Annotated in this window: 35 protein-coding genes and 2 tRNA genes; 17 read left to right on the top strand and 20 right to left on the bottom strand. The window is 61.5% G+C overall.

Annotation, left to right across the window (positions count from 1 at the left end):
• Positions 1-42: 42 nt before the first annotated feature.
• From mltB to BN1128_RS21015, 8 genes are all read right to left on the bottom strand, one after another.
• On the bottom strand, positions 43-1,134 hold the full coding sequence (gene mltB / locus BN1128_RS21050; protein WP_042872469.1) for a lytic murein transglycosylase B: 1,092 nt from the start codon (positions 1,132-1,134) through the stop codon (positions 43-45).
• 88 nt (positions 1,135-1,222) lie between these two features.
• The gene (locus tag BN1128_RS21045; RefSeq protein ID WP_042872466.1) at positions 1,223-1,846 is read right to left on the bottom strand and encodes a CDP-alcohol phosphatidyltransferase family protein; all 624 of its coding nucleotides are present in this window, start codon (positions 1,844-1,846) and stop codon (positions 1,223-1,225) included.
• Positions 1,839-2,504, bottom strand: a complete 666-nt coding sequence (locus BN1128_RS21040; protein WP_042872464.1) for an ATP-binding cassette domain-containing protein — start codon at positions 2,502-2,504, stop codon at positions 1,839-1,841. The genes BN1128_RS21045 and BN1128_RS21040 overlap by 8 nt, the downstream gene beginning before the upstream one ends.
• Positions 2,505-2,520: 16 nt before the next feature.
• Complete coding sequence (locus BN1128_RS21035; RefSeq protein WP_042872463.1) at positions 2,521-4,191, bottom strand: ABC transporter permease family protein; 1,671 nt, start codon at positions 4,189-4,191, stop codon at positions 2,521-2,523.
• A complete protein-coding gene (locus BN1128_RS21030; RefSeq protein ID WP_042872460.1) occupies positions 4,191-5,381 on the bottom strand; it encodes an ABC transporter substrate-binding protein in 1,191 nt (396 codons plus the stop codon). The genes BN1128_RS21035 and BN1128_RS21030 overlap by 1 nt, the downstream gene beginning before the upstream one ends.
• 22 nt (positions 5,382-5,403) lie before the next feature.
• Entirely contained in the window at positions 5,404-7,596 is a 2,193-nt protein-coding gene (locus BN1128_RS21025; protein ID WP_042872459.1) for an FAD-dependent oxidoreductase, read from the bottom strand.
• Complete coding sequence (locus BN1128_RS21020; protein WP_042872457.1) at positions 7,596-8,189, bottom strand: carboxymuconolactone decarboxylase family protein; 594 nt, start codon at positions 8,187-8,189, stop codon at positions 7,596-7,598. Before BN1128_RS21020 ends, BN1128_RS21025 begins: the two co-directional genes overlap by 1 nt.
• 10 nt (positions 8,190-8,199) lie before the next feature.
• Complete coding sequence (locus BN1128_RS21015; RefSeq protein WP_042872455.1) at positions 8,200-8,874, bottom strand: DUF1499 domain-containing protein; 675 nt, start codon at positions 8,872-8,874, stop codon at positions 8,200-8,202.
• Positions 8,875-8,925: 51 nt separating this feature from the next.
• Between BN1128_RS21015 and BN1128_RS21010 the strand changes: the two genes are divergently transcribed.
• On the top strand, positions 8,926-9,483 hold the full coding sequence (locus BN1128_RS21010) for a peptide-methionine (S)-S-oxide reductase (RefSeq protein ID WP_042872454.1): 558 nt from the start codon (positions 8,926-8,928) through the stop codon (positions 9,481-9,483).
• Positions 9,484-9,487: 4 nt separating this feature from the next.
• Here BN1128_RS21010 and BN1128_RS21005 read toward each other — a convergent pair whose 3' ends face one another.
• Positions 9,488-9,766, bottom strand: coding sequence for a peptidylprolyl isomerase (locus BN1128_RS21005; protein ID WP_005309750.1), 279 nt, complete (start codon positions 9,764-9,766; stop codon positions 9,488-9,490).
• A 79-nt stretch (positions 9,767-9,845) separates the two neighbouring features.
• A complete protein-coding gene (locus tag BN1128_RS21000; RefSeq protein ID WP_042872451.1) occupies positions 9,846-10,220 on the bottom strand; it encodes a hypothetical protein in 375 nt (124 codons plus the stop codon).
• A gap of 592 nt (positions 10,221-10,812) precedes the next feature.
• On the opposite strand from BN1128_RS21000, the gene tamA reads away from it, so the two are divergent.
• Together tamA and tamB are read left to right on the top strand one after the other, a co-directional pair.
• The gene (gene tamA, locus BN1128_RS20995; protein WP_042872449.1) at positions 10,813-12,588 is read left to right on the top strand and encodes an autotransporter assembly complex protein TamA; all 1,776 of its coding nucleotides are present in this window, start codon (positions 10,813-10,815) and stop codon (positions 12,586-12,588) included.
• Positions 12,589-12,664: 76 nt separating this feature from the next.
• Positions 12,665-16,450 (top strand): autotransporter assembly complex protein TamB, encoded by a 3,786-nt coding sequence (gene tamB / locus BN1128_RS20990; protein ID WP_042872447.1) that lies wholly within the window; start codon positions 12,665-12,667, stop codon positions 16,448-16,450.
• 126 nt (positions 16,451-16,576) lie between these two features.
• Here the strand turns inward: tamB and BN1128_RS20985 are convergent.
• Positions 16,577-16,661 (bottom strand) — tRNA-Tyr (locus tag BN1128_RS20985).
• A gap of 52 nt (positions 16,662-16,713) precedes the next feature.
• Positions 16,714-16,798 (bottom strand) — tRNA-Tyr (locus BN1128_RS20980).
• 125 nt (positions 16,799-16,923) lie between these two features.
• On the opposite strand from BN1128_RS20980, the gene BN1128_RS20975 reads away from it, so the two are divergent.
• Positions 16,924-17,433 (top strand): VC2046/SO_2500 family protein, encoded by a 510-nt coding sequence (locus tag BN1128_RS20975; protein WP_042872576.1) that lies wholly within the window; start codon positions 16,924-16,926, stop codon positions 17,431-17,433.
• A gap of 99 nt (positions 17,434-17,532) precedes the next feature.
• Here BN1128_RS20975 and hpf read toward each other — a convergent pair whose 3' ends face one another.
• The gene (gene hpf / locus BN1128_RS20970) at positions 17,533-17,874 is read right to left on the bottom strand and encodes a ribosome hibernation-promoting factor, HPF/YfiA family (RefSeq protein ID WP_042872444.1); all 342 of its coding nucleotides are present in this window, start codon (positions 17,872-17,874) and stop codon (positions 17,533-17,535) included.
• Between the two features lie 371 nt (positions 17,875-18,245).
• Here hpf and BN1128_RS20965 point away from each other — a divergent pair, with 371 nt between their 5' ends.
• From BN1128_RS20965 to yciA, 5 genes are all read left to right on the top strand, one after another.
• Positions 18,246-20,762, top strand: a complete 2,517-nt coding sequence (locus BN1128_RS20965; protein ID WP_042872441.1) for a putative bifunctional diguanylate cyclase/phosphodiesterase — start codon at positions 18,246-18,248, stop codon at positions 20,760-20,762.
• A gap of 84 nt (positions 20,763-20,846) precedes the next feature.
• A complete protein-coding gene (locus BN1128_RS20960; RefSeq protein WP_042872438.1) occupies positions 20,847-22,763 on the top strand; it encodes a transglycosylase SLT domain-containing protein in 1,917 nt (638 codons plus the stop codon).
• A gap of 179 nt (positions 22,764-22,942) precedes the next feature.
• Positions 22,943-23,941, top strand: coding sequence for a LacI family DNA-binding transcriptional regulator (locus BN1128_RS20955; protein ID WP_042872436.1), 999 nt, complete (start codon positions 22,943-22,945; stop codon positions 23,939-23,941).
• Positions 23,942-24,202: 261 nt separating this feature from the next.
• Entirely contained in the window at positions 24,203-25,015 is an 813-nt protein-coding gene (locus BN1128_RS20950) for an SDR family oxidoreductase (RefSeq protein ID WP_042872434.1), read from the top strand.
• A gap of 133 nt (positions 25,016-25,148) precedes the next feature.
• On the top strand, positions 25,149-25,547 hold the full coding sequence (yciA, locus tag BN1128_RS20945; protein WP_080741131.1) for an acyl-CoA thioester hydrolase YciA: 399 nt from the start codon (positions 25,149-25,151) through the stop codon (positions 25,545-25,547).
• Between the two features lie 6 nt (positions 25,548-25,553).
• Here yciA and BN1128_RS20940 read toward each other — a convergent pair whose 3' ends face one another.
• Positions 25,554-25,778: a hypothetical protein gene (locus tag BN1128_RS20940; protein WP_042872430.1), complete on the bottom strand. Its 225-nt coding sequence runs from the start codon at positions 25,776-25,778 to the stop codon at positions 25,554-25,556.
• A 111-nt stretch (positions 25,779-25,889) separates the two neighbouring features.
• Here BN1128_RS20940 and BN1128_RS20935 point away from each other — a divergent pair, with 111 nt between their 5' ends.
• Positions 25,890-26,735 carry an endonuclease/exonuclease/phosphatase family protein gene (locus BN1128_RS20935; RefSeq protein ID WP_042872428.1) on the top strand — a complete coding sequence of 282 codons (846 nt, stop codon included), beginning with the start codon at positions 25,890-25,892 and terminating at the stop codon, positions 26,733-26,735.
• Positions 26,736-26,818: 83 nt separating this feature from the next.
• Here BN1128_RS20935 and BN1128_RS20930 read toward each other — a convergent pair whose 3' ends face one another.
• Both BN1128_RS20930 and gloB read right to left on the bottom strand, forming a co-directional pair.
• Positions 26,819-28,366 carry a lytic transglycosylase gene (locus tag BN1128_RS20930; protein ID WP_042872427.1) on the bottom strand — a complete coding sequence of 516 codons (1,548 nt, stop codon included), beginning with the start codon at positions 28,364-28,366 and terminating at the stop codon, positions 26,819-26,821.
• Between the two features lie 69 nt (positions 28,367-28,435).
• Positions 28,436-29,200: a hydroxyacylglutathione hydrolase gene (gene gloB / locus BN1128_RS20925; protein WP_042872424.1), complete on the bottom strand. Its 765-nt coding sequence runs from the start codon at positions 29,198-29,200 to the stop codon at positions 28,436-28,438.
• 71 nt (positions 29,201-29,271) lie between these two features.
• Here gloB and BN1128_RS20920 point away from each other — a divergent pair, with 71 nt between their 5' ends.
• Positions 29,272-29,994, top strand: a complete 723-nt coding sequence (locus tag BN1128_RS20920) for a class I SAM-dependent methyltransferase (protein ID WP_042872422.1) — start codon at positions 29,272-29,274, stop codon at positions 29,992-29,994.
• Between the two features lie 68 nt (positions 29,995-30,062).
• Here the strand turns inward: BN1128_RS20920 and rnhA are convergent, their stop codons facing one another.
• Complete coding sequence (rnhA, locus tag BN1128_RS20915) at positions 30,063-30,527, bottom strand: ribonuclease HI (RefSeq protein WP_042872419.1); 465 nt, start codon at positions 30,525-30,527, stop codon at positions 30,063-30,065.
• Between the two features lie 75 nt (positions 30,528-30,602).
• On the opposite strand from rnhA, the gene dnaQ reads away from it, so the two are divergent.
• Positions 30,603-31,337, top strand: a complete 735-nt coding sequence (gene dnaQ, locus BN1128_RS20910; RefSeq protein WP_042034628.1) for a DNA polymerase III subunit epsilon — start codon at positions 30,603-30,605, stop codon at positions 31,335-31,337.
• Positions 31,334-32,590: a TIGR03503 family protein gene (locus BN1128_RS20905; RefSeq protein WP_042872416.1), complete on the top strand. Its 1,257-nt coding sequence runs from the start codon at positions 31,334-31,336 to the stop codon at positions 32,588-32,590. The genes dnaQ and BN1128_RS20905 overlap by 4 nt, the downstream gene beginning before the upstream one ends.
• A gap of 81 nt (positions 32,591-32,671) precedes the next feature.
• On the opposite strand, the gene BN1128_RS20900 is transcribed toward BN1128_RS20905, so the two are convergent.
• Both BN1128_RS20900 and fadE read right to left on the bottom strand, forming a co-directional pair.
• Positions 32,672-34,189: an HD domain-containing phosphohydrolase gene (locus tag BN1128_RS20900; protein ID WP_042872415.1), complete on the bottom strand. Its 1,518-nt coding sequence runs from the start codon at positions 34,187-34,189 to the stop codon at positions 32,672-32,674.
• Between the two features lie 165 nt (positions 34,190-34,354).
• On the bottom strand, positions 34,355-36,811 hold the full coding sequence (gene fadE / locus BN1128_RS20895) for an acyl-CoA dehydrogenase FadE (protein ID WP_042872413.1): 2,457 nt from the start codon (positions 36,809-36,811) through the stop codon (positions 34,355-34,357).
• A gap of 249 nt (positions 36,812-37,060) precedes the next feature.
• On the opposite strand from fadE, the gene lpcA reads away from it, so the two are divergent.
• From lpcA to BN1128_RS20880, 3 genes are all read left to right on the top strand, one after another.
• Entirely contained in the window at positions 37,061-37,639 is a 579-nt protein-coding gene (lpcA, locus tag BN1128_RS20890; protein ID WP_042872411.1) for a D-sedoheptulose 7-phosphate isomerase, read from the top strand.
• A 152-nt stretch (positions 37,640-37,791) separates the two neighbouring features.
• Positions 37,792-38,574, top strand: a complete 783-nt coding sequence (locus BN1128_RS20885; protein WP_042872409.1) for a class II glutamine amidotransferase — start codon at positions 37,792-37,794, stop codon at positions 38,572-38,574.
• Positions 38,575-38,894: 320 nt separating this feature from the next.
• Complete coding sequence (locus tag BN1128_RS20880) at positions 38,895-39,230, top strand: Hpt domain-containing protein (protein ID WP_042872408.1); 336 nt, start codon at positions 38,895-38,897, stop codon at positions 39,228-39,230.
• A gap of 49 nt (positions 39,231-39,279) precedes the next feature.
• Here BN1128_RS20880 and BN1128_RS20875 read toward each other — a convergent pair whose 3' ends face one another.
• Entirely contained in the window at positions 39,280-40,191 is a 912-nt protein-coding gene (locus tag BN1128_RS20875; protein ID WP_042872406.1) for a gluconeogenesis factor YvcK family protein, read from the bottom strand.
• 119 nt (positions 40,192-40,310) lie between these two features.
• Here BN1128_RS20875 and BN1128_RS20870 point away from each other — a divergent pair.
• Positions 40,311-40,611: FIST N-terminal domain-containing protein (locus BN1128_RS20870; RefSeq protein WP_420864943.1), on the top strand; the 301-nt coding region annotated here is incomplete at its 3' end.

Here is a 40,611-nt window from a genome sequence, read left to right as displayed (position 1 = left end):
AACGGGCCCGCGGGCCCGTTTTTGTTGTCGCTAAATCTCGGTTCAGTAACCGCCGCGGGCATCCTTGACCGCCAACCCCAGCTGCCACACCGCCATGGCGTAGTGGGTGCTGTGGTTGTAGCGGGTGATTGCGTAGAAGTTCGGCAGACCGTACCAGTATTGGTAACCGGTGCCCACATCCAGGCGCAGCAGGCTCGACTCGCTGTGGTTGCCCAGCGGGCTGGTGGGGGTCAGCCCGGCGCGGCGCAGGGAGGCGACGGGGTAGCGGGTCTGGAAGCCGTGCTCATAGCCGGGCAGCTGGCCCTGACCACGCACCGCCACTGGCTGGCCCTTCTCCCAGCCGTGGGCCTTGAAGTAGTTGGCGACGCTGCCGATGGCATCCACCGGATCCCACAAGTTGGTGTGGCCGTTACCGTTGAAGTCCACCGCGTAACGCTGGAAGCTGGAGGGCATGAACTGGCCATAACCCATGGCGCCGGCGTAGGAGCCCTTGGGTTCGGTGGGATCCATCCCCTCATCCCGGGTCATCACCAGGAAAGATTCCAATTCGCTGGTGAAGAACTCGGCGCGGCGCGGGTAGTCAAATGCCAGGGTCGCCAACGCATCCAGGATGCGGGTCTTGCCCATCACCCGGCCCCAGCGGGTCTCCACCCCTATGATGCCAACGATGATCTCCGGCGGCACCCCATACACCTGCTGGGCGCGGTTGAGCTCGCTTTCGTATTCGCGCCAGAAGCTGACGCCATTTTGCACGTTGTCCGGGGTGATGAACTTGGCGCGGTAGCGATTCCAGGCGCCGGTCGGGCCTGTGGGCTTGCTCGGCGTGGGGGCCTGGGCATCCATCAGCCGGATGATCCAGTCATAACGCTGCGCCTGTGCCAGCACACCGTGCAGCTCGGCGCCGTCAAACCCGTGCCTTTGCACCATGCGTTGCACGAACTGATCCACGTTGCTGCGATTGGCAAAATCCCCCTTGCTGACCCCCTGACCATAGACGGGGCGGCTTGGCTGCGTCTGGTTGATGAAGGCGCTGTTGGGCTGGGGTTTGACCACGGGCCTGGCAGCCGGCGTGCTGCTGCAGCCATAGAGCAGGGGAAACAGGGAAAGTGTGAGCACGGAGACAAGGCGACGCATAAGGTTCTCATGAGCCTGAAAAAGAGTGCCGCCATGGTAAAACATTGTCATCCATGCGCAAGTGCTCAGTGCATCGCAGGCGCCTTGTTCATCGCTCCCTGTGCCCTTGCTGCTGCAGGGTGTGATAACCGCTCCAGAGTCGGGTCAGGGTGGTGATGAGGCAGAGCAGGGCAAAGCCGTAGGCGAGTGGTGCAAATTCCGCGGGCCAGAGGCACATCAGCACGAACAGGGCTATGGTCTCGCTCCCCTCGGTGAGGCCGCCCAGATAGTAGAGGGACTTGTGATGGTAGACGGGGTTTTCGATCCCCTGCTTGCCCGCCATGATGGCGAAGGCCAGAAAGCTCGAACCTGTGCCCATGAAGGCGAACAGCAGGGTGGCGGCGGGCAGGGCGTTGACGGGGGCGGCGAGGGCAAACCCCAGCACCACGGCGGCGTAGAAGATGAAATCGAGGGTGATGTCGAGAAAGCCGCCGCAGTCGGTGATCCGGGTTTCCCGTGCTACTGCGCCGTCCAGCCCGTCCAGCAAGCGGTTGAGCAGGATGGCTGCCAGCGCCCACGGATAGCAGCCAAAAGCCAGCAGCGGCAGCGCCAGCATGCCGATGGCAAAGCCGGTGAGGCTTATCTGGTTGGCGCTGATCCCGGCCCGGCACAAGGGTCTGGCCAGCCGGGTGAGGGGGCTGCGGATCAGGGGAATAAGGTGGCGATCAAACAAGGTCGGGGTCCTCGGTTGGCAGACAAAGAGAGGGTGTGAGATCGAGTATGGTGCCGGGGGCATCCTCCTCGTCATGGGTCACCAGGATGGCAGGCATGCCTCTGGTCTTGAGCCGCTCGAACACCAGGGTTCTGAACGCGGCGCGCAGCGGTTTGTCGAGGCGCGAGAAGGGCTCGTCCAGCAGCAGGGCTTGCGGCTCGGCCAGCAGGGCCCGCAGCAGGCTGACTCGCGCCTTCTGGCCGCCGGAGAGTGCCCCCGGCAACTTGTCGGCCTGATCCGCCAGCGCCACCTGAGCCAGTGCGGCCAACGCGGCTGCTCGTCTGGTCGCCAATCCCTTGAGGGTGGCGGGCATGCCGAACATCAGGTTCTCGGCCACCGTCATGTGGGCAAACAGCAGGTCATCCTGAAACAGCATGCCGATGCGCCGCGCCTGGGGAGGCAAGGGGGTGAGCAGCCGCTCGTCGAGTTGTATCTCCCCCTCCAGCCGGATGGGGCCCCTGGGCGGCAAGACCCCGGCCAGCGCCGCCAGCAGCGAGCTCTTGCCGCAACCGCTTGGTCCCATCAGGGTCAGCACCTCGCCCGGCGCCACCTGCAACGCAGGCAGCGACAGCAGCAGGTTTTCATCGAGATAGAGGCGAAGGGGTGTAGTGCTCAGCATCGGCAAGTTCTCGTGTTCAGCGGGCGCCCTTGAGCGCCGGGTTGAGCCTGGCCGGCAGCCAGAGCGCCAGCAGATAGATAAAGAGCGGCAGCAGCAGTTGCAGCAAGCCGTAGAGGCCCGCCAGCCGCCGATTGAGGCCGCTGCCGATGGCCACCGCCTCGGTGGTGATGGTGACCACTCTTCCTGCACCAAACAGCAGGGTCGGCAGATACTGGGCCAAGCTCACAGCTGCCCCCACCGCGAAGGCGAACAGCAGCGGGGGGGCCAGCAGAGGTCCCTTCACCCGCCACCAGACGCGCCAGGGGCCGGCCCCCAGCGTCAGCGCGGCTTGCACCAGGCGCGGGTCGAACTGGCGGTAAGGGCCGTGCAGGCAGAGATAGACGTAGGGGAAGACAAACAGCAGCTGGCTCCAGAGCACCCAGCCCCAGCCAATGTCGCCGCCTAGCCAGTCGAGCCCGAGGCGGACGCCAAACAGCAGGCTTGCCTGGGGCAGCAAGAGCGGCAGACAGATGAGCCAGAGTGGCCAGGGGCGGCGGCCCTGCTGCGCCTCTAGGCTCAGCACCACCATGATCAGTGCAAGCAGCCCGCTCGCCAGTGCCAGCAAGGCGCTGTCAATTAGCAGCGGCATCAGGCCCGGCAGCAGATCTTGCCAATGCTGGCCGCTCCACTGGCTCGGCCACAGGTCGGGGAAGGACCAGCGGCGGGTCAGCGACCAGAGCAGCAGCGCCCCCAGCACCGCCAGATTGACCGCGATCAGGACAAATACGCTGCCGCTGGCCAGGCGGGCGGCCAGCAGACCAGGCTCGGTCCGGCGGCCATCGAGCCAGACGTGCTTGCCGATGCTCGTGTGGCCCCACTCCAGCAGCCGCAAACCGGCGAGCAGCAGCAGGCTGAGGGCGAGCAGCAAGAGGGCCCCGCTGGCGGTGGCGCTACGCCAGACGAGATCCGGATCCTGATACCAGAGCCACAACCTGACCGCCAACGGGGCGGGGGCATCGGGTCCGAGCAGCTGGGCCAGATCCACCACGGCCACCCCGTAGGCGGCCACCGCATAGAGGGGCAGGCGCAGGACGGGCCAGAGGGCCGGCAGCAGCAGGCGCCACCAGATCTGCGGCGCGCTGAACCCCATGCTGGCGCCGAGCCACTGCTGGCGTGCCAGCTTGGCGGGCTCCAGTGCGGCCAGCGCCATCAGCAGCAGAAAGGGGGTTTCCTTCAGGATCAGGGCGAGGATCAGCCCAAGACCCAGCGGATCCTTGATGGTTTGCCAGTCGGGGGGAAACTCAAAGCCAGTGAGCGCAGGCGAGACGAGGCGCAGCAGCCAGCCGGAGGGGGCGAGCAGAAAGGCCAAGCCGATGGCGAAGGCGACGTGGGGCAGCGCCAGCAGGGGAGAGAGCAGGCGCTGCAGCAGCGAGAAGGCCCGGCTCTTTGCCCCCTGCTGGCCGCTGTGCGCCAGCAGCAATGCCGTCAGCAGCAGGCTGCCCAGGGTCGAGGCGGCACCAATCCAGAGGCTCAAGGCAGCCGAGTGCCAGAGTCCGGGCTGGGCCAGCAGCCGTTGAAGGTGCGAGGGGGCCCCCCCTTCGGCCAGCAGCAACCCCAGCCCCCCCAGCAAGGGGGCGGCCAGCAGGGCGGCGCAACTGGCGCCAAACAAAGGGCGCCAGTTGGACGCTAGGTGACCGGCCAGGCTCATCAGTGACCGTAACGCTCGGCCCAGGCCGCTTCGAGCCTGAGCTGCCAGCTGGGGTGGGGCTCAGGCTTAGCCTTGAAGCGCAGCGCAGGCGCCTGTTTGGCCGAGACCGGCAGGGCGCTGGCTTGCAGCACGCTGGGATCGCCCCAGAAGGCGGGCTCGGCCTTGCGGGCCTGGGCCACCGGGCTCAGCAGGAAGTTGGCCACCACCTTGGCGCCGGCCCGGGCCGTGGCGTTGAAGGGGATGGCGAGAAAGTGGCTGTTGGTCAGCGCCCCCTTCTCCATGGCGACCGCTACCACGCTCGGGGGCAGGGTACCGTTTTGCACCGCGCTCTGGGCTTCTTGCGGGTTGAAGCTGATGGCCATGGCGAGCTCGCCATCATCGAGCAACTGGCGGGTCTCGGCGGCGCTGGCGGGGAACAGCTTGCCCTTGCGCCAGAGCGCCGGGTGCAGCTCATCGAGCCAGGCCCAGAGCGGGGTTGTGAGCCGGTCAAAGTCGGCTTCGGTCGCCTCCCGATAGAGGGGGGCGGGATCGGCTGTCAACTCCAGCAGGATCTGCTTGAGGAAGCTGGAACCATGAAACTGGGGCGGCTTGGGATAGGTGAAGCGACCGGGATGTTCCTTGACCCAGGCGAGCAGGGTTGCCGCCGAGGTGGGCGGGGTTGCCACCTGATCTCCATTGACCATGAAGTTGAGCTGGCCTATGCCCCAGGGCGCTTCCAGCCCTTCGACCGGCACAGTGAAGTCCTCACTCACCGGCAGCGTCTTGTCTACCCGTGCCATATTGGGCAGATCACCGGTAAAGGGGGCGCCGAGCAGCCCCTGCTCCTTGAGCGCCTTGAAGTTCTCGCCGTTGACCCAGAGCAGATCGATGGGGCCGCCCGTGTCTTTGCCCGCCTGCTTGTTGGCAAGCAGCTGGCTGACGCTCTGGGCTATGTCATCCACCTTTACCTGCACCAGCTTGACCTGATACTGGCGCTCAAGCTCCTGGCCGGCCCACACCAGATAGGCGTTGATCTCCGGGCTGCCGCCCCAAGCGTTGAAGTAGACTGTCTGCCCCTTCGCCTGGGCCAGGGTCTGCTGCCAGTGGGCATCCTTGGCTTCATTGGCACTGGCATGGGCAAAGAGGGCGCCGCCTGCCAGCAGGGGCAGGGCGCACAACAGGGATTTGAGCAAGGGCAGTGTCTTGAGCATGGGAGTTACCTTGGGCAAAGGATCAGGCGCCGCGGCGCCAGCTATGATAACGGGCCAGCAGGGCCAGCACCCGGGTGGGCTGGTGGGCCCGTTTCCACTCACCGGCCACGTACTTGTTCCCCTCCATCAGGGTGGGATAAGCGTGTATGGTGGCGAGGATCTTGCCAAGCCCCAGCCGGTGGCGCATGGCGAGCACAAATTCGGCGATCCGCTCGCCGGCGTGAGTGCCCACTATGGTGGCACCCAGGATCTGGTCCTTGCCGGGCACGGTCAGCACCTCGATAAAGCCCTGGCGCTCCCCGTCGGCGATGGCGCGATCCAGCTCGGCCAGCGCAAAGCGGGTCGTCTCGAAAGAGATACCCTCGGCTTCGGCCTCCTTGCGGTTGAGGCCGACCCGGGCAATTTCCGGCGTGGTGTAGGTGGTCGCCGGGATCACCCTGTAATCCGCCTTGAAACGCTTGAACTGGCCGAACAGGGCATTGACGGCGGCATACCAGGCCTGATGGGCGGCAAAATGGGTGAACTGGTAGGGGCCGGCCACGTCCCCCACCGCCAAAATGCTGGGGAAGTTGGTGGCGAGAAAGCCATCGACGGCAACCGTGCCACGGGGCGCCAGTTCCACCCCCAGCTCTTCGAGCCCGAAGCCGCTCACATTGGCAACGCGGCCCAGCGCCAGCAGCAGTTGATCCCCCTCTATTACCTGCACTTCATCGCCTCGGCGCAGTTGCAGCCGAATGGGCAGGGTGCTTTGCGTTTCCGCTGATTGCGGCTGCGGGTCCGATGCCTGCCCCCCCTCTGGCAGATAGTCGACCCGCTCGGCGCGCCAGCCGGTGAGCAGGGTGACACCGTCACGGGTCAGCTGGGATTGCAGCGCATCGGCCACCTCCCGCTCTTCGCGCGGCAGCAGCTGATCGGCCAGCTCCACCAGCGTGACCGGGGTGCCGAGCAGGGCGAAGCTCTGGGCCAGCTCGCAGCCGATGGGGCCACCGCCAAGTACCAGCAGGCGGCGCGGCGGGGTGCGCAGCTGCCAGAGACTGTCCGAGGTGAGATAAGGCACGTCGGCCAATCCTGGCAGATCCGGCACCCAGGGTCTGGCGCCGGTGGCGAGTACGATATGGCGGCTGGCAAGGCGCCGGCCGTTCACTTCCAGCTCCCAGGGGGAGACCAGCCGCGCCTCGCCTTCAATACACTCCACCCCCAGGCCCTGATAGCGTTCCACCGAGTCGTGGGGCTCGACCTCCTTGATGATCGCGGCCACCCGCTCCATCACAGCAGCAAAGTCGGCGCGGGATTGGCTTGGGCTAAAGCCCAGCTCGTCCGCCCTGCGCTGCTCGGCGGCAAAGCGGGCGCTGCGGATCAGCGCCTTGGAGGGGACGCAGCCTCTGTTGAGGCAATCGCCCCCCATCTTGTGCTTCTCGATGAGCGCCACCTTGGCTTTTACCGCGGCAGCGATATAGCTGGTGACCAGCCCACCGGCGCCGGCCCCGATCACCAGCAGGTTGTAGTCATAACGGGCAGGTTTACGATAGGGGGCATGGAGGCGGCGCAGGGCAAGTTGTTGCATGGCGCGCCTGATCAAGAAGGGCATCAGCCCCAGCAGGGTCAGCGCTACCATCAGGCCGGGGGAGAGAATGTTGCCCGTGCTGGTGAGGGTCGCCAGCTCGCTGCCCGCCAGCACGTAGACGAAGGTGCCGGGCAGCATGCCGAGCTGGCTCACCCAGTAGTAGGTACTGACTCTGATGGGAGTGAGCCCCATCAGCAGGTTGACCAGAAAGAAGGGGAAGAGGGGGATGAGGCGCAGACTCAGCAGGTAGAAGGTGCCGTCCTTCTCCATCCCGGCCTGGAAGGTGGCCAGCTTGTCGCCAAAGCGGGCCCTGACCCAGTCGCGCAGCAGGAAGCGGGCGCTGAGAAAGGCCAGGGTCGCGCCCAGGGTGCTGGCAAAGGAGACCAGCAGCAGCCCCCAGCCGATGCCGAATACCGCGCTGCCGCCCAGGGTGAGCAGGCTGGCGCCGGGCAGGGAGAGAGCCGTGCTCAGCACGTAGATGGCGACAAACAGCAGGGCGGCGGCGACAAAATGGGTGTCGACCCATTGCGCCAGTGCCGCCTGCTGGGCCTGCAAGGCGCCCAGACTGAGGTAACGGCCAAGATCGAGGGCGAAGAAGGTGCCGATGAGGCACCCCATCACCAGCAGGAGCAGCAGGCGGGCCCGTGTCATCAGGCGTCCTTGCCGGGTTGCTGATCGGGTGGCGCGGCCGGGCGCTCGGGTTGCACCGGCAGCTGGCAAAAGCCCTGGGGGGCGATGTCGAGGGCCGCATTGAACTTGGCCGACATGTTCTGGAAGGCGATGAGGCCGGTCAGCTCCACCATGGCATCGTCGTCGAACCAGGGCTTGAGGCGCGCAGCCTGCGCGTCGCTCACCCCATCCAGCCCTGTCATGGCTTCCGTGTAGTCGAGCACCGCCTTCTCCCGCTCGTCGAACAGGGGGCTGCTGCGCCAGCTGGCCAGCGCCTCTACCTTGGCGCTGGAGCCGGCCCGCTTGATGAGGGTCATGGCGTTGATGTCAACGCAGAAGCGGCACCAGTTGAGCTGGGAGACCCGCACCGTCACCAGGGATCGCAGCACGGGATCGATGGGCGAGCGCTTGCGGTTGATGACGCCGTAGAGGGTGGCGACGGCGGCGAACAGCCGGGGCGAACGGCCCCAGCACTTGCCCGGGATCAGCACCTGACCGTAGTTGCGTTTCTGCAGCCAGAAAAAGGGGCGGATAAACCAGGCATATTCCCGATCGGGCTTGACCTCGACGCGCATTGATTACCTTCTATTGCTTCAAATTGGGTTTGTAGGCCTGACCGAGTCGCTCGTTGAGTCGGATCAGAAAGTCCTCGATCCGCGCCCGGTTGGTACCCAGATCGCTGCGCCCTTGGCGGGAGGCCGATCGCATGTCGATGCGGGTCTCTTTCGGGCCGGCAAAGACTCGCAGCGCCACGTCATCCTGAAAACCGAACCAGCTGGTGGTGGCCACCGCATCGAGACCATCCTGGCTCGGACGCACCTGCCAGCCCAACTCTTCCATCAGCTCGTTCGCCTCGGTGATCACCTCGATCGGGGAGGCACTGGTATAGAGAGGACCGGGTTTGCTCTCAAATGCTTTCAAGGGGGCCGCATTGATGGGCAGATCCTGCACCGTTCTCAGCTCGGCAGCCCAGCGCAGGGGCGGCGGGTTATAGGGGTCCGTGCTGACATCGTTGAGCGGTGGCATGCGCAGTGCCTGCACCAGCAACAGCAGGGGCAGCAGCAGCGGGGTTATCCCCCACAGGCTCGGGACCTTGCGCCGGCTCCAGGGCAGGCGGACCAGCAATAGGAGCGATATCAGCGCACCGAGCAGACAGATGGCGAACCCCAGCCACCAGGGCCAGAGGTGAAGGCGGCTGCCGAGGGCGCCAGCGAGGGGCAGCAACCAGGCCAGCAGGGGCCACCACAAATAACTGGGCATAACGGGGATCCACTGGTTATGATGGACAAGTGCCCAGAAGGATAAACTTAATTGACTGATAACGTTAGTAAATTTATCTCAATCCTGCTGATTTCCCCAAGCGCTTCGCTGTGGGCAGATACAGCAATGCTGGCGGCGGGGGACATGTGGCGCGCCGAGATCGTCTATGAGGCCGTGCCCGGGGTGACGCGGGTCGAACCCGGCTATGTCATCCCCTTGCCCGAGGAAACCACGCCTGCACAGGGGGCGGCGCGCCGCCAGGCGGTGCGCATCGATTACGATCCGGCCCTGGTGGGTTATGGTGATCTGCTCAATGTCTTCTGGCAGCTGGTGGATGGGCACGATGGTGGCGGGCAATATTGCAATCGCGGTCAGGAATTTGTCCCGGCTCTGCTGCCCAGGGATGACTATCAGTGGCGTCTGGCCCAGGTGAGCCTGACGCGCTGGCAGGCGCTGCATGGCCGCGTGAGCCGGGTATCGCTCTGGCAGGATAGCCGCTTCACGCCGGCACCCGAGATGGAGGACTGGGCGGCGCGCCATCCCTGGCGCTTTGGCTTCTATGCCCGCCGTTGCGGCGGCTGGCCCCTGGTATTGACACCCGAGCCCTGAGCCATCAGTTGCGGTAGAGCACCTTGATGAGGTGAAAGCCGAACTTGGTGCGCACCGGGCCGAGCACTGTCAGCAGTTCGCCCTTGAACACGGCATCGTCAAACGGCTTGACCATGTCGCCCTTCGAAAACTCCCCCAGATCCCCCGAACGTTTGGACGAGGCACAGGTGGAAAAACGCTTGGCCATCTGACCAAAGTCGGCCCCCTTGGCAAGTTTCTCCTTGATCTCCAGACACTGCTTCTCTGTCTTGACCAGGATGTGCTGGGCACAGGCTTTCTTCATGTTGGCGCTCCTCGGCGGCGGGCAAATCGGGGCGCAAGATTACTCCAATTCCCGCCGCGCGTCAGCCGCCATGCAGGGATTAACTGCGGGCGCGTGCGCCGAGGCGGGCTCTTGGACGCGATTGCCACAGGATCTCCAGCCCCAGCAGGGCATGCAGGCTCCAGATGGCCAAGGGGTTGAGCCAGTCGCCCCCCAGTTGCAGGGTGGCCAGGGCGCAGCCCGCCAGCAAGAGAGTGATGCCCGGCAGGCGCCAGTGCGCCGGCAATGGCGCCAGCATGGCCATGCCTAGCAGGATGGCGAGCCCGAATGGCAAATTGAGGGCGGTAAAGGCCAGTGCCTGCTGGCCGTTCATGCCAGTCAGCAGGGCCAGCAGGGCGCTGCAACAGGCGAGAAAGGTGATGAACTCGAGTCGGTCGGCAATGTAGTCAGCCATCTGTTCGCTGCGTGCATGCATGATGTGTCTCCTTCGGTTGAGAGCATCAGGTGCGACGGGCCCCTGGACTCATGACGCCGGTGCGGGCGATGCGTTTTCTTCGGTAGATGAACCCAGTGTGGGCGAGACGAGCCGCGGGGGGCAGCGGGATAAATCGATTGAGGCGAACGAGGCTTTGATTGTTCAGATTCAACCAGTTGATTTTTATCATCTAAATAAGCTTTGGATCGAAGAGGAAGGCAGGGACTCAGGGGCAGGTAGCGGGCCGGCGTCGTCATCTTGACCAGTTGCCGACAGTTGATGTCGCGTCGGCGAGAGGGCGTTGGCGCAAGGGGGGAGGCGAGACGGACAGCCGTTTGTGATGCCTGTCATGGCCTGATGGCTGAGGAATGGCCCTTTTTTACCCACAATGGCATAAGTCTGTGGGGCAGGCGGGAGGAAAGTGAGCAAGCCGAGCGGCAAAGGCTTCAATAATATGGTGAATTTCGATGCCGCTCCGCTCTGATGTTGCGCCGGGGATATGCTAGGATGAGGCGCGCTTGCCATCGAGTGAGCCTCATATTCATTCTAAATATTGCATTATTTTAATCATGTTCTTCGGGGAAATTGACGTTTGACAGGATGCAATCCGCCCCTGCCTGCAGGGATCTCATCGCCCGGACGGGTTTTCCGTCGTGGGCTCCGCGCGCTGGGCCTGAGCCTCTGTCTGCTGCTGTTTGTCACGCCGGTCATGGCGGCCAAACTCACCTATCAGATCAAGGGGCTGAGAGGGGAGACCAAGGATAACGTCGAAGCCTACCTCAATGCGCTGCCTGTCTATCAGGAGCGCCAATACCGCCCGGCCCGCGCCAAGATCACCGAGAGCGTGCAAAAAGCCCTGCAGGTCTATGGCTACTATCAGCCCAAAATCACCCTGAGCCGCGACAAAAAAGCCCCCACCAGGGTGGTGATCGAGGTGGACGCGGGCAAGCCCGTCATCATCTCCCGCCTCGACATACTGCTGGAAGGGGACGCGGGCAGCGACGAGATCTACAGCGAGTTGCTGGACAAGCTGCCTCTGAAGGAAGGGGATCCCCTCAACCACGGCAAATACGAATCCATCAAGGCGGATCTCGGCAACCTGGGGCTGGCTCGCGGCTACTTCGACGCCAAGATCAGCAAGAGCCAGGTCAAAGTGTTCCCTGATCAGGGCACGGCCGAGATCTACATACTGTTTCGCTCTGGCCCCCGCTATCACTTTGGCGAGATCCACTACGACGCTACGCCCGAGGCGCTGCGCCTCATTCGGCCGCTCATCAACATCAAGAGCGGCGACCCCTATCTGGCGATCCGGTTGGCCGAGATGTCGCAGGATGTCTCCTCCACCAAGCTGTTCAAGCAGGTGGATATCAAGCCCATGATCAGCCAGGCCGAGGGCAACCGTGTGCCGGTGCAGGTGACCCTCTCCAACCGGGTCGACCACGAGATAGAGACGGGTATCGGCTATGCCACCGATGTGGGGCCGCGCATGAGCGCCACCTGGGAGAAGCCCTGGGTCAACCGTTATGGCCATCGCCTCAACGCTACCGCCAAGGTTTCACAGCCCGAGGCCGAGCTGAGCTTCGATTACCAGATCCCGGTGGGCAACCCGCTGCGGGATTACTACTCGCTGCAGGCGGGTTATCAATACAAGGACAACAACGATACCCGCTCCGACCTGACCACCGTCAGCGTGCACCGCTGGAAGCGGCGGCCGGAGAGCTGGGACAGAGACGTCTTTATCCGGCTCGAGAACGAGATCTATACCCAGGGTGCCGACGAGGGGAACAGCTTGCTGTTGATCCCCGGTGTCTCCTGGTCGCGGCTGCGGGTGCGTGGCGGTCTGGTGCCTGACTGGGGCGATCGCCAGCAGCTGACCCTGGAGTTTTCCGATCCCTACTGGGGTTCCGACATCAGCTTCGTGCGGGTGTGGGGGCGCAGCAAGTGGCTGCGCACCCTGGGCGATGATCACCGCTTCCTGCTACGGGCCGAGCAGGGCGCCATCATAGGGGACAGCTTCTCGCTGGTGCCGCCGTCACTGCGCTTCTTCACCGGCGGTGACCAGACGGTGCGTGGCTATGGCTACGAGACCATATCGCCGCGCGGCAGCGACGGCAAGCTGCTGGGGGGCCGTTACGTGAGCGTCGCCAGTGCCGAATACAACTACCGCTTCAGCGACAAATGGCTCGGCGCCCTGTTCGTGGATGGAGGGACGGCTACAGTCGATTACAGCGAGGCCTGGAAGATAGGCACGGGTGTTGGCGTGCGCTGGGTCACCCCCATAGGTCAGGTCAGGCTCGATCTGGCGGTGGGCATTTCCGAGGAAGACAAGCCGCTGCGGCTCCATTTCGCGCTGGGGCCTGAATTATGATCCGGTTTGAACCCACTCATTCTCTCTGTTCTCTTTCCTGGCCGCTGCGGCTGCATGTTTCGCGGGGGTCTGCGCTGTGATCTGGGTAAAACGCATTTTTCTCTGGCTGATGGGGCTCGTCTTCCTGCTGCTCATCGGCGTCAGCCTGCTGGGTTTCACCCATCAGGGCAACAAGTGGCTGTGGCTGCAGGCCAGGGCGGCGCTGCCCTCCCTCAAGGGGGAGCTGGTGGCGGGCCAGCTCGGTTATGGCTGGACCCTGGAAGGGGTCGGCTGGCAGGACGAGCTGGTGGATGTCACTGTCGATCGCGCCGTGCTGGACTGGGATCTGGGCAAGTTGTTGCAGGGCAAGCTCTGGATCAAATCCCTTAACGTCACCCACCCCGTGGTCAAGGTCGCCGAGTCCGAGCCTGTGCCGGAAGAGCCGTCAGAGCCCTTCGTCTGGCATCCGCTGCCCCTCAGGATCCAGGTCGACAGCCTCAAGGTGGCGGATCTCGATCTGGCGGTGCCCGGCGTGGATGTGACGCTCAAGTCCCTCGACATAGGCGCCACCCTCAGTCGCAAGGGGCTCATAGTGCGCGGGCCCGTGCTGGACGGTCTGAACGTCACTCTGGCCGAGACGCCGGCTGCCGATGCCGCCAAACCGGCTGCCGGCAAGGCAACCACCAAAGACAAGGCTGCGGCCAAGTCGCCTGTCACCGCCAAGGCGAAGCCGGCGGATGAGAGCAAGGCGCAGAAGGCAATCAAGGCGGCGCCCATCGAGCTGCCCGCCATCCGGCTGCCTTTCCCCATCCAGCTGGAAGGATTGCAGGCCACGGCGTTTCGCTATCAACAAGGGGCGCTGATCGAAGGGCTCGACACCCTGCTGCTGTCGGCCAGTGCCAAAGAGGAGCGCATCGAGGTGCGCGAGCTCTCCCTGCGCCATGCCATGGCGGATCTGGCGCTCAAGGGCCATGTTCGGCTGACCGAGGACTATCCGCTCGAGTTGACCCTGGATGCCAAGGCCCGCAAGGGGCTGCTCGATGGCGAACTCAAAGGGCAGCAGGCTACCCTGACCCTGGGTGGTTCGGTAGGCAAGCTGGCGCTGGCGCTGCAAGCCAAGGGGCCTGTGGCCGCCAACCTCAAGGGGTCATTGGCCGCCCTCAACCCTGACTTGCCGTTTGACCTGGGGCTGGAGTGGAAGCGCCTCGGCTGGCCGCTGCACCAGCCAACCAAGGATGAGCCCAGCTATCAGCTGGACAAGGGCAGCCTGACCGCCAAGGGCAAGCTCTCCGGCTATCAGTTTGCCTTGAATACCGCCGGCAAGGGCACGGACGTGCCCCCCTTCAAGCTGGCGTTGACGGGCAAGGGGGATCTGGCACAACTGAACCAGATAAACCTGCTGCTCAACGCCCTGAAAGGGGAGCTCAAGCTCGATGGCAAGCTGGCCTGGAACCAGGGAGTGCGCTGGCAGGGCACCACAGAATTCAAGGGGATCAATCCGGCCGAGCTGGTGCCCGAGCTCAAGGGTTCCCTGGCGGGCAAGATTGCCAGCCGTTTCGAACTCGATGAAGCCGGCCATTGGCAACTGCAACTGCCCGAGCTGAAGGTGGATGGCAAGCTCAACCAGTATCCGCTGGCCATCAAGGGCAGCGCGAGCGGCAATGACAAGATGGAGTGGACCATCCCCGCGCTGGCGCTGCAAAGCGGCCCCAACCAGCTGCAGGCCAAGGGCAGCCTCAGTCAGCAGGCCTGGAAGCTGGATGCGGATATCGATGCCCCCAACCTGGCCGGGCTCTACCCCGGCCTGAAGGGAGACATCAAGGGGCAGGTGCGCCTCACCGGCAATCAGCAGGCGCCCAGGGTCACCACTGAACTGGCCGCCAGCCGGCTCTACTATGCGGGCACGGATCTGAAAGGGATCGCCATCAAGGGCAATGCCCTGGTCGGCGACAAGCCGGCCGGCGAGCTGGCGCTGACGGTGGCGAGCCTGGCACAGGGGGCCAACGCGCTCAGCCAGCTGGCCCTGAACCTGAACGGTGACCTCAATCAGCATGTCTTGTCGCTGACCATGAAGGGCGATCCTGTGGCGGCCAACCTCAACCTGAGCGGTGGCCTGCGCGGGGATCGCTGGCGCGGCGCCTTGTCGGAACTCAAGCTGAAGACGCCGCTGCGCCGTTGGGAGCTGACCGCCCCCTGGGCGCTCGACCTCGATCTGCCGCGCCAGCGGCTGACCATGGGGGATCTCTGCCTGGGATCCCAGGGGGCAAGCCTCTGCATCAAGGGCAGCCAGGTGTCGGCCCAGCAGGGCAGCCTCGAATTTGCCCTGAGCGGCTTCGATCTCAAGCGCCTGCGCCCCTGGCTGCCGGAGAACTTCCGCTGGCTGGCGGTGCTCTCCGCCGATGGCCGGGCCAGCTGGCGAGGCAACCAGCCGACCCTGCACGCCACAGTGCGTACCACGCCGGGCACCCTGGTCGCCGATGAGCTCAAGACCGACTACCAGCGCCTCGAGCTTGGGGTCGATTTCGAGCGCCAGCAGGCGGCGATCCGGCTCGATTTCGTCTCCAAACAGATAGGCACTATCGATACCGATCTGCTGATCAAGGATCCGTCCGGCCGTGGCCAGCTGTCGGGTCAGCTCAAGTTTTACGACCTCAAGCTGACCACCTTCGCCCCGCTCATCCCCGAGGTGCGCTCCCTGCAGGGGATCATCTCCGCCGATGCCCGCTTCGATGGCACCCTGGCCGCCCCCTTGCTGTTTGGCCAGCTCAACTTGCTGGATGGGGAGGTGCAGACCCATTCCGACATGGTGACCCTCTCCAAGCTGGTGACCCGGCTCAAGATCGAAGGCAACCGGGCCGAGCTCGACGGTACCATGCTGGTGGGCAAGGGCCCGCTGGCGCTGGGGGGCTGGCTGAGCTGGGCCAGGATGCCGGTCAGCGGCAGCCTCACCATTCAGGGCAAGGAGCTGGAGGCCCAGTATCCTGGCATGGGACGAGTGCGGGTCTCCCCCGACATCGCCATCTCGCTGGGAGAGGAGACCCTGATCACGGGTCAGGTCGACATTCCCTGGGCGCGGATCCTGGTCAAGAGCCTGCCCGAGAGTGCGGTGGCCGTCTCCGACGACGTGACTGTGGTCTATGACGATCTGCCGCCACTGCCGAAGACTGCGCCGTTGCCGATGGCGATCAAGCTGGCGATCCGGCTCGGCGATGACGTGCGGCTGGAGGCCATGGGCCTCAAGACCAAGGTGGGGGGGGGCATCAACATCCGCCAGGAGCCGTCCCGGCCGCTGGCGGGCAACGGCCAGCTGGTGCTCAACGATGGCCGCTTCAAGGCCTATGGCCAGAACCTCATCATCAAGGATGGTCGGATCCTCTTCTCCGGCCCCCTCGATCAGCCCTTCCTCAACATAGAGGCGTATCGGGATCCCGATACCATAGAGGACAAGGTGACGGTCGGGGTGCGGGTGACGGGGCCGGCGAGCAAGCCCAAGATCACCGTCTACTCGGAGCCGCAGATGGCCCAGTCCGAGCAGCTCTCCTATCTGCTGCGCGGCAAGGGGCTGCAGACCAGTGGCGAGGATGGCGGCTTCAACGGTTTGCTGGTGGCCGGTGCTGTCAGCCAGGCCAACGGCGTTGTCTCCAGCCTGGGGGAATCCCTTGGCATGAGCGATGTGGCCCTCGATACCGCCGGCAGCGGTGACAATACCCAGGTGACCCTGTCGGCCTATCTGCTGCCCGGCTTGCAGTTCCAGTACGGGGTCGGGGTGTTCAGCCCCATCGCTGAGTTCAAGCTGCGCTACGAGCTGATGCCCAGACTCTACCTGCAGGCCATGAGCGGGGTGGCCCAGGCGGTGGACATCTTCTATCGCTTCACCCTGTAGGGCAGCTGAATGCAAAACGGGAGGCCCAGGCCTCCCGTTTTTTATGTGCGTTGTTGCATGCGGCCCAGGCCGGTCGCGGCTGGCCAGAAATGCGAAAACCCGGCGCAGGCCGGGTTTTCTGAAGGGTGGTGGAGGGAGAAGGATTCGAACCTTCGAAGGCAGAGCCGTCAGATTTACAGTCTGATCCCTTTGGCCGCTCGGGAACCCCTCCACGGGGTATTACCAATTTTTATCCACGACTCGCGCCGCGATTGCACTTGAAATGGTGGAGGGAGAAGGATTCGAACCTTCGAAGGCAGAGCCGTCAGATTTACAGTCTGATCCCTTTGACCGCTCGGGAACCCCTCCACAAGTGCGAGGCGCATACTAACAGATCTTCCGCTGTTGTGAACCCCTTGGCGGGATTTTTCCTGCTCACAGGATCCGATTTGCGGCCGATAAGCGATGAAACCACCATTTCCAAGAGTTATCTCATGCTACCCAGCGCAATACGTGATCAGCTGTTGGTTGACGAGGCCCAACTGGGGCAACGTCTCAACCGGGATCTCCAGCACGGCGACAGGGCTGACTTTCGTCTGCACCTGGCCCTGCTGACCGACGCTGTGGAGGAGCAGCCCTGGTTCGATCCGGCGGCCGTGTCCAGACCTGAGCCCCAGGACTGGCGCGGCCGTTTTGAGCTATCGGCGGTGGCCCCCCTGCAAGGGGGGGAGGACGATGGGGAGGGCGTGCGACTCAACGAACGGTTGCAGCAGGGAGGCTCCATGGTGGATGTGAGGCTCTGGCTGGCACTGCGCTCGCCGCCCTTGCTCGGCCCGCAGCCGGCGCTGGATCCCGCCGTGTATGACAACCTCTCGCCCCTGGGTCGCGAGCGTTGGCAACGCAAGCTGGCGGATCAACCAAGGTGTGACGATCCGCTGCTCATGCTGCCAATACTGGATGCGCTGCAACAGGGGGTGGATGCCCGCCTGCACTGGTTAAGCTGAGACGGGGCAAGGAGGGGGTCATCGACTCGCGGCAGCGTCAGGATGCAAAAAGGCGGGAAGATCCCGCCTTGGTACTTGATTCGTGTGATGTGCGGCAGATTATGCGTCGGCTTCATCCGCCTGGGGTACGACTTCCTTGGTACTGGCGGCCGCACGACGAGCCATGGGCTTTTCGATATGGCGGTTGAGCTGACGTTCCAGCTTTTGCCCCAGTTCGGTGATGGCGGCGTACATATCCTCGTGTTCTGCCTGGGCAAACAGTTTGCCGTTGGGGATGCCAGCACTGGCTTCAACGATAAACATCAGACGCTCTTTGGAGACAATCACATGGGGTGTGATAAGAGGCACCTGAAGACGTTCGAGCTTTTCAAAGCGGGATTCAATGCGCTCGCGGATAGCCGGGGTGATGTCGATGATTTTGCTGGTAATTTCGATTTTCATATTGGCCCCCTTCGGGTCGTCTTGCTTGTGTCTTCACCTTCAGATTACTCATGGTGGAATATTGAAATGTGATCTTGGTCACGAAATGAATCCTTTACTATCATGCGACTTATAAATTGTGATCTTTTCCCGTTCTGCGCCAAAAAGCACTTGAGCTCCATGAAACTGGCAGGCAGTATGGGGAAACTTGGATCGTTTCTGTCCCCTCTTGGCAGCGCCGCATGTCGACCTCATGTCCGGTTTTCACCGCATAGTCTCGCCTCTTTCGCACTCTTCACGTATCGCGCTATGCCCGTAGTGCGAGAGGGGGTTGTGGGCTCTATCAAGTTGTCAGGGTATTGAACGTGGTTGTCGTGGTGTTGGAGTAGTAGATGAAACAGCAGGCCACTCAGATGATGTGGTTTTATGATCGGCAACATGAGCAGTGGAGTCTGTCCGATCATGCCTCTTACCAGCTATGGCAAGGGGAGGGGGCACACCCATGGGCCGGGCAGCTGGCCGTGGACGATGAACCTGGCTTCTCTGATTTTCTCTCCAGACTCTACCACTCACGCCAGCCAGCGCAGTTCATCGGTCACCTGATGGACGAGAATGGCGAGGTGCGCCATGTGCTCTGGAGCGGCCAGTACGTCTCTGCCCAGCAGGTATGCTGTGGCTGGCTGGCTCCGCTCGATACCACCCGCAGCACGCCGCTGCCCGCCGAACTCTCCCAGCAGCTCCCCCTGCTGCAAGATCCCCTGCTGGCCCAGCTGGCCCAGGCGCTCTCCGCCAGAACCGGGCTCGACTTTTTTGATACCCTGATCAACCAACTCGCCCATATTCTGGTCGCGGATGCGGTCTGGCTGGCGGAGCGTACCAGCAGCGATCGCCTCAAGGTATTGGCCTGTCACGGGATCGACCTCAAGGAGTACGAACTCGCGGGCATGCCTTGCCAGCAGGTCTATCTGCGTGGTGAGGCCTGCGTTGTCACCATCGAGGCCGATTGCCAGCTCAATCCGCAGTTGAAAGCGGGGCAGCGTTATTACGCCCAGCCGCTGTTTGACAGACACGGTCAGATCCTGGGCCATCTGGCGCTGCTCTTCTCTGGCGAGATAGAGATCCCCAACCTGGATTCAGTGCTGACCATTTTCTCCGTGCGCATGGTGGCCGAGCTGGAGCGGTTGCAGAGCGATGCCCAGCTGCGGCTCTCTGCGGTAGCCTTCGAAACCCATGAAGGCATCATCATCACGGATCCCGACTTCAAGATATTGCGGGTCAACCATGCCTTCAGCCAGATCACCGGCTTTGACAGCCAGCGGGTGATAGGCCTGCATCTTGGCAATGACCTCTGGTCAGGGCTGGGTGGGTTGGGCTATGAGCTCAACACCCTGAGCCGCTGGCAGGGAGAGACCCAGCGTCTGCATGTCGATGGCCACATTTATCCCCAGTGGGAAATCGTCACGCCCGTGCAGGATGACAAGGGGGTGATCAGCCACTTCGTCATCTGTTTCGAAGACATCTCCGAGCGCAAGGAGGCCGAGCGCCGCATCCAGGATCTCGCCTACTACGACGAGCTGACCGGCCTGCCCAACCGCCGCCAGCTGCACGAAACCCTGGCGCAGGCGTTCAGCGAGGCAAGCCGCGATAACCTGATCGGGGCCCTGCTGTTCATCGATCTGGATCACTTCAAGACCATCAACGACTCCCTGGGTCACGCCACCGGCGACTGGCTGCTCAAAGAGGTGGCCACTCGCCTCAAACGGCTGGTGCGCCAGGGGGATTGCCTGGCGAGGCTGGGTGGCGACGAATTCGTGCTGCTGCTGCCTTCGCTGTCGGCCAGCCCGCCCCAGGCGGAAATGCAGGCCGACCTCATCGCCGAGCGGCTCATCAGCGAGATCGCCGCCCCCTACACCCATGGCGGGCAGGTGTTGCACATTGGCGCCAGCGTCGGCATTACTCTTTTCCCCGGCCGTGAGCAGGGGGTGGACGATCTGCTCAAGCAGGCGGATACCGCCATGTATCAGGCCAAATCGGCGGGCCGCAAGACCCGGCGCTTCTTCGATGCCTCTATGCAACAACAGGCTGATCGTCGGCTGCTCATTCACAACGAGCTGCGCAATGCCTTGAGTCAGCAGGAGCTGACGCTCTACTACCAGCCGCAGCACATGGTGGAAGGGGGGGACATCATAGGGGTCGAGGCGCTGATCCGCTGGCAACCGCCTGGGCGGGCACTGGTCTCGCCCGCCGAGTTCATTCCCATCGCCGAGGAGACGGATCTCATCGTCGACATCGGCAACTGGGTGCTGCACGAGGCGTGCGCCCAGTATGTGCTGTGGGAAGAGAACGGCATTCATATCCCCCAGCTCTCGGTCAATGTCAGTGCCAAGCAGTTCCATGCCACCGATTTTGTCGAGCGCATTCACGACGTGCTGGCCGCCACCGGCATGGATCCTGCGTGTCTGAATCTGGAGATCACCGAATCAGTGGTGCTCGGCCATGCGGAAGACACCATCAGCAAGATGAGCGAACTCAAGGTGCTCGGCATCAGTTTCGCCATCGATGATTTCGGTGCCGGTTACTCCTCCCTGAGCTACCTCAAACGGCTGCCGGCCAATGAACTCAAGATAGATCGCTCCTTCATTCAGGACATTCCCAAGGATGGCGACAACATGGCCATCGTCGAGGCGGTGATCGCCATGGCGCGTCACATGGGGTTCAACGTGACGGCAGAGGGGGTGGAGTCACGCCAGCAGCTGGAGTTTCTGCAGGCACAGGGCTGCCATTTCTATCAGGGCTACCTGGCCTCCAAGCCGCTGCCTGTCCCCTATCTGGAACGTTACGTCAAACGTCTTGCCCGCCTTGATGGCGCCGTTTCAGGCGCGAAAAATAGTGTGGTGAGCGAGCTGTAGCTCTGGGCGTTAACGGATAGAATGAGGGGATACAAGACCACCGCCAGCGGGCGGTGGCATTGCCTCTCAAGGGAGAAGTCTTTCGTGAAAGCCGTGCAGGGAATCATTTTATCGGCGCTGTGCGTGCCAGGGCTGCTGGCGCAAGTCGCGGCGCAAACCATGGAGCAGTCTCTCTATCGACAGGCCTATGATGCGGTACGTGCCGACGATCAGGCCCGTTTCCAGCAAATTCGTGCCCGTTTGACCCATTATCCGCTGTTGCCCTATCTGGATTACTACCAGCTGGCCTTCCGGCCTGGGGCGGCAGAGTATGACGACGTGACCCGGTTCATCCGACAGCACGGTGATACGCCGCAATCCAACCGGCTGGAACGCAGCTACCTCACCTATCTGGCCCAGAGCCAGCAATGGTCCCAGTTCCTGCGCTTCTACCCGTCCAAGCCAAGTTCCACCGATCTGCTCTGCATGCACTATCAGGCGCGCTACTACACGGGGCAGCAGACGCAGGCCTTGCAGGAGGCGGGCAAGCTCTGGCTCAGCGGCCAGTCTCGTCCCGATGCCTGTACCCCCTTGTTCCAGCTCTGGCAGCAGGCCGGTTTGCGCACCCAGGAGAAGATCTGGACCCGCATGACCTTGGCGTTTGAAGCGGAGAACCCGAATCTGATCCGCCATCTCGGCGCTCAGCTTGGCAGCGGCATGCAGCCTTATGGCGATCAGATGATCACCCTGTTCGAGCAGCCCGCCAAGGCGATGAACCCGGCCTATTTCTCCACCTCGGCCCCCTCAAAGCGGCTGTTGCTGCTAGGCCTGGCCCGTTATGCCAATCAGCAGCCCGAATCCGTGCTGGGCCAATTGCCCGCGATGCGCACGCGCTTCGGGTTGACCCCCACAGAGCTCAAACCGGTGGAGCGAGCCGTGGCTCGCCGTCTGCTGCTGGATCGTGCCACTGCCCAGCGCGGCTGGGTGGATGCCACCGTCGTGCGGCTGGTCGATCCTGATCTGCTGGAGCTGCGGGCCCGGCTCGCCATCTGGGAGCAGGACTGGCGCGGGCTCTCCGGCTGGGTCAAGCGCATGCCCATCGCCCTGCAGAAGGAGGATCGCTGGCGTTACTGGCTGGCCCGCTCGCTGGAGGTGCAGGGTCAGAAGAAACCGGCGCGGGATCTTTATCTGGAAACCGCCAACTTGCGTGGCTTTTACGGCTTCATGGCGGCGCAGCGCAGTGGTGTACCTTATCGGATGAAGAACCAGAGTGCAGTAAAGCAGGTGCCGGACTGGCGCACCGCCAGCGCCCGTTGGCCCTTCCTGCTGCGGGTGCGCGAGCTGCTGGACATGAACGAGATCACGGCGGCGCGCGCTGAGTGGATCCACAATATGGACCGCAACCCCGTGGCCCAGCGCATCGAGTTTGGTCACATCGCCCTCAATCAGGGCTGGCATGAGCTGGCGATCCTGGCCAGCATCCGGGCTGAGGCCTGGGATGCGCTCGACCTGCGCTTCCCGCTGCCACTCAAGCGTACCTTCTCCCAAATGGCGCAGGAGCGGACCATGAACACCAGCCTGCTCTACGCCATCTCCCGTCAGGAGAGCGCCCTCTATCCGCTGGCGCAATCGCCGGTTGGGGCGCGTGGTCTGATGCAACTGATGCCGGCCACCGCCAGGGAGACCGCCAGCAAGCTGGGGGTGCCCTATCGCAACGAGCAACAGCTGTTCGATCCCGCCATGAATATCCGCCTTGGTAGCGCCTATCTCAAGCGGCTGCTGGATGTGTATGACGGCAACCGCATTCTGGCCGCCGCGGCCTACAATGCCGGGCCTGGCCGGGTCAAACGCTGGCGCGACCAGAGTGCGGACAAGCCAATGGATGTCTGGGTCGAGAGCATCCCCTACAAGGAGACGCGCAACTATGTGCAGAACGTGTTGTCGTTCGATCTCATCTATCAGCACAAGCTGCAGCAGCCGCTGCGTTTCATGTCCGATCGCGAGCTGAGTCACGCTTATTGAGACGGCAGCCGCCCCGGCGGCTGCTAGATTCCCTTTCCTTCCCCAAAATGGTTATTATCCCATAAGGTTTTGTTACAAAAGGAAACCTGTCAGGTGATCGGGCGCCACGTCTTGGTCTGACAGGTTCGATATAATCGCTCGATCAACACAGACAGGCTTCCCCAACAAAGGAATTGATAGTGGCAACGATTAAAGACGTTTCTCGGTTGGCTAATGTGTCCATTTCAACTGTGTCGCGGGTGATCAACAACACGGCGCAGGTGGCACCAGAAAAGCGTGAGGCCGTATTGGCGGCCATGAAGGAACTGAATTTTCGTCCCAACAGTTTTGCCCAGGCACTTGTCAGCAAGCGGTCCAACTGCATCGGCGTGCTGGTGGGGGACCTGTGTGGCGGCCCCTTCTTTGCCCAGATGATGCGCGGCATAGAGACCATGGTCGACAAGGCGGACAAGTTCACCATCGTCATGTCCGGCAACCACGATGCAGTGCGCGAGCGTCACGCCATCCAGGCGCTGCTGCAGCGCCAGTGCGATGCGCTAATCCTGCACAGCAAGGCGCTGCCCGACGAGGAGCTGAGCGAGCTGGTGGCCGGCAACACTCCCATCGTCTTCATCAACCGCCAGGTGCCGGGGTCCGAGGACCGTTGTGTCTGGCTGGACAACCAGGCCGGCATCACCACCGCCTGCCAGCATCTGCTGGATGCGGGTCACCGCAAGATAGCCTTCGTGACCTCGGATGATGAAGAGTTTGTCGACGGCCAGCAGCGGATGGCGGGTTACCGTCACGCCCTGCAACGGGCGGGCATCGAGCTGGATCCTGCCTTGATTGGTCGTGCCTTCGCCGATGAGAATGGCGGTTATGTGGCCATGGGGGAGCTGCTGGAGCGGGGCGTCGAATTTACCGCCGTGCTCGGTTTCAACGATGCCATGGTGGCGGGTGCCATCTCCTGCCTGCTGGAGCGCGGCTACAAGATACCGCAGCAGATCTCTGTGGTGGGTTTCGATGACATACCCTATGCCCGCTATATCTACCCCAAGCTCACCACTGTGCGCTATCCCATCGAGGAGATGGGGGGACGGGCGGCCGAGCTGGCGCTGCGCCTGCTGGATCACAAGCCGGTCGACGGGCTGACGCTCAAGTTCGAAGCCGAGCTGGTCAGACGCGAATCCGTCGCCTGACGAGACAGAATTGGCCCTGAATGGGCCAATTCTTCGTCGATGCGCAGCCAAAAAATTGAAAGCGTTTTCAGAAATCCTTTTCAACTGTGATCCGCTTCAAAGCTTTTTGGCCTGCCTGCCACTAGCATAGGCCCCACGAATTAGGAGCCTGCGCTCCCGATTTTCCCGCTGTGGGAGGTAACTGGTCAATCCAGCTATTTCCTTCGTTACTTTCGACGGTCATCATGGATGGCCGTTTTTTTTTTGCCAGGATTTTTGCCAATGACAACAGAATGTAGACAGCAGACGGGGATAGTGGGGGCCGGTTGGCTGGGGCTGCCGCTGGCTCGGGCGCTGCAGGCGCAAGGCAAGGCCGTGGTGGTGACGGTCAGCTCGGCCGAGAAGGCCACGCGCCTGACGGCCGAAGGGGTAGCGGCTTGGCCGCTGCAGCTGTCTGCCCAGCTGGACGCCTTGCCGTTGCACTGCCGCGAGCTGGTGATCTGCGTGCCACCGAGCAAGACGGAGGATTATCCGGCGGCCATCGCCCGCCTGTGCCAGCTGGCAAAGGCTGCGGGTGTGCAGCGGGTATTGTTCGTGAGCGCCACCTCGGTATGGGCGCCTGGGCAGGGGGAGGATGAACAGCCGGCTCCTGCCCACGCCCGCGGGATGCGGATGCTGGCCGCCGAGCAGGCGGTGCTGGACGCAGGTTTTGAGTGCGCCATGGTGCTGCGTCCCGCCGGCCTGTACGGCCCTGATCGCCATCCTGGGCGTTTCCTTGCGGGCAAGACTCTGGAGGGGGGGGGGCAGGCGGTGAACCTGGTGCATCTGGATGATGTGGTGGCCGCTTGCCAGCTGATGCTGGCACAAGGCAAGGATGGCGATGCCTACAACCTGAGTGCGCCGGTCCATCCACGCCGCGAGCAGTTCTATCCCTTTGCAGCACGCCAGCTCGGCTTGCCGGTACCCGTTTTCATCGAGCCTGCCGGGATCTTTGCCCCGGTCGAGGGTCAGCGCATCTGTGAGCAACTCGGTTTTGCCTATCGCTGGCCCGATCCGGCCCACTGGTTTGCCGAGCTGGCTGCAGGGGGCCACTGAGGCGTGTCCGGCTTGCTCACGGGGTGGCATGCGACTCCAGGGCCCCGGCAGGCTGGGGCTGCGGGGCAATTGAGGTTTGCCAAGGCGGGGCTCGCCCCCTATCATGCCGCCATCCATGATAGAGAGAGCGGTAATGATGGTAGATACAAGACGTCACCCCGATGGGGAGCTGTTGCTGAGAACCCTGGCAATGCCAGCCGATACCAACCCCAATGGCGACATCTTCGGGGGCTGGATCATGTCCCAGATGGATATAGGTGGGGGCATCATGGCCAAGGAGCTGGCAAAAGGACGTATTTGTACCGTTTCCGTCGAGGGTATGACCTTTCACAGCCCGGTCAAGGTAGGCGATGTGGTGTGCTGCTACGGGCGTTGCCTGAAGATTGGCCGCAGCTCCATGCGCCTTAAACTGGAGGTCTGGGTCAAGCCGGTGCTGCGTGCAAACGAAGCCCAGCGTTACTGCGTGACCGAGGGGATTTTCACCTACGTCGCCATTGACGATCAGGGCAAATCCCGCCCGGTTCCAGTCTGATCCGGCTCAGATCAGTCGGGCGTTGATGATGGATATTTCCTGCTCAAAGCCGGTTTTTTGCCGTATCATGCGTTCCAGCATCTCTTCCGAGCCGACACACTGCTCAGTGTCGAACAGGCAGAGATCGCACTGGGGATCCCGTCTGATCTGATAGACGGTGGAAAGCTCCACTTGATGACAATTTCCTTGTTGATCATAAAATGTCACGCGGTACTGGTGCTGTCTCGCCATCGTTGAATTCCTTCTGGATGCGCCGGGCCGGACACGAATCATGAGCCTAGTTGGCTGCGATGACATTTGTGATGGTCATGACACAATGCAGAGGCAGGTGGTTGTTAGCCAATGAAAAATAGTTATCGCATTCTGGGAACGTCGCTGCTGACGTTGGGGTTGGTCGGCTGTTTCGAGGTGCCGGATCAGGATCATCTGGTGACGGCGCAGGGCATCATTCCCGGCGTCAATTGCCAGAAGCCGCCGCTGGTGGCGCTGGCGTCAACCGCCTTGCCTCGCGAGTTTGGCATCACCGTCTGGAACCTCTACAAGGGTCAGCGTAAAAACTGGCGCGAGGGGCTGGACGAGTATGCGAAATCCCAGGATCTAGTGCTGCTGCAGGAGTCTGCGACCCGCCCGGACATGCTGGCGTGGCTCAAGGCCGGTGAGTTCCAGTGGCAACAGTTGCAGGCATTCACCCAGGGTGGCGTCTCGTTTGGTGTCATGACGGTCGCCAAAACTCCACAGGCCTTCGTCTGCGGCGTTCGTTCGCCCGAGCCTCTGCTACGCATTCCCAAGTCCGGCCTAGTCAGCCTGTACCCCTTGCAGGGCGATCCTGACGGTGTGCTGGTGGTGAACCTGCATGCGGTCAACTTCGAACTGGGCATGGCCACCTTCCGCGAGCAGCTCAACGATCTGACCGCCCTCATTCATCGCCATCAGGGCCCTGTCATTCTGGCGGGGGATTTCAACACCTGGAGCGACAAGCGCGAATTCTGGCTGAACAAGCTGGTGGGCGAGCTGGGGTTGCAGGAAGCCATTCCTGTGCCGGATCTGCGCCGTACCGCGTTTGGCCGTCCGCTGGATCACCTCTATTACCGCAATCTGGACCTGGTGGAAGTGAGCAGCCCGGCGACCGACGCCTCGGATCACAATCCCATCATGGCGCGCTTCGCGGCCCAGGCCATCACTCCCTGATGGCCCTCGGCTGCATCAGCAGTCTGCACCGATAAAAAAACACCCCGCACTTGGCGGGGTGTTTTTTATGAAGTGACGGCGGCTCAGCTGTTGTTCTTCACAAACAGGGTCAGCTCCTGACCCGGCTTGAGGTAGTCGCTCTTGCCAAGTTGATTCCAGCGCATCACATCCATCACGGCGACCTGAAAGCGGGCGGCGATGGAGGAGAGGGAGTCACCCCGACGAACCTGATAGACCATGGACTTGTTGCTGCTCTTGCCCTGCTTGGGCCAGACCACCAGCTTCATGCCGGGTTTCAGGGCCGACTTGGCATCGAGACCGTTCCACTTGGCCAGCTGATCATGGGTCACCCCGTGTGCCTGGCTGATGCTCCAGAGATTGTCACCAGAACGCACCTTGTACTGGATCTTGCTGCCGCTGCGACTGGCAATCTGCTGCGACTTGCTCTGGGCTGCCTGGCTGGTGACCTGTTTGCTGCCACCGGTCGGGATCATCAGGGTCTGGCCACGGCGCAGATTGTTGCCACGCAGATTGTTGGCCAGCTTGAGCTGCTGCACGCTCACCCCGTGATTCTGGGCGATGCGGGAGAGGGTATCGCCACTGGTGACCTGATAGGAGCGGGTGCGGATGCGCTCGCTCTGGGGCAGATCGGCCAGGGCCAGTTCCAGGGTATCGGCATATTCGACCGGTACCAGCAGGCGGTAGGGGCCCTGAGGCGAGGTCGACCAGCGGCTCAGGGCCGGATTGACCTCTTTCAACTGTGCCGGGCGCAGACCTGCCAGCTGGGCGGCCACGTTCAAATCGATCTGGCCCCCGGTGTTGACCACCCGCAGTTGCGGCTTGTTGGCCAGTACCGGCAGGCTGACATTGTATTTGTCCGCGTTGCGGATCATGTCAGCCATGGCCAGGATCTTGGGCACATACATCCGGGTCTCACGGGGCAGATCGAGGGACCAGTAGTCGGTTGGACGACCGGCCTTCTGATTGCGGACTATGGCATTGCGCACGCGCCCTTCACCGGCATTGTAGGCGGCCAGGGTTTGCAGCCAGTCACCATCAAAGAAGCGGTTCAGGTACTCCAGATAATCCAGCGCGGCATTGGTGGAAGCCAATACATCGCGGCGGCCGTCATACCAGCTGTCGTGGCGCAGGCCGAAGTTCTTGCCGGTCGCAGGGACGAATTGCCACAGACCGACCGCATTGCTGCGGGAGCGGGCGTGGGGATCGAACATGCTCTCGATCATGGGGATGGTAATAAGCTCCATTGGCAGCTCACGCCGTTCGATTTCCTCTACCATCAGATACAGGTAGGGCTCAGCCCGGCTGGCAATGGTCGCCAGATGCTTATCATTGCGTAGTAACCAATCACGCTGCTGGCGGACACGGTCGTTCTCCTGCGGATCAAACTGCATATCATCGCTGATACGCACCCACAGGTTCTCGGTGTCATCCAGTTCGTCTATCTGTTCGTCACCGAACAGGAAGCGCGCAGAATGTTTTTTATACGCTTTTTTGTTGACTTGGGGGGACTTGATCGGCTCGATTGCCGTTAGCGCCCGGTCATCCTGATGGCTCAGGTTTTGGCAGCCGCTGAGAAACAGCGCCGCCAATAAGGCCGTTCGTACCTTCATCTCGCTCAGGTCATCTCTTGAAAAACAGCTGGCATCATAAGGGGCAATGGCCCTCTGATCAAGGTTTGTTCAAAAAACGTCCTTCCAGCTGCGTAGCACGGCGAAGGTATCCTCTGGATTTTCCAAGCATTTTAAGGCGTGTTTCTCAGCAGAAAATTTCACGGAATCCTGTTCGCAACGCAGAAAAACGTTGAACTCACGCTCATCACCCAGCCGGGAGGGGAGACTCGGCAGGCCCTGCTGGCGCAGTTTGCTGATCAGCCCGATCCGCTGCTGGATCGCCCTGTTGTCAGGCTCAACCGCGTAGGCGAAACGCAGATTAGAGAGGGTGTACTCATGGGCACAATAGATGAGGGTGTCGTCGGGCAGGGCGGCGAGCCGTTGCAGCGAATCATGCATCTGGGCTGGGGTCCCTTCGAACAGGCGACCACAACCGGCGGAGAAGAGCGTATCACCACAAAACAGCATGCCATTGCCGTGGTAGGCGATGTGGCCAAGGGTATGGCCGGGCACGTGGATGACATCCAGGCTCAGGCCATGCCAGTTGATCTGATCCCCGTCATCGAGCCACTGACCGTGGTGATCGGGCATGGGATCATGTTTGGGGCCATAGAGTCTTGCATGAGGGAAGTGAGTGAGCAGGGAGGTGACGCCACCCACATGATCCTGATGGTGGTGAGTCAGCAGGATGGCATCGAGCTGCAAGTCCAGTGCAGCCAGCCGATCCAGCACGGGGGCCGCATCGCCCGGGTCGACCACCAGACAGTGATTTTCGTGTCTGATCAACCAGATGTAATTGTCGGTAAAGGCTGGAACTGTGATAACGGTATACATGAGTTAGCTTCTCTTTAGGGAGGGTATCTTATATAACTGGATGGCGTTCGCACCCCAAGTTGAGCCCCATTATGCAGTTGGCACGTACCGAACAACAAATCGAGGTCCCGACCAGCTGGTCGGCGTTACCCATGGGGGACTGGGTGGCTGCCGAGATCCAGGAGCGGCTCGACAGCTGGTGCCCACATCTGTTTGGTTATCATCTGCTTAAAGTCGGCGCCCTGAGCGCCGAGCTATCCTGTGGCTGCTCTTCCATCCGCCACCAGATAGGAGTGGCGATCAGTGGTCGGCTGCTGGATCTCAAGGGCGATCCACTGGCCTTGCCGGTACGAACCGGCAGCGTGGATGCCTGTTTGCTCGCCCATTGTCTCGATTTCTCGCCCGATCCCCATCAGGTGCTGCGTGAAGCCGAACGTGTGCTGACCGACGATGGCTGGCTCATCGTCAGCGGCTATAACCCGCTCAGTCTGGTCGGTATCGGTCATTGTCTGCCTTTCCTGCGTCAACATCTGCCCTGGTCGGCCCGCATGTTCACCCCGGCGCGGGTCACCGACTGGTTGCAACTGCTTGGTTGCGAGGTGATGTTTGATGAGCGCTTCGGCTATTCGTTCATGAGCAAGCAGAGCCGGATTGGCTGGTGGCGGGAGAGCGTGGGGCGGGATTATTTCAGACCTTTTGCATCCGTCTATGTGATAGCGGCGCGCAAGCGGCGTTTTCCACTTATCCCGGTGCGCCGTCGCTGGCGTTTGCCTGAGTCGATAGCGGCACCGGGCATGGCGCGTCAGGGCTGGTAAACCATATCCCGACGAGCGACTCGCGACCGCTCGGGTCAAAGACGCTCGTCACCCTTTGACAGGCGGGATCAGGGTTGATAGCCGGTGTCTTCGGCGAGCTGCTTGCCACTGGCGGCATCGCGCGCCAGCTCATCGCAGCGTTCATTCTCGGGGTGACCCGAGTGTCCCTTGACCCAGAGCCATTCAATCTGATGGCGGGCCACTTCCGCATCCAGCTCCTTCCAGAGATCGACGTTCTTGACCGGCTGGCGGTTTGAGGTCATCCATCCCTTCTTCTTCCAGCCGATGATCCACTGGGTGATCCCCTGGCGCACATACTGGCTGTCGGTGGTGAGCCGTACCTGGCAGGCCGCATTGAGGGTGCGCAGCCCCATGATGGCGGCCATCAGCTCCATCCGGTTATTGGTGGTCAGCCGAAAACCACCGGAAATCTCCTTGCGGTGATCGCCATAGACCAGGACAGCGCCATAGCCACCCGGGCCAGGATTGCCTAGGCAGGAACCATCCGTGTATAAATCAATGTGTTTTAACATGAGCAATCGATCTTTTTTAGCATGAGTCTTGGGGTAAACTAGCGGGTAAGGCCGAAGTTTGACATAGATTGGATCATGAACACACCCCAACTGAATCGCCAGATCATTCTGGATACTGAAACCACAGGTATGAACACCGCCGGTGGCCCCATCTATCTGGGACACCGCATCATAGAGATCGGCTGTGTGGAGGTGATCAACCGCAAGCTGACCGGCAATCACTACCACGTTTATATCAAGCCGGATCGGCTGGTGGATCCCGAGGCCATCCAGGTGCACGGCATCACGGATGCCTTCTTGGTCGACAAGCCCCCGTTCAGCCAGATCGCCAACGATTTCATCGAGTTCATCCGTGGCGCCGAGCTTATCGCCCACAACGCGCCCTTTGACGTGAGCTTCATGGACTATGAGTTTGGTAAGCTCGGACTCAACTTCAAGACCAAGGATATCTGCAGCATCACGGATACCCTGGCGATGGCGCGGGATCTCTTCCCGGGCAAACGCAACAACCTGGATGTGCTGTGCGATCGCTATGGCATAGACAACTCCCACCGGACCTTGCACGGCGCCTTGCTCGATGCGGAGATCCTGGCCGACGTTTACCTGCTGATGACGGGTGGCCAGACCAAGCTGAACCTGGCCACCGAAAGCCAGGAGAACGAACGCAACCAGGACACCAGCATCCGTCGACTGGAAAGCAATCGTCCGCCACTCAAGGTCGTGCGTGCCGGCGCCGACATCGAAGCCGTGCACGAGGCGAGGCTGGATCTGGTCCAGAAGAAAGGAGGAGCCTGCCTGTGGCGGCAATGAGCAAGCTATGGAGCGGCCTGCTGCTGCTGACCTCACTGGCTGTCGGGGCCAACGAGGTGTTTGCCCCTTCCGACATTCCCCTGCTCGATAATCGCTTTCGCATCGATTACGGGGTTAAGGAGATCACCTTCATAGTGACGCGCAAGCCGGGCACCCCTTCGGTGATCCTGGTGCGGCCCGATGGCAGCAAGCTCTATGTCGGCAAGGTGACGCCGCCCGAGGTGGGCTGGCTGGCGCTCAAGGATCAGGATCTCATCACCATCCGTGATCCCATGCCGGGTCCCTGGCAGGCCATCGGTGAGGTGGATCCTGAAAACAGGGTGCGCATCCTGTCGAACATCAAGCTGGAAACCGATCTGCTGCCGACCCAGCTTTATCAGGGGGAAGTCGTCAAACTCAAGTCCTGGTTGCTGATCGACGATGCCCCGCCCAAGGAAGGTTACTACCTCACGGATCTCGGCATGACGGTGAAGCTGCAGCGCTTCAATGATGCCAAGCAGCAGGGCGAGCCCATTCTGGATGAGGTGCTCGGCCACTATCGCGATGATGGCAAGGGGCTCGACGAGGTGCCGGGTGATGGCATCATGACCGCCAAGGCGGTACTGGATGTCCCGGCCGGAAAATACAGAGCGCTCTACAGCACCGGCAATCAGGTCTTCTCGCGCGCCCGCTATCAGGATGTGCTGATCTACCCGCTACCGGTCGGTTATACCCTGGCGGCGCCGTCGAAAGAGTACGGTGCCCGGCTCTCCTTCCTGATTGACGGCGATGAGCTGGATCCCGCCTCCGTGATCATCAAGGGCAAGGCAACCAATACCGTAGGGGCCAGCATGGCGTTCAGTGCGGTGGCGACCGAGCCCAGGGTTGAGGTCGATCTCTCTGTCATCAAGGAGGTGGGCCAGTATGACGTGACGGCCACCCTGTTCGGGACCACCCGCCTGGGCCGCGAGATCCAGGTCACTCTGCCGGTCAAGTCATTCAACATTTTCCCTGTGCTGGCGCCGCCCCCTTCGGTCGCGTCCGCTGCTTCGGCAGCCGTACCTGACCAAGTGAAATTTGAGGAGAAAGAGAGCAGCGGCTGGCTGTTCTGGTTGTTGGGGGGTGTCGGTATCCTGGTGGCCCTGCTCGGCGGGGTTGGGTTCATCCTGTTGCAAAAGCGCCGGGCATTGCAAAAGGCGATGGCTGCGCAGAAGGCAGAGAATGAGGGGGCCAAATCCGAGGCCAAGCTGGACCTGAACCTGCCCGAGCAGTAAGAGTTTGCCCTGAATGAAAAAGCCGCCCTGTTGAGGCGGTTTTTTCATGTGTAGCGGTTGGCCAGTTGGGGTGAGGGAGTATCAGTGATCCCCGACGTAGATATCCTTGTGCTGGTCGCGGATCTCGAGGAACTTGTCCAGATTGGCCAGCATCAGCTCCACCAGCCGGGGATCGAAGTGCTGTCCCTTCTCCTCTTCAATCAGCGCCAGTACCTTGTCCAATGGCCACGCCTTCTTGTAGCAGCGATCCGAGCCCAGGGCATCGAACACGTCGGCCAGCGCCACCACTCGCCCCTCGAGCGGTATTGAATCGCCTTTGAGGCCACGGGGATAGCCGCTGCCATTCCATTTCTCATGGTGGTTGCCGGCTATGGTGGCGCCTATCTGGAACAGCGCCAGATCGCTGCCGGAGAGCATGTCCTGCCCCAGCTGGGCGTGGGTCTTCATGATCTCCCACTCTTCCGGGGTCAGCTTGCCCGGCTTGTGGAGGATGGCATCCGGGATCCCGACCTTGCCGATGTCGTGCAGGGGAGAGGCGCGCTTGATGAGCTCGCTCTGCTCTTCGCTCATGCCGAGCAACTGGCAGAACAGCTCTGTGTAGAGTGCGACCCGCTTGACGTGCAGGCCAGACTCCTTGGAGCGGGTCTCCACCAGCTCACCGATGCGGTAGATGATCTCGCGCTGGTTGTCGGCGATGACCTCGTTGAGCCGGATATTTTCCAGCGCCACTATGATGTTTTCGGTAAACAGGCTCAGCAGGCCCATGTCCATCTGGCTGAGATGGCGGGTCGTCTCGATGTGAAACAGCAGGTGATGACGGGGATTCTGACAGTAGAGCACCATCTGGTTGCCGTCATAGACGTTGGCGCGATTGGCCATGGCCTGGCGCAAGATCAGGGGGGCATCGACCAGCCGCACGGACGGATGGCCAGGCAGCAGGGGTTCCAGGATCTGATCCCGTACCTCGTAGGCAAACTGCTTTACATCATAGATCTGGGACTCTTCCAGATTGAGCAGGGCACCGAGCTGCTCCTGAGCTCCTTCGACAAACTGGCGCAGCGCCCGTTTCTCGAAGATCCCCTTGGAGGCTTCGATGACCTTCTCCAGCCCCTGGCGATTGCTCTCCAGGGTTCGAATATCGCGGTATGAACGCAGGCTGGCGCGCAGCAGGGTCCGCAGCTTCTGGGAGGTGAGCTCTGTCTTGTCCTTGTAATCGTTGATGTCGTAGTTGGTGACCACATCATCTTCCGGCGCCTGACCCGGTTGTCCGGTCCGCAGCACTATGCGCACCATCTTGTTCTGCAGATCCTCGCGCACGAACTTGACCACATCAAGACCTGCGTGATCGACTTCCATGACGACATCGAGCAGCAACAAGGCTACATCCGGAGTCTTGGCGAGCAACTCCTTGGCCTGCGCGGCTGAATAAGCATGCAAAAATTCAATGGGTTTGTTATCGAATTCAAACTTGCTCAGGGTGATCTTGGTGATGCGATGCACTTCGGGTTCATCGTCCACAATCATCACCTTCCATCCAGCCTGCTGGTTATCGAGAAGGGGCAGATCGTCATCGTCAATAATCAGGATTTGGTCATCCATCATGCAATCCTGTTTGGGATCCTGTGCTTACATTAACTGCTTCACTAAGGATAGGAAACTTATTGAGAAATAAAATTTGATCTGTGAAATCTCTTTGTTGTCATCGTGATCCAGGCCCATAAAAAACGCCTCCACATGGGAGGCGTTCGACTATTTTCCTATGGGTCAAGCTGCTCTGTGATAGGCCGATGGCTCGAACAGGGCCTTGTTGGCTACCAGATCGATGGGGTCGAAATCATCGACGTTGATGGTGCGCAGGCGGCTCTCTTCGGCGCGGCGCAGCAAGTCAGCCTCGGTTTGGTTGAGCACTCCCAGTGCCAGACCTGCATCCGCTACCTTGTTCAGCTGCATAAACGGACGCTTGATACCGTCAGCCTTGCATACTTTCTCAAACAGCGGCTCGGCGGCCAGCACATCATCAAGAGCCTGTTCCAGCAGACCGAAGGGGTTGCCCTCTTCGCGGGTCAGATACTGGCCCCGGGCCAGACGGCTGCGGGTCTCGCTCGGCGTCTGCAGCAGACGGGCAACCTGACTGTCCAGCTTGTCGCTCGGACGCTTCATGTCACGGCCAAGGGGCAGCACTATGACGCGCAGCGCAAGGCCAATCCAGCGGTTCGGGAAGTTGCGCAGCAGTTCGTCGATGGCCTCTTGCGCCTTGAACATGGCATCCTGCAGCGCCCAGTGCAGCAGTGGCAGATCCGCCTGCTGACGACCCTCATCCTGATAACGCTTGAGGGCACTTGAGGCCAGATAGAGCTGACTCAGCACGTCACCGAGGCGAGCGGAGACACGCTCCTTGCGCTTGAGCTCGCCGCCCAGGGTGCCCATGGCCATGTCTGACAGGAACGCCAGGTTGGCCGAGAGGCGGGAGAGCTGCTGGTAATAGCCCTTGGTCTGATCTTTGTAAGGAGCAGCGGCGAAGCGAGCACCGGTCAAGCCCAGCCAGAAACTACGCACCAGGTTGCTGATGGCAAAACCGACGTGGCTGAACATCGCCTTGTCGAAATCCTTCAGCGCTTGCTCCTTGTCCGGATGGCTGGCTGCCAGCATCTCCGGCAGGACATAGGGGTGGCAGCGGATGGCGCCCTGACCGTAGATGATCATGCTGCGGGTCAGGATGTTGGCCCCTTCTACTGTCACTGCGATCGGGGCACCCTGATAGCCACGGGCCAGATAGTTGTTCGGGCCCATGCAGATGGCCTTGCCGCCGTGGATGTCCATGGCATCTATGATGCACTTCTGGGCACGATCGGTGAGGTGGTATTTGACGATGGCGGAGATGACCGAGGGTTTTTCCCCCAGATCGATACCGGTCACCGTCAGGTTGGCGGCAGCGCCCATGATGTAGGCGTTGCCGCCGAGACGGGCCAGCGGCTCTTCAATGCCTTCCATCTTGCCGATGGGCAGCTTGAACTGGCGACGGATGCGGCTGTAGGCGCCAGTCGCCAAGGCCAGCATCTTGACGCCGCCCGTGCTGTTGGAAGGCAGCGTGATGCCGCGGCCGACCGAGAGGCATTCGACCAGCATGCGCCAGCCCTGACCGGCCATGGCCGGGCCACCTATGATGAAATCGAGCGGCACGAACACATTGTCGCCACGGGTCGGGCCATTCTGGAATGGCACGTTGAGCGGGAAGTGGCGTCGACCGATCTCGACTCCCTTGATGTGGGTCGGGATCAGGGCGCAGGTGATCCCCAGCTCCTCGTCTTCACCCAGCAGGTGATCCGGGTCGCGCAGCTTGAAAGCCAGACCCAGTACGGTGGCGATGGGGGCGAGCGTGATGTAGCGCTTGTTCCAGGTCAGCCGCATGCCGAGCACCTCTTCCCCTTCCCACTCACCCTTGCAGATGATGCCAAAATCGGGGATGGAGCCGGCGTCTGAACCCGCTTCCGGGCTGGTCAGTGCGAAGCAGGGGATCTCCTTGCCAACTGCCAGACGGGGCAGGTAGTGGTCTTTCTGCTCATCGGTACCGTAGTGCTGCAGCAGTTCGCCGGGGCCGAGCGAGTTGGGTACGCCCACGGTGGAAGCCAGCACGGCGCTGGCGCCACACAGTTTTTGCAGTACGCAGGACTGGGCATAGGCGGAGAATTCCAGACCACCGTATTTCTTCTTGATGATCATGGCGAAGAACTTGTTGTCCTTCAGGTACTGCCACACCTCGGGGGAGAGATCGGCCCGCTCGTGGGTCACTTCCCAGTCGTTGACCATGCGACACACGTCTTCAACCGGGCCGTCCATGAAGGCTTGTTCTTCGGCTGACAGCACGCTGACAGGGATGGCGTGCAGCTTCTTCCAGTTCGGGTTGCCGGCAAACAGATCGGCTTCCCACCAGGTGGTGCCCGCTTCGATGGCTTCCTTCTCGGTGCGGGACATCTCCGGCATGATGGACTTGTAGATCTTGAACAGTGGCTTGGTCAGCTGATTGCGGCGAAAATCCACCAGATTGAGGGGGATGGCAATCACGGCGAACAGTACCCACACCAGCAGGGGGACATGGCCATAGAATGTGCCGGCGACCAGGGCGGCGGCCGTGGCAAGCGTGGATGTGAACAGAGACGCCCGGCGATAAGCCATGGCGCCGATCACCAGGATCACCCCGAGCAGAGTGAGGGTCGTCGTCATTTTTCGCTCCTTGCATGAGTTGCCGAAGTTGGGTGAAAAGTGGGTTAACTGATCCAGAGGTCTGACCTGTTGGATATGGCCCCTGTTGTAATTCATACGCACAAACTTATCAAGCTGTTTACAAGCTTGTTACCTCGGCTCTGTGATCGGCATAACGTCCTGCCGGCGGCATCTTGACGGGCGGGGGGGGGGCGACTCCGGGATTGGCTTGTGCGACAATGACATCGCCCATATTTTGGAAGAGACATCATGTACCAAGAACTGATCCGCAATGAATTGACCGAAGCTGCCGGCGTGCTCCAGGCGTTCCTGGCAGATGAGCAGAATCTGAAAAACATTGAAGCCGCCGCCAGGCTGCTCGCCGACTCCTTCAAGCAGGAAGGCAAGGTACTCTCCTGTGGCAATGGTGGCTCCCACTGCGATGCCATGCATTTTGCCGAAGAGCTGACCGGCCGTTATCGCGAGAACCGTCCCGGTTATGCCGGCATTGCCATCTCGGATCCCAGCCATCTCTCCTGCGTCTCCAACGACTTTGGCTACGACTACGTGTTCTCCCGTTATGTGGAAGCAGTTGGCCGTCGTGGTGACGTGCTGCTCGGTATCTCCACTAGCGGCAACTCAGGCAACATCCTCAAGGCCATCGAAGCCGCCCATGCCAAAGGTATGAAGGTGATAGCGCTGACCGGCAAGGATGGTGGCAAGATGGCGGGTCTGGCTGACGTCGAGATCCGGGTGCCGCACTTTGGCTATGCCGACCGTATTCAGGAAGTGCATATCAAGGTGATCCATATCCTGATCCAGCTGGTCGAAAAAGAGATGGCCAAGTAAGGATGTATGTTCAGCCGGGATGTGCGAGCCTCGCCAGGCCATGTCTCGGTTGTGCCTGCCCCGATAAGCGGCGGGATCGGCAGTGTGCTTCGCATCAGGCTGGTCTCGCTGATTGAAAAAAGATGGCCCAGTAATTAAGGAGCCCGCTGGTTATGTGCGAACTGCTCGGCATGAGTGCCAATGTGCCGACCGATATCTGCTTCAGCTTTACCGGTCTGATGCTGCGCGGCGGCAAGACGGGGCCACACAAGGATGGCTGGGGGATCACCTTCTATGAGGGGAGGGGCTTTCGCACCTTCAAGGATCCCGAGCCCAGTGCCCAGTCGCCGATAGCCAAGCTGGTACAGGCCTTGCCCATCAAGAGCCGCGCCGTGGTCAGTCATATCCGGCAGGCCAACCGCGGCTGCGTGTCACTGGAAAATACCCATCCGTTCACCCGTGAACTGTGGGGCCGCTACTGGACCTTCGCCCACAATGGCCAGTTGACCGGTTACAAGCGACTCGCTACCGGGCGGCACCGCCCGGTGGGGGACACTGACAGCGAGCACGCATTTTGCTGGCTGCTCAACCGGCTGGAGCAGAAATATCCCAAGCGTCCCGCCAACTTTCCTGCCATGTTTCGCCATCTGGCCACCCTGTGCGACGAGTTGCGCGGGCTCGGGGTATTCAACATGCTGCTGTCGGATGGGGAATTTGTGATGACCTATTGCAGCAACAACCTGCACTGGCTCACCCGGCGGGCGCCCTTTGGCGAGGCCAGATTGCTGGATGAAGATGTGGCCATCGATTTCCAGAGTGAGACGACCCCAGATGACGTGGTGACCCTGATCGCGACCCGTCCGCTGACCGGCAATGAAGATTGGGTCAGGATGGCGCCCGGCGAGTTCAGCCTGTTTCGGCTAGGTGAGCGCGTATGCGGCAGTCAGGATCGGTAATTGTCTGATTTAAATATAAAAAAATACCAGGGTAGAATCCTACCCTGGTTCTTCGCAGCAGCCATACAGGCAAAAGGGATGAGAGAGGTGTTGCTGAGTCGCATCATTCTCACGGCCTCCATTGTTATTTAAATGTTAATTTGTTGGCAACATGTATGTTTCAATCCGGCCAGCCTATCGCCATATTACTAGAACTGGATCACACTTTTCGTTTTGCGGCCGCTCGTCGGTCGACAAGCAGAAGGTGAGTGAGGGTGACGCTGTCACGCCGGGCATCTATAGTATGTTCTGTTTGAATACCGCCAAATGAGGACTGAGGGATGGAATGGTTGGATCAGAAGGTACTGCGACAGCTGGCGGAAGACATAGGCCAGGAGATGATGCCGGTGGTGATCTCGGTGTTTATCGAGGAAGTGGGGGAGCAGCTGGCCCAGCTGCGACCGCTCTATGAACGGCGGGACTGGCCTGCGCTGGCGCGCCTTGCCCACAGCATGAAATCCTCCTGCGGCAGCTACGGCGCCCAGCTCAGTTACCAGCAGGTGGTGGCGCTGGAGCTGGCCTGCAAGCATGGGGATGCCGATGACGTTGCCCGGCTACTGACCCAGCTGGAGCAATCCTTGCCCCAGGTGCTCTCTCACCTTGCCAACTACCACTGAGCTTGCTGCGCAGGGGAACCAGCCGGTTTACCGCTGTGCATAGCTGTCGTTAGCGTTGATTGACCAGTTGCTGGATCACCCGATCCAGCGCCAGTTTGAGTTTCAGTCTGTCGTGGCGATGGGGGAGTTCGGCCTCACCCAGCTCGGCCTGGATCAAGCGGCTGGCCAACTCGGCCGGATATTCCCCTGCGGGCGCCAGAATGGCATCGACACGACCCGAACCGACCCGTGACTCCAGCCAGCGCCATTGGTTGATCAGACTCAGCTGACTGGCAGGGCCATTCTCGGCCACCAGATTGCAGATGAACACCAGCATGGCATCGCTCTCATTGATGGCTTGCGCCACCTCGGCCAGCAGCAGGGGCGGCATGATGGAGGTGAGGAAGCTGCCGGGTCCGAGTATGATCATGTCGGCCTGAGCCAGCGCCTGCACCGCCTCGCGAGTCGCCGGCACTTCCGGGCTCAGGCTCAGGGAGAGCGGTGGCGTATCGAGCTGATCGATGGAGACCTCTCCCAGGATCTGCTTGCCACAGACGGTGTGGGCACACAGGTCGGTGGGAAATTCTGACATGGGTAACAATTGTGACTCTATTTTCAGCATGTCACTGATGAGCTTGATAGCATCAAGAGGGCGCACACAGAGGTTGTCGAGCGCCAGCAGCATCAGGTTGCCGAGGTTGTGACCCGCCAGTTCGCCGCGGCCGGCAAAGCGATACTCGAACAACAGGCTGCCGATGCTGGGATCCGTTACCAGCTGATTGAGGCAGTTGCGCAGATCTCCCCAGGCGATACACTCCTGGCTCTTGCGCAGGCGCCCAGTGGATCCGCCATCGTCCGTGGTGGCGACTATGCCGGTCAGCCGCTGGCCGAGAAACGAGAGTGAAGAGAGCACACGGCCCATGCCGTGGCCGCCACCGATGGCGACGACCCGGTCAAAGTCATTGATGTTTTTCTGCCACATGCTGCTGTCCTGTGGTTGGGCTCAATTGAGAGCCATTCTAGCCGATAAAATCAGATAATTATTTGATAAAGGTATGATTTTTGCTTACCCCCAGCATCATGAACAACTAGGAGATGGTGTTGAACTTTCTGACGGCTCACTCTCTTGAAGAGACCTCCCCGCTGGCTGCCCGGCAGGTCAGTGAGCGGCTGCTCGCTCAATCGCCCCATTCCCCTTCGCTGTTATTGGTCTATTTTACCCAAGCTCACGATGCCGAGGAACTGCGTCGTCACCTCAAGCTGCAGTTTCCGACGACCCGGCTGATAGGGTGCAGCTCCTGCGGCGGCGTCATGACCCAGGTTGGCCACCACGCCCGTCAGGGGATAGGGCTGGCGGTGGCCGCCCTCTACGATGACAAGGGAGCCTACGGGGTGGCGGGGC

It is taken from the genome of Aeromonas piscicola, assembly GCF_000820005.1.
Classification (GTDB): Bacteria; Pseudomonadota; Gammaproteobacteria; order Enterobacterales; family Aeromonadaceae; genus Aeromonas; species Aeromonas piscicola.
Note: the sequence above shows the minus strand (reverse complement) of the source record. Positions and strands in the feature narration are given on the sequence as shown.

Excerpts from the sequence above, each read along its gene's own strand:
- mltB (WP_042872469.1), bottom strand. The coding sequence starts at position 1,134 with ATGCGTCGCCTTGTCTCCGTGCTCACACTTTCCCTGTTTCCCCTGCTC.
- BN1128_RS21040 (WP_042872464.1), bottom strand. The coding sequence starts at position 2,504 with ATGCTGAGCACTACACCCCTTCGCCTCTATCTCGATGAAAACCTGCTG.
- BN1128_RS21035 (WP_042872463.1), bottom strand. The coding sequence starts at position 4,191 with ATGAGCCTGGCCGGTCACCTAGCGTCCAACTGGCGCCCTTTGTTTGGC.
- BN1128_RS21030 (WP_042872460.1), bottom strand. The coding sequence starts at position 5,381 with ATGCTCAAGACACTGCCCTTGCTCAAATCCCTGTTGTGCGCCCTGCCC.
- BN1128_RS21025 (WP_042872459.1), bottom strand. The coding sequence starts at position 7,596 with ATGACACGGGCCCGCCTGCTGCTCCTGCTGGTGATGGGGTGCCTCATC.
- BN1128_RS21020 (WP_042872457.1), bottom strand. The coding sequence starts at position 8,189 with ATGCGCGTCGAGGTCAAGCCCGATCGGGAATATGCCTGGTTTATCCGC.
- BN1128_RS21015 (WP_042872455.1), bottom strand. The coding sequence starts at position 8,874 with ATGCCCAGTTATTTGTGGTGGCCCCTGCTGGCCTGGTTGCTGCCCCTC.
- BN1128_RS21005 (WP_005309750.1), bottom strand. The coding sequence starts at position 9,766 with ATGAAGAAAGCCTGTGCCCAGCACATCCTGGTCAAGACAGAGAAGCAG.
- BN1128_RS21000 (WP_042872451.1), bottom strand. The coding sequence starts at position 10,220 with ATGCATGCACGCAGCGAACAGATGGCTGACTACATTGCCGACCGACTC.
- BN1128_RS20975 (WP_042872576.1), top strand. The coding sequence starts at position 16,924 with ATGCTACCCAGCGCAATACGTGATCAGCTGTTGGTTGACGAGGCCCAA.
- hpf (WP_042872444.1), bottom strand. The coding sequence starts at position 17,874 with ATGAAAATCGAAATTACCAGCAAAATCATCGACATCACCCCGGCTATC.
- BN1128_RS20965 (WP_042872441.1), top strand. The coding sequence starts at position 18,246 with ATGAAACAGCAGGCCACTCAGATGATGTGGTTTTATGATCGGCAACAT.
- BN1128_RS20950 (WP_042872434.1), top strand. The coding sequence starts at position 24,203 with ATGACAACAGAATGTAGACAGCAGACGGGGATAGTGGGGGCCGGTTGG.
- yciA (WP_080741131.1), top strand. The coding sequence starts at position 25,149 with ATGATGGTAGATACAAGACGTCACCCCGATGGGGAGCTGTTGCTGAGA.
- BN1128_RS20940 (WP_042872430.1), bottom strand. The coding sequence starts at position 25,778 with ATGGCGAGACAGCACCAGTACCGCGTGACATTTTATGATCAACAAGGA.
- BN1128_RS20935 (WP_042872428.1), top strand. The coding sequence starts at position 25,890 with ATGAAAAATAGTTATCGCATTCTGGGAACGTCGCTGCTGACGTTGGGG.
- BN1128_RS20930 (WP_042872427.1), bottom strand. The coding sequence starts at position 28,366 with ATGAAGGTACGAACGGCCTTATTGGCGGCGCTGTTTCTCAGCGGCTGC.
- gloB (WP_042872424.1), bottom strand. The coding sequence starts at position 29,200 with ATGTATACCGTTATCACAGTTCCAGCCTTTACCGACAATTACATCTGG.
- BN1128_RS20920 (WP_042872422.1), top strand. The coding sequence starts at position 29,272 with ATGCAGTTGGCACGTACCGAACAACAAATCGAGGTCCCGACCAGCTGG.
- rnhA (WP_042872419.1), bottom strand. The coding sequence starts at position 30,527 with ATGTTAAAACACATTGATTTATACACGGATGGTTCCTGCCTAGGCAAT.
- dnaQ (WP_042034628.1), top strand. The coding sequence starts at position 30,603 with ATGAACACACCCCAACTGAATCGCCAGATCATTCTGGATACTGAAACC.
- BN1128_RS20905 (WP_042872416.1), top strand. The coding sequence starts at position 31,334 with ATGAGCAAGCTATGGAGCGGCCTGCTGCTGCTGACCTCACTGGCTGTC.
- BN1128_RS20900 (WP_042872415.1), bottom strand. The coding sequence starts at position 34,189 with ATGGATGACCAAATCCTGATTATTGACGATGACGATCTGCCCCTTCTC.
- fadE (WP_042872413.1), bottom strand. The coding sequence starts at position 36,811 with ATGACGACGACCCTCACTCTGCTCGGGGTGATCCTGGTGATCGGCGCC.
- lpcA (WP_042872411.1), top strand. The coding sequence starts at position 37,061 with ATGTACCAAGAACTGATCCGCAATGAATTGACCGAAGCTGCCGGCGTG.
- BN1128_RS20885 (WP_042872409.1), top strand. The coding sequence starts at position 37,792 with ATGTGCGAACTGCTCGGCATGAGTGCCAATGTGCCGACCGATATCTGC.
- BN1128_RS20880 (WP_042872408.1), top strand. The coding sequence starts at position 38,895 with ATGGAATGGTTGGATCAGAAGGTACTGCGACAGCTGGCGGAAGACATA.
- BN1128_RS20875 (WP_042872406.1), bottom strand. The coding sequence starts at position 40,191 with ATGTGGCAGAAAAACATCAATGACTTTGACCGGGTCGTCGCCATCGGT.